The 57,671-nt window shown below is 42.3% G+C and carries 44 protein-coding genes (2 of these 44 cut by a window edge); 31 read left to right on the top strand and 13 right to left on the bottom strand.

Annotated elements, in window-relative coordinates; all coding sequences use genetic code 11:
• From IEY40_RS12230 to nadC, 5 genes are all read right to left on the bottom strand, one after another.
• Window positions 1-854, bottom strand: partial view of a prepilin peptidase gene (locus IEY40_RS12230; RefSeq protein ID WP_188956533.1) — the 5' portion only. 73 nt of this gene lie to the left of the window's left edge; the window shows 854 of its 927 coding nt (coding positions 1-854); it begins with the start codon at window positions 852-854; its stop codon lies off the left edge, out of view.
• 32 nt (window positions 855-886) lie between these two features.
• Window positions 887-2,152, bottom strand: coding sequence for a type II secretion system F family protein (locus IEY40_RS12225; protein ID WP_188956531.1), 1,266 nt, complete (start codon window positions 2,150-2,152; stop codon window positions 887-889).
• A 107-nt stretch (window positions 2,153-2,259) separates the two neighbouring features.
• Entirely contained in the window at window positions 2,260-3,966 is a 1,707-nt protein-coding gene (gene pilB, locus IEY40_RS12220) for a type IV-A pilus assembly ATPase PilB (protein ID WP_188956529.1), read from the bottom strand.
• A 108-nt stretch (window positions 3,967-4,074) separates the two neighbouring features.
• A complete protein-coding gene (locus IEY40_RS20190; protein WP_283108000.1) occupies window positions 4,075-4,509 on the bottom strand; it encodes a pilin in 435 nt (144 codons plus the stop codon).
• Window positions 4,510-5,271: 762 nt separating this feature from the next.
• Complete coding sequence (gene nadC, locus IEY40_RS12210; RefSeq protein WP_188956527.1) at window positions 5,272-6,150, bottom strand: carboxylating nicotinate-nucleotide diphosphorylase; 879 nt, start codon at window positions 6,148-6,150, stop codon at window positions 5,272-5,274.
• 208 nt (window positions 6,151-6,358) lie between these two features.
• Here nadC and ampD point away from each other — a divergent pair, with 208 nt between their 5' ends.
• The 8 genes from ampD to IEY40_RS12170 all read left to right on the top strand — a co-directional run bounded on the left by ampD (window position 6,359) and on the right by IEY40_RS12170 (window position 22,730).
• On the top strand, window positions 6,359-6,919 hold the full coding sequence (gene ampD / locus IEY40_RS12205; protein WP_188956525.1) for a 1,6-anhydro-N-acetylmuramyl-L-alanine amidase AmpD: 561 nt from the start codon (window positions 6,359-6,361) through the stop codon (window positions 6,917-6,919).
• Between the two features lie 101 nt (window positions 6,920-7,020).
• On the top strand, window positions 7,021-7,872 hold the full coding sequence (ampE, locus tag IEY40_RS12200; protein WP_188956523.1) for a beta-lactamase regulator AmpE: 852 nt from the start codon (window positions 7,021-7,023) through the stop codon (window positions 7,870-7,872).
• A gap of 349 nt (window positions 7,873-8,221) precedes the next feature.
• Entirely contained in the window at window positions 8,222-8,974 is a 753-nt protein-coding gene (gene pdhR / locus IEY40_RS12195; RefSeq protein WP_188956521.1) for a pyruvate dehydrogenase complex transcriptional repressor PdhR, read from the top strand.
• Window positions 8,975-9,065: 91 nt separating this feature from the next.
• Window positions 9,066-11,732: a pyruvate dehydrogenase (acetyl-transferring), homodimeric type gene (gene aceE, locus IEY40_RS12190; RefSeq protein ID WP_188956519.1), complete on the top strand. Its 2,667-nt coding sequence runs from the start codon at window positions 9,066-9,068 to the stop codon at window positions 11,730-11,732.
• An 11-nt stretch (window positions 11,733-11,743) separates the two neighbouring features.
• Window positions 11,744-13,717: a dihydrolipoyllysine-residue acetyltransferase gene (gene aceF, locus IEY40_RS12185; protein ID WP_188956517.1), complete on the top strand. Its 1,974-nt coding sequence runs from the start codon at window positions 11,744-11,746 to the stop codon at window positions 13,715-13,717.
• 173 nt (window positions 13,718-13,890) lie between these two features.
• Window positions 13,891-15,321 (top strand): dihydrolipoyl dehydrogenase, encoded by a 1,431-nt coding sequence (gene lpdA / locus IEY40_RS12180; protein ID WP_188956515.1) that lies wholly within the window; start codon window positions 13,891-13,893, stop codon window positions 15,319-15,321.
• 622 nt (window positions 15,322-15,943) lie between these two features.
• Complete coding sequence (locus IEY40_RS12175) at window positions 15,944-20,359, top strand: EAL domain-containing protein (protein WP_229777092.1); 4,416 nt, start codon at window positions 15,944-15,946, stop codon at window positions 20,357-20,359.
• A gap of 106 nt (window positions 20,360-20,465) precedes the next feature.
• A complete protein-coding gene (locus IEY40_RS12170; RefSeq protein WP_188956511.1) occupies window positions 20,466-22,730 on the top strand; it encodes a patatin-like phospholipase family protein in 2,265 nt (754 codons plus the stop codon).
• A gap of 117 nt (window positions 22,731-22,847) precedes the next feature.
• Here the strand turns inward: IEY40_RS12170 and hxpB are convergent, their stop codons facing one another.
• A complete protein-coding gene (gene hxpB / locus IEY40_RS12165) occupies window positions 22,848-23,513 on the bottom strand; it encodes a hexitol phosphatase HxpB (RefSeq protein WP_188956509.1) in 666 nt (221 codons plus the stop codon).
• Window positions 23,514-23,917: 404 nt separating this feature from the next.
• Here hxpB and acnB point away from each other — a divergent pair, with 404 nt between their 5' ends.
• Window positions 23,918-26,515, top strand: a complete 2,598-nt coding sequence (acnB, locus tag IEY40_RS12160; protein ID WP_188956507.1) for a bifunctional aconitate hydratase 2/2-methylisocitrate dehydratase — start codon at window positions 23,918-23,920, stop codon at window positions 26,513-26,515.
• Between the two features lie 66 nt (window positions 26,516-26,581).
• Here acnB and IEY40_RS12155 read toward each other — a convergent pair whose 3' ends face one another.
• The 7 genes from IEY40_RS12155 to priA all read right to left on the bottom strand — a co-directional run bounded on the left by IEY40_RS12155 (window position 26,582) and on the right by priA (window position 34,234).
• Window positions 26,582-26,809, bottom strand: a complete 228-nt coding sequence (locus tag IEY40_RS12155) for a hypothetical protein (RefSeq protein ID WP_188956505.1) — start codon at window positions 26,807-26,809, stop codon at window positions 26,582-26,584.
• Window positions 26,810-26,912: 103 nt separating this feature from the next.
• A complete protein-coding gene (locus tag IEY40_RS12150; protein ID WP_188956503.1) occupies window positions 26,913-27,299 on the bottom strand; it encodes a gamma-butyrobetaine hydroxylase family protein in 387 nt (128 codons plus the stop codon).
• Between the two features lie 157 nt (window positions 27,300-27,456).
• Window positions 27,457-28,782 carry an ATP-dependent protease ATPase subunit HslU gene (gene hslU / locus IEY40_RS12145; protein WP_188956501.1) on the bottom strand — a complete coding sequence of 442 codons (1,326 nt, stop codon included), beginning with the start codon at window positions 28,780-28,782 and terminating at the stop codon, window positions 27,457-27,459.
• 25 nt (window positions 28,783-28,807) lie between these two features.
• Complete coding sequence (gene hslV, locus IEY40_RS12140) at window positions 28,808-29,332, bottom strand: ATP-dependent protease subunit HslV (RefSeq protein WP_188956499.1); 525 nt, start codon at window positions 29,330-29,332, stop codon at window positions 28,808-28,810.
• A gap of 158 nt (window positions 29,333-29,490) precedes the next feature.
• Window positions 29,491-30,102 (bottom strand): SPOR domain-containing protein, encoded by a 612-nt coding sequence (locus tag IEY40_RS12135; protein WP_188956579.1) that lies wholly within the window; start codon window positions 30,100-30,102, stop codon window positions 29,491-29,493.
• Complete coding sequence (argS, locus tag IEY40_RS12130; protein ID WP_188956497.1) at window positions 30,102-31,847, bottom strand: arginine--tRNA ligase; 1,746 nt, start codon at window positions 31,845-31,847, stop codon at window positions 30,102-30,104. Before argS ends, IEY40_RS12135 begins: the two co-directional genes overlap by 1 nt.
• 191 nt (window positions 31,848-32,038) lie before the next feature.
• Window positions 32,039-34,234, bottom strand: a complete 2,196-nt coding sequence (gene priA / locus IEY40_RS12125) for a primosomal protein N' (protein WP_188956495.1) — start codon at window positions 34,232-34,234, stop codon at window positions 32,039-32,041.
• A gap of 81 nt (window positions 34,235-34,315) precedes the next feature.
• Between priA and IEY40_RS12120 the strand changes: the two genes are divergently transcribed.
• The 22 genes from IEY40_RS12120 to IEY40_RS12015 form a co-directional block, all read left to right on the top strand.
• Window positions 34,316-35,137, top strand: coding sequence for a FimV/HubP family polar landmark protein (locus IEY40_RS12120; protein ID WP_188956493.1), 822 nt, complete (start codon window positions 34,316-34,318; stop codon window positions 35,135-35,137).
• Window positions 35,138-35,398: 261 nt separating this feature from the next.
• Entirely contained in the window at window positions 35,399-36,622 is a 1,224-nt protein-coding gene (locus IEY40_RS12115; protein ID WP_188956491.1) for a FimV/HubP family polar landmark protein, read from the top strand.
• A 151-nt stretch (window positions 36,623-36,773) separates the two neighbouring features.
• Window positions 36,774-36,986: a 50S ribosomal protein L31 gene (rpmE, locus tag IEY40_RS12110; protein ID WP_188956489.1), complete on the top strand. Its 213-nt coding sequence runs from the start codon at window positions 36,774-36,776 to the stop codon at window positions 36,984-36,986.
• A gap of 435 nt (window positions 36,987-37,421) precedes the next feature.
• Window positions 37,422-38,669 carry a malic enzyme-like NAD(P)-binding protein gene (locus IEY40_RS12105; protein WP_188956480.1) on the top strand — a complete coding sequence of 416 codons (1,248 nt, stop codon included), beginning with the start codon at window positions 37,422-37,424 and terminating at the stop codon, window positions 38,667-38,669.
• Between the two features lie 169 nt (window positions 38,670-38,838).
• On the top strand, window positions 38,839-40,746 hold the full coding sequence (gene csrD / locus IEY40_RS12100) for an RNase E specificity factor CsrD (RefSeq protein ID WP_188956478.1): 1,908 nt from the start codon (window positions 38,839-38,841) through the stop codon (window positions 40,744-40,746).
• Window positions 40,747-41,046: 300 nt separating this feature from the next.
• Window positions 41,047-41,928, top strand: a complete 882-nt coding sequence (locus tag IEY40_RS12095) for a biogenesis protein MshI (protein WP_229777091.1) — start codon at window positions 41,047-41,049, stop codon at window positions 41,926-41,928.
• Complete coding sequence (locus tag IEY40_RS12090; RefSeq protein WP_188956474.1) at window positions 41,925-42,545, top strand: PilN domain-containing protein; 621 nt, start codon at window positions 41,925-41,927, stop codon at window positions 42,543-42,545. The genes IEY40_RS12095 and IEY40_RS12090 overlap by 4 nt, the downstream gene beginning before the upstream one ends.
• Window positions 42,542-43,198 carry an MSHA biogenesis protein MshJ gene (locus IEY40_RS12085; protein ID WP_188956472.1) on the top strand — a complete coding sequence of 219 codons (657 nt, stop codon included), beginning with the start codon at window positions 42,542-42,544 and terminating at the stop codon, window positions 43,196-43,198. Before IEY40_RS12090 ends, IEY40_RS12085 begins: the two co-directional genes overlap by 4 nt.
• A gap of 19 nt (window positions 43,199-43,217) precedes the next feature.
• On the top strand, window positions 43,218-43,514 hold the full coding sequence (locus IEY40_RS12080; RefSeq protein ID WP_283108012.1) for an MSHA biogenesis protein MshK: 297 nt from the start codon (window positions 43,218-43,220) through the stop codon (window positions 43,512-43,514).
• Window positions 43,515-43,527: 13 nt separating this feature from the next.
• Complete coding sequence (gene mshL, locus IEY40_RS12075) at window positions 43,528-45,180, top strand: pilus (MSHA type) biogenesis protein MshL (RefSeq protein ID WP_188956470.1); 1,653 nt, start codon at window positions 43,528-43,530, stop codon at window positions 45,178-45,180.
• A gap of 19 nt (window positions 45,181-45,199) precedes the next feature.
• Window positions 45,200-46,135 (top strand): ExeA family protein, encoded by a 936-nt coding sequence (locus tag IEY40_RS12070; RefSeq protein ID WP_188956468.1) that lies wholly within the window; start codon window positions 45,200-45,202, stop codon window positions 46,133-46,135.
• Window positions 46,135-47,472, top strand: coding sequence for a tetratricopeptide repeat protein (locus IEY40_RS12065; protein WP_188956466.1), 1,338 nt, complete (start codon window positions 46,135-46,137; stop codon window positions 47,470-47,472). Before IEY40_RS12070 ends, IEY40_RS12065 begins: the two co-directional genes overlap by 1 nt.
• Entirely contained in the window at window positions 47,469-49,229 is a 1,761-nt protein-coding gene (locus IEY40_RS12060) for a GspE/PulE family protein (protein ID WP_188956464.1), read from the top strand. Before IEY40_RS12065 ends, IEY40_RS12060 begins: the two co-directional genes overlap by 4 nt.
• A gap of 2 nt (window positions 49,230-49,231) precedes the next feature.
• Window positions 49,232-50,446 (top strand): type II secretion system F family protein, encoded by a 1,215-nt coding sequence (locus IEY40_RS12055; RefSeq protein ID WP_188956462.1) that lies wholly within the window; start codon window positions 49,232-49,234, stop codon window positions 50,444-50,446.
• 33 nt (window positions 50,447-50,479) lie between these two features.
• Window positions 50,480-51,067, top strand: coding sequence for an MSHA biogenesis protein MshF (locus IEY40_RS12050; protein WP_188956460.1), 588 nt, complete (start codon window positions 50,480-50,482; stop codon window positions 51,065-51,067).
• Between the two features lie 109 nt (window positions 51,068-51,176).
• Window positions 51,177-51,782, top strand: coding sequence for a pilin (locus IEY40_RS12045; RefSeq protein ID WP_188956457.1), 606 nt, complete (start codon window positions 51,177-51,179; stop codon window positions 51,780-51,782).
• A gap of 70 nt (window positions 51,783-51,852) precedes the next feature.
• Window positions 51,853-52,344: a type II secretion system protein gene (locus IEY40_RS12040; protein WP_188956455.1), complete on the top strand. Its 492-nt coding sequence runs from the start codon at window positions 51,853-51,855 to the stop codon at window positions 52,342-52,344.
• A 194-nt stretch (window positions 52,345-52,538) separates the two neighbouring features.
• The gene (locus IEY40_RS12035; protein WP_188956575.1) at window positions 52,539-53,051 is read left to right on the top strand and encodes a pilus assembly FimT family protein; all 513 of its coding nucleotides are present in this window, start codon (window positions 52,539-52,541) and stop codon (window positions 53,049-53,051) included.
• Window positions 53,041-53,568 (top strand): type II secretion system protein, encoded by a 528-nt coding sequence (locus IEY40_RS12030; protein ID WP_188956453.1) that lies wholly within the window; start codon window positions 53,041-53,043, stop codon window positions 53,566-53,568. The genes IEY40_RS12035 and IEY40_RS12030 overlap by 11 nt, the downstream gene beginning before the upstream one ends.
• Window positions 53,568-54,395, top strand: coding sequence for a PilW family protein (locus IEY40_RS12025; RefSeq protein ID WP_188956451.1), 828 nt, complete (start codon window positions 53,568-53,570; stop codon window positions 54,393-54,395). The genes IEY40_RS12030 and IEY40_RS12025 overlap by 1 nt, the downstream gene beginning before the upstream one ends.
• Window positions 54,385-54,840: an MSHA biogenesis protein MshP gene (locus IEY40_RS12020; protein WP_188956449.1), complete on the top strand. Its 456-nt coding sequence runs from the start codon at window positions 54,385-54,387 to the stop codon at window positions 54,838-54,840. The genes IEY40_RS12025 and IEY40_RS12020 overlap by 11 nt, the downstream gene beginning before the upstream one ends.
• On the top strand, window positions 54,830-57,671 hold the 5' portion of the coding sequence (locus tag IEY40_RS12015) for a DUF6701 domain-containing protein (protein WP_229777090.1). It continues 1,742 nt past the right edge of the window; the window shows 2,842 of its 4,584 coding nt (coding positions 1-2,842); it begins with the start codon at window positions 54,830-54,832; its stop codon lies beyond the right edge, outside the window. The genes IEY40_RS12020 and IEY40_RS12015 overlap by 11 nt, the downstream gene beginning before the upstream one ends.

Raw genomic sequence — 57,671 nt, 5'->3', positions numbered from 1 at the left:
TAGGGGCCAAATGGGATTGGGTTACCTTTGTTAAGCTTCTTAGTGATAATCATCATGATGCCGACTACCGCACCAACCAGTGAAGACAGCAATATAATGAGCGGTAGCATTTGCCAGCCTAACCAGGCCCCAAATACGGCTAACAGCTTAAAATCGCCGTAACCCATACCTTCCTTGCCTGTGACGAGTTTAAATAACCAGAAAACTGACCACAGGCTTAAATAACCGACAGCGGCACCAATAATCGCATCTTCAGGGCTAGTGTAAATACCTTTAAGATTGATGACTAACCCTAGCCATAATATCGGTAAGGTCAGTTGGTCGGGAAGTAGCATCTCATCTAAATCGATACCGGTTAACGCCACTAACACAAAGGTTAATATACTGGCATAGACAAACTGCCATGTGGAACCAAAATAGAACGCCAGCGTGGCGATGAGTAAACCCGTTAGCAGCTCAATGATAGGGTAGCGTGCAGAAATTGCGGTTTTACAATTGGCACATTTTCCTTTTAATGATAACCAACCAAGAATAGGTAAATTATGACATGGCTTAATGTCGCTTTTGCATTTAGGGCAGGCAGAGCCTGGCACTACGATATTGTATTTTTCCGGAAATTCATCGATTGGCTTATTTAAACGTTCATTACCGATTTGTTTAACAATATCAGGGTGATATTCGTTTAGGTAAAAGTTACATTCACTTTGCCACTCACGTTTCATCATCACTGGTAAGCGATGAATCACAACGTTAAGAAAGCTGCCAATGGTGGCAGCAAAGATAAAGCTAATCGCCACAAAAGCCCAGGGATATAGGTGCATTGTGGTGATAAAGGTTGAGATAAATTCAGTCATTTATAATCTATATATTTTTATTATTTAAATTGCTAACCGACAATATTACCCATTTCAAAAATAGGTAAATACATACCGATAATTAGTCCACCAACAACGGTACCAATCACCACCATCATGATAGGTTCAATGAGGCTTGATAAACCATCAACTGCATCATCAACTTGCATTTCATAGATGTTAGCGACTTTATTGAGCATTTCATCTAAACCGCCGGACTCTTCACCAATCATTACCATTTGAATTAGCATATCTGGGAACAAGCCTGTGGTGCGCATTGCGACGTTCATTTGCATGCCTGCCATGACTTCTTGACGTACTTTTAACAAGGCGCTGCGGTAGACATAGTTTCCTGAAGCGCCAGCAGCTGATTCTAGACCATCAATTAAGGGTACACCTGCAGCGAATGTGGTTGCTAACGTTCGGGCAAAACGTGACATAGCTGCTTTATGGAGAATATCGCCAATAGCCGGAATTTTTAACACCAGTTGGTCTATCTTGTTACGAAACTCTAATGAATTCCTGTGAGTTCGCCTAAATAACCAAATAGCAGCAATAATTGCTATGGCAAAATAATACCAGGAACTCTGAAGCCAGCGTGACACATCAATAATGAGCTGTGTGAATGCAGGGAGCTCTGCACCAAAGCCGTTAAAGATATCTTCAAATTGTGGTACAACAAATAATAGTAGGAGTGTTGTTACTGCAAAAGCTACAACGACAACCGCAGCAGGGTAAAACATGGCTTTTTTGATTTTAGATTTTAACTGTTCCGCTTTCTCGCGATATAAAGCAATACGGTCAAATACCGCATCAAGTGAGCCCGAATGTTCACCTGCAGCCACCAAATCGACATAAAGGTCATCAAAAAATTGCCTATGAGGACGCAAAGCTTCTGATAAAGGAATACCTGATTGTACATCCGATAATATTGTTCCTAGAAGTTCTCTTACTTTGGCTTTCTCATGACCACGCCCAAGCAGTTCAATTGTCGTTACTAATGGTACTCCCGCAGATAGCATAGTGGCAATCTGTCGAGTAATCATAGCAATATCCATTGCGGTGATTTTTTTCTCAGATTTAAATAACGGTGCCGACTTTTTACGCACGCCTTTTGGGGTCACGCCTTGTGCTTTTAAAACTGTACGGATTTCAGCGATGCTTGAACCACGTAGCTCACCTGAAGTACGTGCACCATCTCGATTGACCCCTTTCCACTCAAATGTAAACACCTTAGGTTGGTGTTTTTGAGTTTGTTTTCTGGTTTTCGGTTTTCTTTTTGCTGCTGCAGTGGCCATAGAGCCAGTCCTTTTATTAGCGAGCTCTTATCCATAATTGAGACAGTTCAGAGCGATTTTGCAAAGTAGAATAAATTGATATCGTTTATTTTGGTACTGTAGACTAATTAAAAGCTGGTGACACGGTTTATTTCGGCAATACTGGTGACGCCATGGATCACTTTTAACAGGCCAGATTGGCGTAAATCGCGCATGCCTTGCTGTTTGGCTTGTTTGGCGATTTGCAGTGAGTTACCGCCTTCCATGATAGTGCGGGCAATTTCATCGCTCATCTTCATGACTTCGTAAATACCGACACGGCCTTTATAGCCGCCTGAGCATAATTCACAGCCCACGGGTTTAAATACGCTAATGCCTTTACTAATGTCAGCTTCTTGAAACCCTAGGCGCTGTAATTCTGCTGTCGGTACGTCTTCAACTTGCTTGCAAGCAGGGCATAAGCGTCTCGCTAAACGTTGCGCGATAATTAAATTCACTGAGCTGGCAATGTTATAACCGGGTACGCCCATATTGATTAGGCGGGTTAAGGTTTCGGCCGCGGAATTGGTGTGAAGTGTTGATAATACCAGGTGACCAGTTTGTGCCGCTTTAATGGCGATTTCAGCAGTTTCTAAATCACGGATTTCACCTACCATCACCACATCAGGGTCTTGACGTAAAAATGATCGTAGCGCAGAGGCAAAAGTCAGCCCTGCTTTTAAATTAATGTGAACCTGATTAACACCTTCGAGATTAATCTCGACCGGATCTTCAGCAGTAGAGATATTGCGCTCTTCGGTATTAAGGATATTAAGCCCAGTATATAAGGATACGGTTTTACCCGAACCTGTTGGTCCAGTAACCAGAATCATCCCTTGGGGTTTAGCAAGCATTTCTTCGTATAATAAGCGTTGGTCATCTTCATAGCCGAGCTTTTCAATACCTAATTGCGCAGAAGATGAGTCCAAAATACGCATTACGATTTTTTCGCCCCAAATGGTGGGTAGGGTACTGACACGAAAATCGATGGATTTGGTGCGCGACAGCTTCATTTTAATGCGACCATCTTGCGGTACGCGGCGCTCAGCAATATCCAATTTCGACATGACTTTTAAGCGAGCTGAAATCCGGTTGGATAAATTGACTGGTGGTTCGGATACTTCATGCAATATACCGTCTATACGAAAACGAATCCGGTAGCGTTTTTCATAGGGTTCGAAGTGTAAGTCAGAGGCACCTTTACGAATAGCATCGGTAAGAATTTTATTAATATAGATAACGATAGGTGCATCGTCGCTACTATCACTGCTCGGTTCATCATCTCTATTGGTATCGGCAACTTCGATGCCAGCCAGTGCTTCTTCGTCAATGCCTTCTAAACCTAACCCGCTTATATCTTCTTCGAGTATTTTTTCAAGTGCTTTAAGGAGTTTGTCATCTTCGACTAAAATAGCTTCAGCATGTAATCCAAGGCTGAATTGAAAATCTTCAAGGGCTGCAATATTGGTTGGATCTGATGTGGCAATATAAAGGCGGTTACCGCGTTTAAAAAGCGGTAAACATTTATGTTTAGATATGAGTTTTTTATTTAACAAATCTTCAGCAATAGATGCAATATCAAATTCATTTAAGTCAAGAAGAGGAGTACCGTATTCTTCATAACAAAGTTCGGCGATTTCACGAGCAGATAATAACTTTGAGTGAGTTAGCGTTGTAACGAGTGAAACTTTCGATTTACGTGACTGCGTAATGGAAGTGCTGAGCTGCTCTTCTGTTAACAGGTTTTTTTTTATGAATAATGTGGAAAGACCAAGATTTAATCCTGCAGTCGACATGTCTATTACCTTGCTAACTTAGTGATACTAAAAGATTATGGCACAATAACGTTTATAGCCAAAGACAAAAAAGGCAGCTGAATGCTGCCTTTTAATAAAAATATTATATTAAACTTTTGTACAGTTACCTGGCAAAAACTTAGTTTCTAAATCTGATGTACAGGTCCAAACACCTTCAGCAGATCTTGATAAAGTAATAATTTTGCCTTCAAATTTATCAGCGTTACCACCTTGAGCTTCACAAGCAATATCAGTAGTACCAGTTAATGTAATATCGCAATAAGTTCCACCCGTTTCTGTTTGACCAATATAGCCTGGATCTGTAGCAGTAGTAGATGGGTCCTTCCCTTCGTTTACAGCAATTTCGAAAGCAGATTTTAAGCCGGTTATTTCTGAATAAGCAGAACCAGCTTGAGATTTAACTGTATAATCCTGGTAAGCAGGCAGTGCGATTGCAGCTAGAATACCGATGATCGCGACTACGATCATTAATTCAATAAGAGTAAAACCCTTAGCGTTTTTGATTTGGTTGATACCTTTCATTTTTCTCTCCGTAAAATTAGGCCGGGCAGTATCAATCCTAGATGGCGAACTACTCATTTTCTAGTATGAAGTGAGTCCGCTGGCATTCCATTTGCCGAAAACCTTAAGCACAATTGTGTGGTTGTCGATGTTATATCGACATAACCACGTTTTAGTTTTTGCCAACATTGCTTAATGTTGTGGTGTTTGTAAATACACTATGAGCGCATTTACATCTACGTTAACGTCAATAAATGTTAGCAGATTATTTACTTAATGACATTTCGGCTGAGCAGTAAACCTAGAGCAAATACGCTAACGTTAACATGCAGACAATGTACATTTGAGTAATTAGTCTATTATAGACCTTCGCAAATGTGGACTAAATGTTAACAGGTTTGCACTTATTTACACTTTAGCGGTTACTGTGCATGGCCGAAAGGCCAACTCGCCTACGGTAAACGTTAGTATAAACCGTTACAAAATGGAATAGTTTTACCGTACAAATAAAAAATAAATGTCTAAAAATGCTGTAAATTCACATTTTCCGCACATTATACGATAAGTTTTTTTTGACATGCTAGCTTTGTGAGTTATTTTTTTGACATAAATGCAACATCGTCGATTTGTTGGCGTTTTTTATGCCTGAATGGAATGTGCAGAAAGCCTAGATTCGAGAGCGCTACGCTGCTAGAGACTATAAAAGTTCAGCAGCGAAGCTGTCCTAGAAGCGGAGCGACCTAGCAGGACTTAGTCCGCCCTAGCGCCTAGGATCTAGAAGCATCACGCTTTTAATCGTAGTGATAAGTCTAAGGCTTTAACGTGCTTAGTGAGCGCACCTACCGAAATATAATCAACACCCGTTTGTGCAAATGTGGCTAGGGTGTCTAGGGTGACATTGCCTGAAACTTCTAGTTTTGCGCCTTGGCCTTTGTCTTTATAACGATTATTAATACTAACTGCATCAACCATCATGGTGACGTCGAAGTTGTCTAACATAATAATGTCGGCGCCACCTTCAAGTGCCTGTGTTAGTTCGTCAAGTGATTCCACTTCTACTTCAACTGGTTTGCGATCGTCTAATTCGCGAGCTGCGGTTATGGCTTGAGCAATACCACCGCAGGCCATAATGTGGTTTTCTTTTATTAAAAAAGCATCGAATAAGCCAATGCGATGATTTTTGCCGCCGCCACAGGTTACTGCATACTTTTGCGCAGTACGTAACCCTGGAATGGTTTTACGAGTGTCGAGTAGGCGAGTATGTGTGCCAGAGAGTTTGTCGACATAATGCTTTGTGAGTGTTGCAGTACCTGACAGGGTTTGAATAAAGTTCATTGCGGTACGTTCACCGGTTAAAATAGCCCGTGCAGATCCCGATAACTCACATAACACTTGATTAGGTACAACAAGGTCTCCGTCATCAACATGCCAATGCAGCACGACTTCACCGCCTAGTTGGTTAAAGACTTGTTCTGCCCAGGCTTTGCCACAAAACACGCCATCTTCGCGAGTGATTAAGCTACCTGAAACGTGTTTGTCAGCAGGAATGAGTTGTGCAGTAATGTCTGCCGTTAACATGTCGTCGATGGTGTTGTGCGCGCTGTGGCCTAAATCTTCATCGAGAGCTGTTTTTACTGCGTGGCGGATGTCATTTTCTAACATAAGCAAAGTCCTTGCTAAAGAGCGTGATAGGGTAAAATGATGCCTCAGTACTGGTGCGGTCAACTGGTGCTGTCAATTACCAAAAGCATTTATACAAGATTACCATATTTAAACGAGAGACCGACACTCACTAATGGGCAATTTTTAACATTGGTATTCACGTTTAATGCTGTTAAATTTAGTTTATCGACATTGAGTTAAGGTTGTTATGGCTATTGGAGTATTAGATAACGGTTGGTTAGACAACGCTCGTAAGTGTTTGTCGCCACATTTTAATCAACGACCAGAAGGGGAAGTGAGCTTACTGGTTATTCATAACATTAGTTTGCCAGCGGGTTGCTTTGGTTTACCCCATATTGACGGGCTATTTCAGGGCTGTTTAGACACTAGCGCGGATGACAGCTTTACTGAGTTAGCGGGGTTACAGGTATCGGCACATTTTTTGATTCGCCGAGATGGAGAAGTGGTGCAATATGTTAGTTGTGATGATCGTGCTTGGCATGCTGGCGTATCAAGTTTTAACGATCGCATTGGCTGCAATGACTTTGCCATAGGTATTGAAATGGAAGGCACTGACACAAGTGGGTATACCGATGTGCAATATCAACAATTAACGCTGTTAACATTGGCCTTAATGGCGCAGTATCCTATGCTTACGTTATCAAATATTGTGGGCCATTGTGATATTGCTCCTGGACGTAAAACAGATCCAGGTGAAAGTTTTGATTGGCCACGTTATAAACAAGCCATTTTAACAGCAACAGTTTGAATGCACTTAACAAGATCCATTATTGACCGTTAACTACTTTATATATTGGCTCACAATGCAATCGATCATAATACGATAGCTTATTGGCAAAAAGGATATTCATGGCGTTATTTTCTTTATTAATAGCGATTTTAGTCGAGCGACTTAAATTGCTGCCAAGTGGGTTGCAGTTTGATCGCTTAATGACGCGTTACCACAAACAATTTTGGGATGCTGAATCACTAGCGTCTGATTTTGGCGTGGCAATGGCACTGATATTGCCTGCATTAGTGGTGTTTGTTGTGAGTCATTTATTGCAGGGGATGTTGTTCGATTTACTCAGTTTGTTGTTTTGGGCTGTGGTGTCGGTAATTTGTTTTAGTCACCAAAATTTGCGTGCGGTGTTTAAACAGTATATTCAGGCTGCCTGTCGTGGTGATGTGCAAGCATGTTATCGATATGCAGGGCAACTTGATTGTACCGAATGTCTTGATGTTGTTGATGAACAAGATTTAGGTGAAAAAGTGGGCCAAACGGTCGCCTGGATTAACTACCGTTATTACGGTGCTGTGGCGTTGTTTTTGATCTTTTTAGGCCCTGTTGGCGCTGTACTGTATTGCACGGTGCGTTTTTACAGTGACTTTAATGTTAAAAACCAAACAAAAATGCCGTTGGTTGATGATTTACAAACCTTACTTGATTGGTTACCAAGCCGGTTATTTAGTTTTGGTTATGTATTGAGTGGCCAGTTTAGCAGTGGTTTGCGAGCATGGCGCCAGCATGGGTTAAGAATTGGTTGTGATGCTAAGACTATAGTTACCCAAACAGCGGTTGCTGCAGAGTCGCTACCTGAAGCGGGAAATGCCCCTATTAGTGTGCAGTCTACTTTAGCGTTATTGGCATTAAGTAAGCGCAACTTTATATTGCTATTAACTTTAGTGTCGGTATTAACCATTTTTGGGTTTGTTAATTAGTAGGAGCAAGGTGCGTCGCTTCTAGGTTCTAGGTGCGGACTGCGTCCTGCTAGGACTGCTTCACTGCTGAGATTTTATCGTTTCTAGCAGCGTAGCGCTCTAGTTTCTAGTTTCTAGTTTCTAGTTTCTAGTTACTAGTTACTAGTTCATAGCGCTTTCGGGGAAATGGTCTGACCCCTTTAATTCAAATATCGGTTATGCTCGAGGATTGAGCGTTTTAAACAAACTTGTGCTCTGTTGTCAATAAGCTGATAACTAGACATGGCCTGTATGATTTGATAAAGTGCGCTCTCTCATATTAATTGGTAAGACCAATTGACAATCGCTTATTTAGGGAGCAGGGCGCCAGATGGCCTATAGTAAGATTACCCAGCCAAAAATTTCCGATGTGATCATGGAGCAATTAGAGCGCATGATCCTCGAAGGCAGTTTGCAGCCGGGTCAGAAACTGCCTCCCGAACGCGAACTTGCGGTGCAATTTGAAGTGTCTCGTCCTTCGTTGCGTGAAGCCATTCAAAAATTAGAAGCCAAAGGGTTGCTCATGCGTCGTCAAGGCGGTGGCACCTACGTAAAAGAACAGCTCTGGCAAAGTCTTGCCGATCCTATCGTTGAATTAATGCATAACGACTCTGAAAGCCAGTATGACTTGCTTGAGTTCCGTCACGCCACTGAAGGCATGATGGCCTATTATGCTGCGCTGCGTGGCACTGATGCGGATATGAAAAATATCCAAACTAAAATTAGTGACGTAGAGGCGGCTACAGACTTTGAGGCGAAAGCGGCTGCTATTGTGCGTTTTTATCGCGCGGTTGCTGAGGCCTCACACAATGTAGCTATGCTGCATCTAGTATTAAGTTTAACCCCTGTGTTACACAAAAATGTGGCACAAAACCTGGAGCTTTTAAGCATTCGCAAAGAAGCTTCCACCAAGGCAAATGATCACAGACGGGCATTATTGGCTGCGATTATACGCCGGGACCCAGACGCTGCGCGTGAAGCTTCGAATGAGCATTTAAGCTATATCGAAGAAGTCATGTTGTCAGTAAGAGAAGAAGACAGTCGGTTGCAACGTAGTTTGCGCCGTTTAAAGAGCGGCGTGTAACACTTGTCACTTTGAATAAGAATACACTTTTGCTGTGTCAACAAGCAGCAAAAAGCCGAAATATAATCCGTATATAGAGAAGGACTGCGAGATGTCTGAAGATATGCTTCAAGATTTAGACCCATCAGAAACCCAAGAATGGGTTGATGCTCTGCAAGCTGTTTTAGAGCAAGAAGGGCCTGAACGTGCACACTTTTTACTTGAAAAACTAATCGACAAAGCGCGTCGTAACGGTACTCACTTACCTTACAATGCAACTACTGCGTATTTAAATACTATTCCTGCTGGCCACGAGCCAAACATGCCTGGTAACCAAGAAATGGAACGTCGTATTCGTGCGATTATCCGTTGGAATGCTTTGGCGATGGTGTTACGTGGTTCTAAGAAAGATTTAGAGCTTGGTGGTCATATTTCAAGTTTCGCGTCTAGCGCAACGATTTACGATGTGTGTTTTAACCACTTCTTCCGTGCGCCAAATGAGCAAGATGGTGGTGACTTAGTTTACTTCCAAGGCCATATTGCACCTGGTATTTATGCGCGTTCGTTCCTTGAAGGTCGTATTACTGAAGAGCAAATGGCTAACTTCCGTCAAGAAGTTGATGGTAAAGGTCTATCTTCGTACCCACACCCTAAGTTAATGCCTAGTTATTGGCAGTTCCCGACGGTATCGATGGGTCTAGGTCCTATTCAAGCTATTTATCAAGCGCGTTATTTAAAGTATTTAACTGACCGCGGCTTAAAAGATTGTTCTAAGCAAACGGTTTACTGTTTCTTAGGTGACGGTGAGTGTGATGAGCCAGAAGCATTAGGTGCTATTGGTTTAGCTGCACGTGAAGAATTAGATAACTTAGTGTTTATTGTTAACTGTAACTTACAGCGTCTTGATGGCCCTGTTCGTGGTAACGGTAAAATTATCCAAGAACTTGAAGGCGAATTCCGCGGCGCAGGCTGGGAAGTGGTTAAAGTTATTTGGGGTCGCTACTGGGATCCATTATTGGCCCGTGACACTAGCGGTAAGTTATTACAGTTAATGGAAGAAACCGTAGATGGCGAATACCAAAACTGTAAAGCCAAAGGCGGCGCGTACACGCGTGAGCATTTCTTTGGTAAGTACCCAGAAACTGCCGAAATGGTAGCTAACATGTCAGACGATGACATTTGGCGTTTAAACCGTGGTGGCCATGACCCAGTTAAGATTTATGCTGCGCTTGAACATGCACAAAAAACCAAAGGTCGCCCTACGGTTATTTTAGCTAAAACCGTTAAAGGTTATGGTCTTGGCGATGCAGGCGAAGGTAAAAACATTGCTCATAACGTGAAGAAAATGGACATAGGGGCGATTCGTTACTTCCGTGACCGTTTCAACATCCCAATTCCTGATGACAAGTTAGACGACATGCCTTTCTATCATCCAGGCCCAGACTCTGAAGAAGTTAAATATTTGAAGAGTCGTCGTGAAGCGTTATTAGGTTACTTGCCGCAACGTCGTGAGAAGTTTACCGAAGAGCTTGAAGTACCGTCATTAAAGATTTTTGATTCGATTTTAAAAGGCTCTAACGGCCGTGAAATCTCGTCAACGATGGCATTTGTTCGTGTGTTAACTGCATTGTTAAAAGACAAAGGTATTGGTAAGCGTATCGTGCCAATTATTCCTGACGAAGCGCGTACTTTTGGTATGGAAGGTTTATTCCGTCAAGTGGGTATTTATGCTCACGAAGGCCAAAAATATATCCCACAAGATTCTGATCAAGTGGCGTATTACCGCGAAGATAAAACCGGTCAGGTTTTACAAGAAGGTATTAACGAATTAGGCGCAATGTCATCTTGGGTATCAGCTGCTACCAGCTACTCAGTGAATGACATGCCAACAATTCCATTTTATATCTACTACTCAATGTTCGGTTTCCAACGTATTGGCGACATGGCATGGGCTGCAGGCGACATGCGCGCACGTGGTTTCTTAGTCGGTGGTACTTCTGGTCGTACAACATTGAACGGTGAAGGTTTACAGCATCAAGATGGTCACAGCCACATATTGGCTAATACGATTCCAAACTGTATCTCTTACGACCCAACTTACGGTTATGAAATTGCAGTAGTGGTACAAGACGGTATCCGTCGTATGTATGGCGAAAATCAAGAAGATATTTTCTACTACTTAACTACCATGAACGAAAACTACGTTCAGCCTGAAATGCCAGCGGGTGCCGAAGAAGGTATCGTCAAAGGTATTTACAAGCTTGAAACTGTTGCCGGTAGTGGAAAAGGTAAAGTACAGCTAATGGGCTGTGGCACTATTTTAGAAGAAGTGCGTAAAGCGGCTCAAGCCCTTGCGAAAGACTTCGGTGTCAGTTCAGACGTGTATAGTGTTACTAGCTTTAACGAGTTAACGCGTGACGGCCAAGCGGCTGAGCGTTGGAACATGTTGCACCCAGAAGCTACGCCTAAGCAAGCGTATATCAGCCAGGTATTGTCTGCTGATGCACCTGCGATTGTGGCTACTGACTACATGAAGATATACGGCGAGCAATTACGTGCCTTCGTACCGACGGACTATAAAGTACTTGGTACTGATGGTTTTGGTCGTAGCGATAGCCGCGCAAACTTACGTCACCATTTTGAAGTAGACGCTAAGTTTATTGTTATTGCGGCACTGAAGTCTCTCGTTGAGCGCAATGAAATGCCAGTTGATGTGTTGACTAAAACCATCGCTGAATATGGCATTGATGCTGACAAGATCAACCCACAGTTCGCGTAAGGGGATACAAAATGGCTGAATTAAAAGAAGTTTTGGTTCCTAATATCGATACTGATGCAGTACAGGTTATTGAAATCTGTGCCGCAGTGGGTGATTTTCTTGAAAAAGAAGCATCAATCATTACAGTTGAAAGCGATAAAGCGACCATGGACATTCCAGCACCTTTTGCTGGAACGTTAACAGAATTGAAAATTGCAGTAGGCGATACCGTTTCTGAAGGTACCTTGATTGCGATGATGAGTGCAGCAAGTGCTGCACCTGCTAAATCTGATGCGCCAGCGCCAGCACCTAAAACTGAGGCGCCGGTTGCTCAAGCTGCTGCTCCAGCTCCAGTTGCACCCGTTGCAGCACCAGCTGGTAGTTCAGAAGTCATTGAAGTCAAAGTACCTGATATTGGCGGCGATACTGATGTGTCTGTCATCGAAGTGTTAGTTGCTGTTGGCGATAGTATTGACGTTGATACAGGTTTAATTACCTTAGAAACTGACAAAGCAACTATGGACGTACCATCACCTAAAGCTGGTGTGGTTAAATCAGTGACTGTGGCCGTTGGCGATAAAGTCTCTGAAGGTTCATTGGTTATTACGTTAGAAGTAGCCGGTTCAGCGCCTGTTGCAGCTCCACAAGCTCCTGCTCAAACTGCTGCTCCAGTAGCACAAGCTGCTCCTGCCGTTGCGACAACTCAAGTACAAGAAATTCATGTACCTGATATTGGCGACGCTAATGACGTTGATATTATTGAAGTGTTAGTTGCTGTTGGTGAGGACATCACTGCAGACCAAGGGCTAATTACCCTTGAAACAGATAAAGCGACAATGGAAGTGCCAGCACCATTTGCCGGTAAACTTGTGTCATTAACAGTTAAAGTGGGTGACAAAGTGTCTCAAGGTAGCTTAATTGCGACTATTGAGACCACAAGTTCTGCACCCGTTGCACAAGCGGCTCCTGCTCAAGCAGAGCCTACACCTGCGGCGCCAGCACCAGCAATGGCGGCTAGCCGTCCATCAGCTCCGCCAGTGCCACACCATCCAAGTGCCTCAGTGACTACATCAACAGGCGTAGTTCATGCTTCGCCTGCGGTACGTCGCTTAGCGCGTGAGTTTGGTGTTGATTTAACTAAGGTTACTGGTACTGGCCGCAAAGCACGTATTTTGAAAGAAGACGTGCAAGCGTTTGTTAAATACGAGTTGTCACGCCCTAAAGCCACTGCTGCAACCTCTGTTGCTGGTGGTGCAGGCGGCTTAAATGTGATTGCAGCGCCTAAAGTTGATTTCAGTAAGTTTGGTGAAGTGGAAGAAGTACCATTAAGCCGTATCCAGAAAATCTCTGGTCCTAACTTACACCGCAACTGGGTGACCATTCCTCATGTAACACAGTTTGACGAAGCAGACATCACCGAGATGGAAGCATTCCGCAAACAACAGAATGATATTGCTGCGAAGAAAAAAGCAGATTACAAAATCACTCCGCTTGTGTTCATGATGAAAGCGGTTGCTAAAACATTGGCTGAATTCCCAGTGTTTAACTCTAGCTTAAGTGCAGACGGTGAGTCGCTTATTCAGAAGAAGTACTTCCACATTGGTGTTGCTGTTGATACACCAAACGGCCTAATGGTTCCGGTTGTACGTGATGTTGATAAGAAAGGCATTGTTGAATTGTCGCGTGAGTTAACCGACATTTCTATCCGTGCTCGTGACGGCAAGCTTAAGTCTGCCGACATGCAAGGTAGCTGTTTTACCATTTCAAGTTTAGGTGGCATCGGCGGTACGGCGTTTACGCCGATTGTTAACTACCCGGATGTGGCGATTTTAGGTGTGTCAAAATCTGAAATTAAGCCTAAATGGAACGGTAAAGAGTTTGAACCTAAATTGATGTTGCCGTTGTCATTGTCATACGATCACCGTGTGATTGATGGCGCCATGGCCGCACGCTTTAGTGTGACCTTGTCAGGCATTTTATCTGACATACGCACCATCATTTTGTAAACAAATCTGGCCGCTCTAATAGAGTGGCCTTTTTTATGTCGATGATTATCACCAATGTTTGATTGTGATTGTCATCAAACAAAGGGTAAAATGCAGTCAGCTATCACAATCTGGCCACATTGATTGTTGAATCGGTTTTGTCCGCCAACATATGCAAAAGAATAGAGGAAAACATGAGTAACGAAATTAAAACTCAGGTAGTTGTATTAGGATCTGGCCCTGCAGGCTATTCAGCAGCATTCCGCGCCGCTGATTTAGGTTTAGATACCATTATCGTTGAACGTTTTAGCACCCTAGGTGGTGTATGTTTGAACGTAGGTTGTATCCCATCTAAAGCATTGCTACACATTGCTAAAGTGATTGAAGAAGCTAAATCAGCTGCAAGTCACGGTGTGGTATTTGGTGAGCCAACAATCGATTTAGAAAAACTCCGTGGCTTTAAAGAGAAAGTTGTTGGTCAGTTAACTGGCGGATTAGGCGGAATGTCTAAAATGCGTAAAGTTAACGTGGTTAACGGCTTTGGTAAGTTCACTGGCCCTAACAGCCTTGAAGTAACAGCTGAAGACGGCACAGTGACAGTTGTTCAGTTTGAACAAGCTATTATTGCTGCTGGCTCTCGTCCAATCAAACTGCCATTTATTCCACACGAAGATCCACGTATTTGGGATTCGACTGACGCACTAGAATTGAAAGAAGTGCCAGGTAAGTTATTGGTCATGGGCGGCGGGATCATTGGTCTAGAAATGGGTACAGTGTATTCATCATTAGGAAGTCAAATTGACGTGGTTGAAATGTTTGACCAAGTTATTCCTGCAGCTGACAAAGATATCGTTCGTGTGTTCACTAAGCAAATCAAGAAGAAGTTTAACCTTATTCTTGAAACTAAAGTGACTGCAGTTGAAGCTAAAGAAGACGGCATTTATGTAACAATGGAAGGCAAGAGCGCTCCTGCTGAACCAGTTCGTTACGATGCAGTGTTAGTGGCTATTGGCCGTTCACCAAATGGTAAGTTAATTTCTGCTGAAAAAGCAGGTGTTAATGTTGATGAGCGTGGCTTTATCAATGTAGACAAGCAATTACGTACAAACGTACCGCACATTTATGCTATCGGCGACATCGTTGGTCAACCAATGTTGGCTCACAAAGGTGTGCATGAAGGCCACGTAGCAGCTGAAGTAATTGCTGGTATGAAGCATTACTTCGACCCTAAAGTGATCCCATCGATTGCTTATACTGACCCAGAAGTAGCATGGGTTGGTTTAACTGAGAAAGAAGCAAAAGAGCAAGGTGTTGCATACGAAACTGCGACTTTCCCATGGGCTGCAAGCGGCCGTGCAATCGCATCAGATTGTAGTGAAGGTATGACCAAGTTAATTTTCGACAAAGAAACTCATCGTGTTATCGGTGGTGCTATTGTTGGTGTTAACGGTGGTGAATTACTAGGTGAAATCGGCCTAGCAATTGAAATGGGTTGTGATGCTGAAGATTTAGCATTAACAATTCACGCTCACCCAACCTTACATGAATCAGTTGGTTTAGCGGCTGAATTATATGAAGGGTCAATTACTGATTTACCTAACCCTAAAGCGGTTAAGAAGAAGTAATATCGCGTTATAATTACACATTAAAGCACTCTATACATGGAGTGCTTTTTTTTGATTTTTTTTTGAGTTTTTAGACTAGGCTTATACCTATTGATACCAAGCTTAATAGAATTAGTATGAATTTGTCATCGAAAGGCACTTATGGTCTTTATGTTAACAGACCACTTAGCTGCTTTGGTTAGCGTGGTTAGTTATTAAATTCAGCCTATGGAATGGCTCGTTTTTTGTTTACCTAATGCTGATCAATATTCGTAAAAAGAATTTAATGTTATGGGTGGGCGAGTTCTATTATTTTTACACTACCATGTACCTAGAAGGGTGAAATTCAATGGATATCATTCATAGCTAAAATACCGTATGCAATACCAAGCTTAGTATGTTGTTTTGCTATATCGATAAAGTCAGGCAGAGACGTGCCGTAGAGCAATTAAACAGGTGACTTTGCTAAGCTATTAATGTTAAAACATTAATATTATAAGAATAAAAATTAGTGTTTGATTTACCCTTCGTTCTCACGCTCAGCGAGTGTTGATTGTTTTTTTAGGCGTTAACGCCTGTCGTTATCATTTAAGGTAAAACGGAATTTATGATCAGAGCGGTAACTTATTGTCTAAGTTGTTTGATGCTATTTCTTTTAGCCGTTATGCCTGTGCGCGGTGCTGACATTGTGCAGCGTGTGTTTAATGCTAAAGATGGTTTAGCTAACGCCAGAATTCAAGATATCAGTTTTGATCGTTATGGTTATGTGTGGCTTGCGACACAAGAAGGACTTTATCGGGTTAGCAACAGCAAAGTAAGACGCATTGACAAGGTTGGCTTTGACTCGGTATTAGACGATGAACTGATCACTTCGGTGATAAACTCCGGGCCTGATCACTTATTAATTGGCACTCAATCTTCGCTGTATTTATACAGTATTCTCGATAATCAATTTAGTTTACTGCTTAGACCTAAAGATGATGATATTGCTAATATCAATAAGAGTCTTAGAGTGGTGGCCTACCAGCGTCAATTCGATAATCAGTTGCTGCTATTGGGCGACTCAGGCAAGGTTTATTATTTTGATGATGACACTCAGTTACTGAGCCTTTCATTAAAGCATCAATTAAATCCGGATTTACACTGGCGAAACGTGCTGCAGTTACAAGATGGAAAGTACCTTTTCTCTACTCTAGATGAACTTCAATTACACCAAGCTGATGGTACTTTTATTGGTCATTTTCCTTGGACTGATAAAAATGGTTCAATCAGAAAAATATTTCAAGATAAGCAGCAACGGATTTGGCTGCTAACATCCAAAGGTTTATACCACGTTAATCCTGAGTCATTAACCGCCCAGATTGTGCCTGAGATACCTTATTACGTCGATCAAATGGCCGAGGATCTTAATGGTGATTTATGGATGTCGAGCCGTAGCGGATTAATTTTTTGGGAGCAAAAAAGTAACACATTTACATTGTATCCCGATGAGTTAAAGCAAAGTGCCAATATTGACTATATTCACGACATTGCAGTTGATACCGATGGATTACTGTGGGTGGGCGGTTCGGGTGATGGCTTGGCGGTGATTGCCGGATCTCCGTCGTTTTTACTTGAGCGCTATTCTAAAAAATCATCTTATAAACTCCATAATGAAATGACATGGTCTATTTACGTTGAAGGCGAAAAAATATGGCTTGGCACTGATGGTAGCTTATCTGCTATTGACCGTGCGAGCGGTGAAGTATCGGCAACCATTATTCCCGCAGGGTTAAAGATCAGCGACAGTATTTATTCACTTGGGTCGTTGAATGAAAATCATATTGTTTTAGGTACAACAACTGGCTTATACGTTGTCAATAAAACCACTAATAAAAGCAGTAATTTTGCGACTTGGAGCGGCGGTAAAGAGTCCCTAAGCGATAGAGTCATATTTAACATTTATCGAGATAAGCTTATACCTGAACGAGTCTGGTTTGGTACTAATAAAGGCGCATATTATTGGCAAGAGGGCAATGATGACCTAGTGCTTGCAGCATTGTCAGACGACCAACAGAGCTTAACAAATACTTCGTATCGTGATTTTTTACGTGAAAACGAAGATAGATTATGGACCACGGGTGCTAAGATTTTTGGTTATGTCGATTCGACTGGTGAGTATCATTCTAAATTAAATCTCTTTAGCAACTTTACCAATACACCGATGATCAATTCTCTATTGCAAGTCGCGCCAGATATACTCTGGTTAGGGACAACTCAACAAGGAATTATAGAGCTAAACACCCAAACTAATGCAATAAAATCACTGGATCAACAATGGAAAATCGATTGTAAAGTGGTTTACTTTTTACAAGATACAGCTACCGATCATATTGTTGGATGTGCGAGCGCGCTGGTTAAAATCAATAAGACAACTGGCAAAGTAAGCTCATTTAGCCATAAAGACGGGTTTATTTCGGATGAGTTTAATGAAGCCGCTAAGTTTTACGATCCTGCAAAAGGCTTTTTTATCGGAACTCCCGATGGAACCATGCTGATTGATTTAGATAAGTTAGCGCCTCGTACCGCAAGCGACAAAGTGATACTTGAATCAGTGTCAGTTTTTTACGATGACACCACAGCGGTGTATTTAATCCCTAGTCAGTTACGTCAAGTCGACCCTGGCGCCAGCTTGATTAGTTTTCATATATCTATTTCAGATTATTTAGACGATACCCCAATGACATTGCAGTATCGATTAGTCAAAGAGGGAGCTGAAGCTGGCAATTATGTATTATTAGAGGGGCAATCACAGATCAACGTCACCGGTTTGAGTGCGGGAGATTACACCTTAGAGCTTTTATACAAACGCAACGGAGTTTGGTCAAGTGAACCGTTTCAATATCCATTTAAGGTAAAGCAATATTGGTGGAAGTCTCAACAGTTTAAAGGTGCATTATTGTTTGCTGCACTATTACTGGCGGTGATGCTGTTGTTATACAGGCAGCGGCAAGTTAGTCGCTTTAAGCAAATAAACACGGCATTAATGCAAAGTGACGAACGCTTACAGCAAGCTCTAAAAGGCAGCGACTCCGATCTATGGGAGTGGCATAGCAGCACTAATATTTTGTCGCTAGATAACCGTGGTGGTGTGCTTGGTCCTATTCAGTTTCTGAGAATCCATCTGAAAGATATACCAGTACACCAAGATGACATGATTCGCCTTAAAGAGGTGTGGAGTAATTTAGCTAATGGTAAGACCGACATGATTGATGTCGAATATCGTTACCAAAATACACACGATAATCAATGGCACTGGCTGCGCATTAAAGGTCGGGCAATTGAGGTTTCTTCGAATGGACAGAAGTTAATTCATGCTGCGGGTATGTACACCGACATCACTCACCAAAAAATGCTTGAAAGTGAGGCCAATTTATTAGCTCAGGCATTTGAAAATACCTCTGAAGGTATGCTCATTTTAGACGCTAATAAGGACATCAAAATCAGTAATGCTGCTGCAAATTTAATTTTGGCAGCGCATAAAAAAGATTTAGTAGGCAAACCATTTATTGATTTAGTTGCTACAACAGTAGAGCCCTTCGACATGGAGGATGTTTTTGATAAAGAACGATTCTGGACCGGCGAAAGTGAGTTTTATTGCATTGATGGTAGCCGCTGCCCTGTATGGATGAACGTATCAACAATGACCAATGGTAATGCTGAATCTTTGCATTACGTTGTGGTATTTTCTGATATTACTGAACGTAAACACAATGAGCAGCATCTTCGTAGACTTGCAAATAACGACATGCTTACTGGGCTTGCTAATCGGTCGATGTTTTCTCGTCGTTTAGGGCAAGTGATCGAAGCGGCGAAACAACATAGTGAAACACTAGCGTTGCTGTTTTTAGATCTCGACCGCTTTAAACACGTTAACGATTCTTATGGGCATAGTATGGGGGATGCGTTGCTTGTTGAGGCGGCTAACCGATTACAAGGCTGCTTATCTGAAGAGCATTTGTTGTGTCGTTTTGGCGGTGATGAATTTGTCATTTTATTGCGCGATGCAAAAGATATCGACACTATCAATCATCTTGCTCAGCAATTGCTTAACCAAATAGAAATGCCGTTTAAGCTATACGGACGAGAGTTTTTTATCTCAACCAGTATTGGTATTAGTATCTGGTCTGGCGATGACCAAACGCCAGAGACACTGATTAAAAATGCCGATTTGGCCATGTACCATGCCAAAGATGAAGGTAGAGGCAATTTCCAATATTACTCAGCCGAGCGAAATGCTGAAGCACTATATCATTTACGTTTAGAAGCTGACTTACACAAGGCCATCGCTTGTAACGAGTTTGAAGTGCACTACCAACCCCAAGTGAATGTAGAGCAGAACCGTTTGGCAGGCGTTGAAGCATTAATTCGCTGGAATCATCCTGTCGAAGGTTTAGTGCGTCCAGATGTGTTTATCGGTATTGCCGAGTCGTGTGGATTGATCGTTGAAATTGACCGTTGGGTACTAACTCAAGCCTGTATTGACGGCGCTCGATGGTGCCGTGAAGTTCAACAAGACCTATTGGTGTCGGTTAACGTGTCTGCCATGCATTTTAGGCAACCTGATTTTATTGATTTTTTAACCGCAACACTTCATCAAACCGGTATGCCAGCCAAATGCCTCTCAGTGGAAATTACTGAAGGGGTGCTAATGAAAGAGATTGAAATTGCCACTCAGCACTTGTTGGCCCTAAAGCAACTCGGCATCGATGTCGCCATTGACGATTTTGGTACTGGTTATTCGTCATTGGCGTATTTACGCTCGTTTAAAGTTAACACCCTAAAAATTGATCGTTCATTTTTGATCCACATAGACCACAACCAGGCTGACCAAGCGATCGTGAGTAGTATCATTGAATTAGCTCGCAACTTATCGTTAGAGGTCATTGCTGAAGGTATTGAAACGCCCGAGCAGCTTGCACAAGTTGTTCAGCGTGGCTGCCATATTATTCAGGGGTATTACTTTGCCAAACCAATGCCCAAAGCCGAACTTGAACAACATATGAAACAATATCAATAACCCTATCGTTAAACTTAATATCCTTGAATGAGCTTGAGTCAATTAGTTTGGGAATAGGTTAAATTTTGTTAGAATGCGTTGTTTTTACTTAATTGCGGAATGATTTATGCTAACAATTTTGCGCCTTAACCAACTTAGCTATTTTTTGCTAAGTTGTGTCTGTTTTAGTGTGTTGATACAACCCGCAATAGCAGCAACTAAAACAGCGAAAGAAAGACCGACTATTGGCCTTGTGCTCAGTGGTGGTGGCGCTAAAGGAACCGCGCATATAGGTGTGTTAAAGGTGCTTGAAAAACACAGGATCCCCGTCGATTACATTGCCGGAACCAGTATCGGTGCCTACGTGGCAGGCATGTATGCGTTAGGCTATAGCGCAGAGCAAATAGAAGAGATTATGCTTAATGGCGAATGGTCTAAGGGTTATTCGGACACGATTCCACGTGAAAGTCTAAGCTACCGCGATAAACAACAGCGTGACCAGTTTAATATCCCATTAACAGTGGGTTACAACGACAACAGCTTAACCTCGCCAAGCGGCTTATTGCGCGGCCAAAGTATGTCATTATTGCTGAGGCATTCTACTGACTTAGTGGAACAGTTTGGTGATTTTGACGACCTTGCGATTCCCTATCGTGCAGTTGCAACTGACTTAGCTACAAGTGAAGCAGTCGTGTTATCAAGTGGCAGTGTGGTGCAAGCTATGCAAGCCTCGGCAACTGTTCCTGGGGCGCTTCAACCTGCTATTATTGAGGGGCGTTTATTAGTTGATGGTGGCATCGCAAACAACATGCCGGTCGATGTGGTCAAAGCCATGGGCGCAGATATTGTCATCGCTGTCGATATTGGTTCACCTTTGGTCGGCCAAGATAGATTAGACAGTACCGTAGCCGTGCTTGAACAGCTCTCAACTATTTTGACTCAAGCAAGCACTGCCCGCCAAAAAACCTTACTAACCGAACGTGATATTTTAATTCGCCCGGCTATTGATGTACTAAGCACCACTGACTTTTCAATTATGCCACTGGCATTAAAATTAGGTGAAGATGCCGCTAATATTCAATTAGATAAACTCAAAAAGCTAGGAATTAAAGAGTCAGCCTATTTAGCTTATCAAGCCAATAAAAATCAGCAAAGTCTATTATGGCGTGACCCACTTAAAAAACCGATTTATAAAATTGCTTTTGATAACCAATCTAAGGTCAGTGAAAAGTTACTGCGTGAGCGTTTAAACATTAAAAAAGGCGATGTACTAACAAAAGATGATTTAACCGCCGCGTTGAACAGAGTTTACGCCTTAAACAAATTTGAGCGTGTTGATGCCGAATTTGAGGATGTTGAAAAAGGCCGAATTATCACCATTACTACTCGCGCTAAGTCGTGGGGGCCTAATTATTTTCAAGCAGGTTTTAACTGGGAAGACGACTTTAGTTTAGATTCCGCTATTACGCTTAGTTTAGCTTACACCATGACCGATTTAACCCAAATGGGTGGCGAATGGCGTAATGAAGTTGAATTGGGCTACCGTAAGTTAGTCGCGACTGAGTTTTATCAACCACTTGATCGAGACCAAACATTTTACAGTTTGTCACGCTTACAATATCAAATGCGTAATTGGGATTTACTCGACCAAGACAGCAGTTACTTATTATTAGAAAATAACGTTGCCCAACTAGAGCTGGGTATTGGCTATAATTATGATTCTGATGGCGTGATAGAGTTAGGTTTTGTTGGTGAAAATGGTCAGGTAAAAAGTGAAGCAGGTTATCAAGACTCAATCAATTACCATTCAACCGGTGCCTACTTAAAAGTCACCTATGACACGTTAAACAGTATTAGTTTCCCTACAGATGGCAATCGTTTTACCTTTACCAGCTACTTAAGGGATGAGTCGTATAGTGGCGCCACAAATTCAGAAAATACCTTTAGCGACGATCTTGCTTGGCAATTTGAAGCCGACTGGAAAGGCGCATTAAAGCTGGGTAATCATGCCATTGTGGGGAAAATTGAGCTGGCGACTACCCAAAATGACGGGAACTTCACTTTACATGTTGCTGAGCTAGGTGGTTTTTTAAACTTATCGGGTTACCGTAAAGACACGCTGGTGGGCGCGCATAAAATATTCAGTGCAGTTATTTACCAATATGACTTAGGTCGTGATGTACTCATTACCGATTTACCCTTGTATTTAGGTGCGAGTTTAGAAGGCGGTAATGTGTGGTTTGAGCGCAGCGAAATGGACTTTAATGATTTAATCTATGCCAGTAGTTTATACCTAGGTACTGATACTGATTGGGGCCCTGCGGCATTAGGGCTAGGGGTTAGCGACCGTGGCGACACCGCTTTTTATCTGTTTTTAGGTAAAAATTTTTAAGCAGTCTATCTAAGCCAACAGCCTAGGACGCTTCGCTACTAGAAGCTATAAAATCTTAACAGCGACACTGACCCTAGCAGGACGAAGTCAGCCCTAGAAGCGAAGCGCACTATCCGCTTAGCGGCCTAGGTTCCCTAACAGCGCGGGTAATAATCCTGCGTGAGCGAGCTTATGATGGGCAATTACCCATTTAGCTTGATTAACGGTATGTGGCGCCGGAATAGCGACTGTTTGCATAGTAGCTGCTCGGGCAGCAATTAAGCCATTAAACGAATCTTCAATGGCAATACATTGGCTTGGCGCAATACCGAGTGCGCTAGCACAATTTAAATACACTTCAGGATGCGGCTTACCGTAAGCTAAATTCTCAGCAGACTCTAATGCTTCAAAATAATGTCCAATAGCCAGCTTATCGAGTACGGCTTTAATAATTCGTGACGACGACGACGTCGCTAAACCAATTTTAAGGCCAAGGCGCTTGCATGCTTCGAGTGAGTCAATTACGCCTAACATAGGCTCACCCTTTGTATTGATCTGAGCGATGACTTCATTAACAATTTTATTTGCTGCCACGGTATTATCATAATGTGGCCAAGGAAAACGTTGATACCAATAACTCACCACCTGGTCGATACGCAGTCCTGTAGTTTGCTCAACCTCTTCAAGGGTCAAATTAAGTCCAAAGCTGTTTAATACAGTTTGTTCAGCTAACTGCCAAGCGGGCTCAGAATCGATTAAAATTCCATCCATATCAAAAATAACCGCTTTTATTTGGGTAGACACAGCATTGACTCCTTAAAGGTATTCACTTTTGCGCTAATTATCACGATGTTGGTGATAACGTACAACCCAAACAGGCTTTTTAAAAAATATTTCATCATAAGAAGTCGATATTTTCTTGTTCACAGTTTAATCGGTGGGTGTAGCATAACCTGATGTATTAAAATGTTTTTTAGCTCGTTTCAAACTATTGTCTAATTTTAATTTATTCACGAAGCGATTAAATTGATTATTAGCTAGATAAATCGAGTTGATTTCATGCCTCTAACAGTGTGAGCTGATTCATACTTTTATAAAGCTGTAGTATACTGAATGTCGGATTTCAAGCCCGAACCTGTGGAATTATCAGCGTAACACTGTGTGCGCTGAGTTTCGCCGTCAGGCGTCAAACAAAGAGGAATGTTGCCGTGCTAGAAGCATATCGTAAACACGTCGCAGAGCGTGCCGCAGAGGGTGTAGTCCCTAAGCCATTAGATGCACAACAAGTGGCTGAATTAGTAAAATTAGTTGAGACTCCACCTGCGGGTGAAGAGGCGTTAATCCTCGACTTATTAGAAAACCGTATTCCACCAGGTGTTGATGAAGCTGCCTATGTGAAAGCAGCATTCTTAGATGCAGTGGCCAAAGGCACTGTAAAATCACCTATATTATCAGCTGATCGTGCCGTTGAATTACTCGGTACAATGCAGGGCGGTTATAACATCGAGCCGTTAATCGCTCAGTTAGATAACCCAGCATTAGCACCTTTATCAGTAAAAGCATTATCAAACACCTTATTAATGTTTGATTCTTACCACGATGTGGTTGAGAAAATGCAAGCGGGTAACGCATCAGCAAAACAAGTTGTTGAAGCTTGGGCAAATGCAGATTGGTTCTTAAACCGTCCAAAACTTGCTGACAAAGTGACGTTAACTGTATTTAAAGTGGCTGGCGAAACCAACACTGATGATCTTTCACCTGCACCAGATGCATGGTCACGTCCAGATATTCCATTGCATGCACTTGCCATGCTGAAAAATGCCCGTGACGGTATCGTACCTGATGTGTCTGGCGAAGTTGGCCCAATTAAAGAAATCGAAGCCCTAAAAGAAAAAGGTCATCCACTTGTTTATGTTGGTGACGTTGTTGGTACAGGTTCTTCACGTAAGTCAGCCACTAACTCAGTATTGTGGTTCATGGGCGATGATATCCCTTATGTGCCAAACAAGCGTGCTGGTGGTTTCTGTTTAGGCAACAAGATTGCGCCAATTTTCTTCAACACCATGGAAGATGCGGGTGCATTACCGATTGAGCTTAACGTTGATAAAATGGAAATGGGCGATGTAATCGACATTTATCCATACGAAGGCGTTGTAAAGCGTGGCGGTACTGACGAAGTTATCTCTACGTTCGAACTAAAAACTGACGTTTTGTTAGACGAAGTTCGTGCTGGTGGTCGTATTCCATTAATCATCGGTCGTGGCTTAACGGACCGTGCTCGTGAAACATTAGGCTTACCAGCATCTGATGTATTCGTACGTCCACAAGATGTTGTTGTGACTAACAAGGGTTTTACCCTTGCACAGAAAATGGTTGGTAAAGCATGTGGCGTAAAAGGGATTCGTCCTGGCCAATATTGCGAACCTAAAATGACCTCTGTTGGCTCGCAAGATACTACCGGCCCAATGACACGTGATGAGTTAAAAGACTTAGCTTGTTTAGGTTTTAGCGCTGATTTAACCATGCAGTCATTCTGTCATACAGCGGCTTATCCAAAGCCAGTTGACGTTGACACACACCACACGCTACCTGATTTCATTATGAACCGTGGTGGCGTAGCATTACGTCCAGGTGATGGTGTTATTCACTCGTGGTTAAACCGTATGCTACTGCCTGATACCGTAGGTACTGGTGGTGACTCGCATACTCGTTTCCCAATTGGTATTTCATTCCCAGCCGGTTCTGGCCTAGTGGCATTTGCTGCAGCAACAGGTGTCATGCCTCTTGATATGCCTGAATCAGTTTTAGTTCGCTTTAAAGGTACAATGCAACCAGGTATCACACTACGTGATCTGGTACATGCTATCCCGTTAAAAGCGATTGAAATGGGTCTGTTAACGGTTGAGAAAAAAGGCAAAATTAATGCTTTCTCTGGCCGTGTATTAGAAATCGAAGGCCTTGAAAAACTGAAAGTTGAACAAGCATTCGAACTTTCTGACGCATCTGCAGAACGTAGCGCTGCTGGTTGTACTATTAAGTTAGACAAAGAGCCAATCATTGAATACTTAAACTCTAACATCGTGATGTTAAAGTGGATGATCAGTGAAGGTTATGGCGATCGTCGTACGATTGAACGTCGTATTACCGCCATGCAAGAGTGGATTGCTAACCCAGAGTTGATGGAAGCAGATAAAGATGCAGAATATGCTGAAATTATCGAAATCGACTTAAACGACATCAAAGAGCCAATCCTTTGTGCACCAAACGATCCTGATGATGCAGTATTATTATCAAGCGTTGCACAAACTAAGATTGACGAAGTGTTCGTAGGTTCTTGTATGACAAACATCGGTCACTTCCGTGCTACCGGTAAGATGTTAGACAAGTTTGCCAAAACACTGCCAACACGCTTATGGATTGCACCACCAACTAAGATGGATCGCGATCAGTTAACGGAAGAAGGTTACTACTCAATCTTCGGTCGTGTCGGTGCTCGCATCGAGATCCCTGGTTGTTCTCTATGTATGGGTAACCAAGCACGTGTTGCTGAAGGTGCTACTGTAGTATCAACGTCTACGCGTAACTTCCCTAACCGTTTAGGTACTGGCGCAAACGTATATTTAGCATCAGCTGAGTTAGCCGCTGTAGCAGCGTTACTAGGTCGTTTACCTTCAGTTGAAGAATATCAAAACTACGCTAAAGAATTAGATGCAACAGCAGCTGATACTTACCGTTATTTGAACTTCGACCAGATCGACTCTTACACTAAGAAAGCCGACAGCGTGATTTTCCAATCAGCTGTTTAAGTTTGAACTAGTTAATAGTTGAACTAAAAATGCCAGCAGAAATGCTGGCATTTTTATTAGCGTCATTTAACGTTTTCGAATGATGACAACATCTTTTTTGTGCGCGTTATCAACGTTGATAATGTTATATGCCGTTGGTTTTACGACGATCACTTTTTGGGTTACAACTTTATTTACAGGGGGCTGTAAGTGTCCTCGGTGAAAAAATGGAGCACAACCACTTAAGCTAACCAAGGTCATTATTACTAGCAATACTTTAACTTTTGATGCTGGTGTGGGAATTAACTGTTTCATAAAAACCTCATTACGATTGAATCATAATACCTAGATTAATCGTTTGAGTGTCAACCGCTGACCATGATGTGTAAAGTTACGCAAAGGGTTAACGCGACTACTGCTACGAATACTTAATATTCATATCAATCAGTGGTTCTCTTGAGCCTTTTTCCGCGCGCAATCTGGCTAAATACTGTAGCCATAACTCAGCTTGATTACTGCATAAGTTGTATAGCACCTGCCAAGAATACAAGCCGGTATCGTGACCATCATCAAAGGTAATTTTTACCGCATAATGACCCACAGGTTCGAGTGCTTTGATATTAACCGCTTTCTTGTGAGTGACCAATATAGGGTCTCCATGTCGCTGCACTTCAGCAGACGGGGAGAAGACTCGCAGCATTTCGCAGCTGATGTTGTAGGTTTGACCGTTATCAAATGTGACTTCTAATAACTTAGATTGGCGCTTAAGCTTAATACCACTAACAGTTGGCGTTGATTGAGTCATGGGGATACCTATAAAAAAGGATTAACACTAAATCGCTTATTATCATACGCGATTTTGCTGTTAATCCTATTGTTGTTAAGACTATTTGTGACGGTTAGCGCCCATCGCCTTATGTCGATATAAGCTATATCAATAGCGACGTGATTTAAGCTTAGGCTTATAAAATAAAGCGACTTAAATCTTCATCTTGTACCAAGGTATCAAGGTGGTCGTTAACGTATTGTGCATCAATGATGAAGGTTGAGCCTGATTTCTCAGATGCATCGTAAGAGATCTCTTCCATCAGTTTTTCCATCACAGTGTGTAAACGACGAGCTCCGATATTTTCAGTGCGTTCATTTACTTGCCATGCCGCTTCTGCGATACGTTCAATGCCTGATTCAGTAAACTCAATCGTTACGCCTTCGGTGTTCATCAGAGCGACATGCTGCTCTGTAAGCGAGGCAAATGGCTCTGTTAGAATACGTTTAAAATCAGCCGCAGTAAGGGCGTCGAGTTCAACTCTGATCGGTAAACGGCCTTGAAGCTCTGGGATTAAATCAGACGGTTTTGACATCTGGAATGCACCCGATGCAATAAACAAAATATGATCGGTTTTAACCATGCCGTGTTTAGTGGTCACTGTACAACCTTCAACTAAAGGCAGTAAGTCACGTTGAACACCCTCACGAGACACATCTGGACCAGAGCTTTCGCCGCGCTTACAGATTTTGTCAATTTCGTCTAAAAATACGATGCCATTTTGTTCAACCAATTCGATGGCTTGTTCTTTAAGATCTTCTTGGTTAACTAATTTGGCGGCTTCGTCTTCAACTAATTGCTTAAAGGCATCTTTAATTTTGAGCTTTTTACGTTTAGATGTACTTTGACCAAGATTTTGGAATAAACCTTGTAGCTGGTTAGTCATTTCTTCCATGCCAGGAGGTGACATGATTTCAACGCCAATTTGCGGCGCAGCTACATCGATTTCAATTTCTTTGTCGTCTAATTGGCCTTCACGCAGTTTTTTGCGGAATACTTGACGGGTGTTTGAGTCGTCTTTTGGCTCAGTGTCCCAATCATCTTTTGCTTTAGGCAATAGCGCGTCTAAAATACGTTCTTCGGCCATTTCTTCAGCCCGATGACGGCATTTTTTCATTTGCTGCTCGCGGGTCATTTTCACCGCTGAGTCAGTTAAATCACGAATGATTTGTTCTACTTCTTTACCGACATAGCCCACCTCGGTAAATTTTGTAGCTTCTACTTTAATGAACGGCGCGTTAGCCAGTTTAGCTAAACGACGCGCGATTTCGGTTTTACCGACACCGGTAGGGCCAATCATTAAAATATTTTTAGGGGTCACTTCATGACGTAATGCTGGCTCAAGTTGCATTCTGCGCCAGCGGTTGCGTAGGGCTACTGCTACAGAGCGTTTGGCATTATTCTGGCCGATGATATGCGAATCTAGTTCGTGAACAATTTCACGTGGAGTCATTTCAGACATAACTGTTCCTTTATTAACACTCGAATTAGTAGTCTAACTTTTCGATAGTTTTAAATTGGTTGGTAAATACACAAATATCGCCAGCAATGGTCAGAGATTTCTCTGCAATCTCTTGAGCGCTTAATTCGGTATTTTGCAATAGCGCTAACGCTGATGCTTGGGCATAGTTACCGCCAGAGCCAATAGCTATTAAGTCATGTTCTGGCTGAACCACATCACCGTTTCCAGTAATAATTAGTGAGGCTTCAGCGTCGGCAACCACAAGCATTGCTTCGAGCTTGCGCAGCATTCTGTCGGTACGCCAGTCTTTGGCGAGCTCAACTGCAGACTTTAATAAGTGGCCTTGATGCATTTCGAGCTTGGCTTCAAAGCGCTCAAAAAGAGTAAATGCATCGGCTGTACCACCGGCAAATCCAGCTAATACCTTATTATGATACAAACGACGCACCTTACGTGCGTTGCCTTTCATGACGGTATTGCCTAAAGATACTTGGCCATCACCAGCGATGACAACTTGGTTGTTGCGGCGTACGGATACAATAGTAGTCACGGTAAATCCTCTTTAAATGCATCAACGAATGCAATTGTTGATTCATGATTAAATTGGATATGGGGTCAAAATGATAGATATCAAGGACAGCATAAAAAAAGCCCCGTTCGAGTGAACAGGGCTGCTGATTATTTATCACGTTAATAGGCCGATTAGCGCTATTGCCATAACCAAATTTGGCAGGTGTTAATACCAGACTTTTGCATTTTATGGCGATTGGTTTCAGCTTCGCGTTTATTCGGGAACGGACCTAATACTACGCGGTACCAAATACCGTTAGCGCCTTCGCTGCGACGTACTTGTGCTTCCATTCCTTGAAAGGCAATACGAGCTTTCATTTCATTGGCTTGTGATTCTTGCCTAAACGAGCCGCATTGCATTTGATAAATACCACTGGAAACGACCCCAGTTGCCGGCAGATCAATTTCAACTTCCTTGTTTTCTAACTCTTCAAGGTATGTCCATTTCTCTTGTGGCTTAGGTGGTAATGCATTTGGGTCTGGCTTAACCACTTTTTTGACCGCAGGTGTCGGCGTGACTTCGGCTTGTACGGTTTTCTTTTTTGGTTGCTGTGCAGGCTCAGTGACTTGTGTTTCTGAGCTGCCGTTAATCGACCATAAAAAATAGCCAAAGCCGACAATAAGCGCTAACACAACAAATACAGGCAAATACGGAAAGCTACGCGCAGGCGCTTTTTTACGCTTTGGCGCACGGCTTTTATTCGGTTTACTTGCTCTGGGTTTGCGGTTTGCGTAGTCGCGACTCATGATTACATCCGCTCTAAAGTTTCAATGCCAAGCAATGACAAGCCTGTTTTTAGCGTATTAGCGGTTAATTGCGATAACAATAAACGACTTTGCTTTTGCGCTTCAGTGTCTGCGGCAAGTACTGGGCAGGCTTCGTAAAAGCTTGAAAACTCACTCGCAAGTTCATATAGGTAGCCACACAATACATGTGGTAACCCTTTGTCTGTCATGCGGGTAAGGACTTCACCAAACTGAGCTAATTTGGTGCCGAGGTCTTTTTCTTTTTCGTGTTCAAGGGCGATTTTCGCCTGGCTTAAATCGATGTCTTCAGCACGTTTGAAAATGCCGGCTACGCGAGTATAGGCATAGAGCAAATATGGTGCGGTGTTACCTTCAAAGCTGAGCATCTGCTCGAAGCTGAAAATATAATCGCTAGTGCGGTTTTTAGATAAATCAGCGTATTTAACTGCGCTGATACCGACAACGCGGGCGATTTCAGTGAGTGTTGCTTCGTCCATGTCAGGATTTTTACTGCGTACCAGTTCAAGTGCACGTACGTTAGCTTCATCTAATAAGTCGACTAGTTTAACTACGCCACCAGAGCGGGTTTTAAATGGACGACCATCTTCGCCATTCATGGTGCCAAAGCCTGTGTGCTCTAGAGACATGTCTGCACGGACAAATTTAGCTAATTTGGCAAGGTTAAATACTTGCTGGAAATGCAACGCTTGGCGTAAATCGACAAAGTACAACGCGCGGTCGGCTTTGAGTACGCTTGAGCGGTAACGCATTGCTGCTAAATCTGAGGTGGCATATAAATAACCGCCATCTGCTTTTTGAATGATAACCGGTAAAGGTTCGCCTTCTTTAGTGCGGAATTCTTCTTGGAATACCACTTTAGCGCCATTACTTTCGCTTAATAAACCTTGAGCATCTAAATCTTTAACCACTTGTGCAAGGTCTGCGTTGTAAGCACTTTCGCCGTGAACATCTGCGCGGGTTAAGCTCACACCTAGACGTTTGTATACATCATGGCAGTGGCTGAGTGAGATGTCGTTAAACTCACGCCACAGTTTATTACAGTATTCATCACCCGATTGTAAGGCAACCACTAGCTGGCGTGAGCGGGTGGCAAACTCGGTTGATTCGTCAAAGCGGACTTTTGCTGCACGATAAAAACTTTCTAGATCAGACAATTCCATTTTGGCTTGTTCGCCATTGGCGGCGCGTAGCTCTTCCATGTATGCCAATAGCATACCGAATTGGGTACCCCAGTCACCAACGTGGTTTTGACGGATCACGTTATGACCTAAAAACTCAAGTGCACGGACAACGCTGTCACCAATAATGGTTGAGCGTAAGTGGCCTACGTGCATTTCTTTGGCTAGGTTTGGCGATGAATAATCGACAACGATAGTTTGCTTAGTCGGTAAGATCACGCCTAAGTGGTCATCGTTTAATGCTTGTTGTAGCTGGTCTGCTAATGCATTGTCGTCGATAAAAAAGTTAATAAACCCTGGGCCTGCGATTTCGACTTTAGCAACGTGAGATGATGCGGGTAAGGTGTCGATAATCAATTGAGCTAATTCGCGAGGGTTCTTTTTGGCTACTTTGGTCAGCATCATTGCAAGGTTAGTCGCTAAGTCACCATGACTTTTATCTTTAGTGCGATCGACCTGAATGCGCGCTTGAAAATCAGCAGGCACAATACCTTGCTGTTTAAAAGATTCGAGGGTTTGTTCTAGTAAAGATTCAATATGTGATTTCATGGGCGTTTGCTTGCACTAATTCGTTAAATGAATGACATGACGGAACCGCGTATTTTAGCCGTTTATGGGGTTGAATTGCTATCTGCTTTAGCGGAAATATTGGTTTTTTTGTTTAATTCAACTTGAATAACAATCTAATTGAAGTTTATTACCGATGTTATGGCTCTTGATTGCTCAGTGATTAAGTCAAATTACATTAAATCCTGCGGATCTCTATCTATGGTCCAGCGGCAGCGTTTACCTTCTGGTAATTGTTCCATTTGAGCCAATACATGCTCAAATACACTTTGTAATCGATGACGGCTTTTGGCTTGTAACATTAATTGGCGTCGATATTTTCCGGCTTTACGGTCTAATGGTGCAGGTATAGGGCCAATGACCTCAAGTTCTTTATCTTGGGGGATGAGTTGGCTTATTTGGGCTAAAAAGGCATCGGCGTCTTGGGCTAAATGTGCTTCTGCACGAATCAATACCATGTGCCATGCTGGCGGCAATAATGCTTGTTGGCGCTCTGTTAGCTGACTTCGGGCAAATTCGCCATAACCCCGTTGCAGCAAATCGCGTAAAATAGGGTTGTCACTTTGGTGGGTTTGCAATAGCACTTTACCTGGTTTGTCTGCGCGCCCAGCACGGCCTGATACTTGAGTGTATAGCTGACCAAAACGCTCAGGCGCACGAAAGTCTGCACTGAATAACGCGCCGTCAACATCCAATAAGCCCACTAAAGTAACATCGGGAAAGTGATGCCCTTTAGCCAGCATTTGTGTGCCAACCAGAATTTTATATTTACCCATGTAAATCCCTTGTAACTGTTGTTCAAGGGAGCCTTTGCGCCGAGTTGTGTCGCGGTCGATACGCACAACTGGATGTTTAGGAAACAGTTTAATTAACTCCTGTTCGAGTTGTTCGGTACCTAAACCGTGTCCCATTAACATGGTACTACCGCATTCGTGGCATTGTTTGGGGATAGCATATTGATTACCGCAGTGATGGCAGCAAATTTCGTTTAAACCTTGATGCACGGTAAAAAAGGCATCGCAGCGATCGCATTCATGCAAATGACCGCATTCGTGGCACAGCAACGCTGGTGCAAACCCGCGACGGTTTAAAAATAATAACACTTGGTTGCCGGCATCAAGATGCATGCGCATCTCGTTAATGAGTGATGCTGACATACCGGCTTTTAATGGCTGTGAGGTAATGTCGATAATGCCTTGCTTCACTTTTTGCGCCGCTCCCGCGCGTTCGCTTAACTCAAGGTGATGATAACGCCCAGACAACGCATTTTGTAAGGTTTCAAGTGATGGTGTAGCAGAACCAAGAACCACTTGAATATCTTCTAAATGACCACGCATTACGGCTAGATCTCGGGCGTGGTAGCGCACACCTTCTTGTTGTTTAAAGCTGCTGTCGTGTTCTTCGTCTAAAATGATGAGACCAGGAAATGCCATCGGGGTGAACAACGCGGAACGAGTACCAATAATAATGGCCGCTTCACCCACGCGTGCTTGTCGCCAGGCTTCGAGTCGTTGATTGTCGGTTAATCCTGAATGAATCACCGCCACTTTTACTTCAAACCGACGTTTAAAGCGATTAATGGTTTGCGGGGTTAAACCGATTTCGGGAACAAGAATAAGTGCCTGTTTTCCTTTTTTTAAAATGGTTTCAAGCAAGGTTAAATAGACTTCGGTTTTACCTGATCCCGTAATACCTTCTAGCAAGGTACAGTGGAACCCTTGTTGCTGCGTGAGAACAGAAACAGCGACGGCTTGTTGCTTATTTAATTTGTGTGGCGACTCGTTCATGATTAACCGTTGACGCCAGCTTAAGTCGTGAGTAATGACCGCACTTCTTTGTTCTATCCATTGCTTATCTTGCAATGCTTTTAGCGCAGATTTACTTAATGCTTGGGTCGTGAATTCGTCTTGAGTTAATGGATTTTCAAGTAATAAATCAAACAGTTTTTTTTGTGCAGGGGCGCGCTTAAGTACACTTGAATCAGATTGACGACCTTGTTCGCTTAAATGATATTCAACCATCGCCTGTGGTGTAGCATCTAGCCCTTTACGTAAGGCGACGGGTAGGGCTTGACTGAGCATTTGGCCTTGCGAGGTAAAGTAATATCTCGCCGCCCAAAGCGTTAATTTATATAGCGAGTCGGGCAGTAATGGGGCATCATCTAAAACGGTTGTAACAGATTTAATTTGTTGCGGAGCTAAATCACAAGTGTCGGTGATTGCAGTGATTAACCCAATGAGTTGCTGGCGCCCAAAAGGCACTTTAACTCGCAAACCAATTTGCAGTGCTGTTTGCTGTTCGTCTTTTACACGATAACTAAAGTTTTGGCGTAATGGGACTGGTAAGGCGACTTCAACAAACACGGGCATAGGGTTTCACATTTTTCAATTCTATTAGGGATTGTGGATCAGTTTACCTCTAAGTGTCATCAAAGATATAGGGCAAGTGTTATGCGTAAAAGACTTTATATGGTCTTATTCTTCGTCTTAGGATTATGTGTTAATGCTCAACAAGCGTTGGCGCAAGTAAATCATGTCAGCATTAATAGCCGTCAGTCCGAGTTGAGTCAGCAGCCGTTATTAAAAGTGAATCTAGTCGCGCAAAATGATGATTGGTCACAGCTTAGTTTTTATTTACGGCAGAAAGTTGATGGTGACATGCAGCAACAAAGGTTATCGATACAGCCGATTAATCGTTTTTTAGTGCAACTTGATGGCAAAGTGCCAGTGACAGACAGTAATGCGCAGTTAGTGATTACTGAGAACCAGCAAAGCAAAGCGGTGTTATTAGCTGTACTAGCATTGTTTGATGCGCCACTTTCATTTAAAAGCGCTGCATTTATTGAGGCTCAGCCATTAAAGGTTACGGACGCGCCTTTAGCTGAAACTTCAGAGCAAGTCGTATCTGACGGGAATCAAGTCGCGCTAAGCACGATTAAACGCAGTACGGCAAAAGAGGTTGAAACAAATAGCGTTAGCGAAGCTGTTTTACAGCCCAGAAAGCCAGATAATTGCCAGATTATAAAAGATAATTCAGATACCCTATGGCGCATAGCTGATCGCTATAAAGATCAATGGAATACCAGTGTTTACGGTGCAATGTTAGCTATTTTTGAAGCGAATATGCTGTCTTTTTCTAAACAAAGAATTCATTTATTGCTTAAAGATGCAGTATTAGCATGCCCGTCGACAGAAATATTGGCTCAATATGATAATAAAGCTGTCGATAAAAAAGTATTTGAAGTGATAGAAGCTAAACATGCTGCGAGATAGCTTATTTAATGTGTAACTGTGATTAAGGTAAACAAAGTGTTGAGTAATTACTCTTATTGGTCAGTAATTGGTTGCAGCCGTGGGTGTTAATTTATATAGTTGTTTGCGTTAATACAGGTTATTTAAGCAAAAATAAGTCAATGTGCAAATAATTCAATAATATTATCTCGATAGTGATAAACAACAATAAACACTGTATTAAGTGAATTTACAACGTTAGTCACGTTGTTTTTAAGCCGTTTGAAGTAAGGGATTGATTTGATGAAAGGCGTAAAGGTGCTAGCCATAATGGCATTACTCGCTGTGGGTTATAATCCAACAGTGATTGCAGAAGTCAGTCATATTAGTATTGATACAGCCGCCTTTGAACAAGGTCAATTACCCAGATTAACCGTTAATGTTGTGACTGAGCATCATGATTTGTCGCGGTTGACGTTCTATTTACGTCAAATTTACCAAGATAATATTGTATTAGAAAAGCTTGATGTTGAACGCCAAGGGAACGATGTGTTTACTTTGTCGGGTAAAGAACAACTGCGTGACCCCGATTCAGCATTGATTGTCTCTGAGTATCGCAATGCTAAATGGCAGCAATATTCTCCAGTGCCATTGTTTAATCAACTATCACAAACCAGTAGTCATCAGCCTGTTGCTATTAAAAAAATGAAGTTACCCACTTCATTATCTTCGTCTGCCCCTCAGGTTGCTGAAATAACTCGCGTTGTGGCTAAAACACCTGTTTTGGCTGCAACCCAAGAGTTATTAGAAGGTTGCAATATACTTAAGCAACCGAATGACTCTTTATGGAAAATCGCAGTGAGATACCGCAAACAGTGGGGCTCTAATATATATGGTGCAATGTTGGCTCTGTATGAAGCAAACCCACAAGCGTTTTACCAAGGCAAAATTAGTCTGTTACAGCTAGACAGCTCATTGCGTTGCCCGTCAGCCAATATATTAGTGAAGTATCAAAATGTAGATGCTGATAGGGCGACATTTGATGACTTGGTTGCTAGTCAGCAAGGTCAAACTAGCGCGATAGCCCAAGCGTCAAAACGTGCAGTTCCTAAAAAAGCACCACAACCTATACACGTTAACGCAATTGCCGTTTCTGTCGATCATACTAAGATAGACGCTGATGTTACTACGGGTAATCGTATTGATATTACCGATGTGACTGACGTTGTAAAAGTCGATGCGTTAGAACATCAAAGTGTACAGCAATGCTCAATTGATAAGCGCCCAGACGACAATTTATGGCGTGTTGCAGTGCGCAATCATCAACAGCTAAACACCAATGTGTATGGTGCAATGTTAGCGTTATACCATGCCAACCCCAATGCATTTTTCAAACAGAAAATTTACCTATTAATGGCTGACAGCAGCTTAGACTGCCCATCAAACAAGGCGTTACAACAATACCAAAACGCTGCTAAAGATCAGCTGACTTATGAAGCTCTTGAGCGTAAGCAGAGGCGATCTTAATTTACTAAAGCTTGAGCGTTTATAAATTCTACTTGTCTGGGCTTGTCAGACACTGTATTATCTCGCGCCTAAAACATATTGTTATTAACTTCATGTGGTGTCCAACTTCGGGTTGTGATGGCGACATGGCCTTCAATTTAAGGTACTCCAAATGAAAACTGGTATTCACCCAAATTACGCTGAAATCACTGCAACTTGTACTTGTGGTAACATCATTAAAGTAAACTCTACTGCTGGTAAAAACTTGCACTTAGACGTATGTGGCGCATGTCACCCGTTCTACACTGGTACTCAGAAAATTGTTGATACTGGTGGTCGTATTGACAAGTTCAACAAGCGTTTCAGCGTGCTTGCTAAGAAGTAATTGCCCTGCAATTAACTTTATAAAGGCGCCTTTGGCGCCTTTTTTGTTTTTAGCGTTCGCATAATGACATTGTGCTGTAATGGAAACTTATTTTTAAGCTGTAAACAATGCAAAAACACCTAAAACTCTTTTTATTGTTATTTAAGCAAAATAAATAACAATAAACGCCTGTTAAAACGGTTTATCCTCATAAATCTTGTTATTTTCCTACATTTTTAACTCTTTGATTTATATATATTCATGTTGGTTTAGTTTGATTAACAAAACCTAAGCTTGTTTGAGGCGGTCAACACATCCTATCACTCAGTTTTTGATTTCTATCGACACTGTAATAGCGTATCGTTACAACACTTTCGATGATTAGCATAATCAATGTGTTCTTAATGCTAGTCACAATTTTAATGATACTAAATAGCGCATTTCAGGATGTATACAATGTCAGATATTCGTCAACAAGCTCTCGATTATCATGAATTCCCAGTACCAGGTAAAACGGCGGTGTGCCTCACCAAACCAGCCCAATCGAGTCACGACCTTGCTTTGGCATATAGCCCAGGTGTGGCAGAACCCGTGCGCGAAATTGCTTCAGACCCTGAAAATGCCTATCGTTATACTAATAAAGGCAACACTGTCGCGGTGATTACTAACGGCACTGCTATTTTAGGCCTTGGTAATTTAGGTCCATTAGCTTCAAAGCCCGTTATGGAAGGTAAGTCGCTTTTATTTAAGCGTTTTGCCAATATTGATTCTATTGATATTGAAGTGAAACATCGCACCACTGAAGATTTTATTAATACTGTTGAGTCGATAGCTGACACGTTTGGCGGAATCAACTTAGAAGATATTAAAGCACCAGAGTGTTTTGAAATTGAACACGAACTCATTAAGCGCTGCAGCATTCCTGTTTTTCATGATGATCAACATGGCACAGCCATTGTTACCGCCGCTGGAATGTTGAATGCTTTAGAAATCCAAGGTAAAAAAATTGATGATGCGATATTTGTTTGCTTAGGTGCTGGGGCCGCGGCCATTGCCTGCATGAGCATGATTGTTAAGTGTGGGGCACTGCGCGAAAACGTGTATATGCTCGACAGGCAAGGGGTGATCCATACTCGACGTGACGATTTAAACGAATACAAAGCGCTGTTTGCCAACAATACAGACAAGCGCACTTTGCAAGATGTGATTAAAGATGCAGACGTGTTTTTGGGGTTATCTGGTGCAAATTTGTTAGCGGCTGAAGACATTGCCTTAATGGCGCCTAATCCAGTGATTTTTGCGTGTTCAAATCCCGATCCTGAAATTAAACCGGAATTAGCACATGCCATCCGCAATGACCTGATTATGGGAACCGGGCGCAGTGATTATCCTAATCAAGTTAATAACGTATTGTGTTTTCCGTTTATTTTCAGAGGTGCATTAGATGTACGTGCCGCTGTGATTAACGATGAAATGAAATTAGCGGCGGTGTATGCCATTGCTAATTTAGCAAAAGAGCCTGTGCCTGCAGAAGTACTAGCGGCTTACCCTAAAGTGTCCTCATTAGGCTTTGGTGCAGAATATGTGCTCCCAAAACCGATGGACCCGAGGTTACTTCCGATTGTCGCCCGCGCAGTGTCGCAAGCAGCAATAGATTCTGGCGTAGCTAAAATCACTACATTACCGAGTGAATATAAGATTTAAATTTTAAGCTGTACTGACGATAAACTAAGGGGCGAGAGCCCCTTTTTGCTGCGTGGGTTAAACGTTCAGTGAATTTATATGGCACAATCGCTATACTGATGCAAATTGACGTTAGTCTTTATATTTGCGTTACACCTTATAAAAATAAATCCAGCAGGGTAGCGGATAAATGAAAATTACCAAGATCCTTACAAAAAAAATCACCAGTTTTTGGTTACTTTCATTAGCGGCAGTGGCTTTTGTGTTTCTTCTGTGCGCTATCATGAGTTTCATACAGCTCACCTATACTTTTCAGCAACAAAAAGTCACTGAACTCGAAACCATGCTAGTTGCGCACAGTAAACAGCAAGATAATAGCCCGCTATCTACTTGGTTACCCCCATTATTGTCTGCTTATAATGCCGTTGATTTCAGCTTAAGTCAGGGGGATAAATTATTATATGAATATCATCATGACAATCTTAGAATTACTAAAAACAGCCTAACGCTATATCAGAATCAGCTTGATAATGGTTTACGATTATCACTTACCATGCCGCCACCGTTTTCTTTAAATAACCTTGGTTGGTATGAGTTGATTATTCTTATCATTGGCTTTACTGCAATAGGGATTTTTGTACGTTTTGGGTATGGTTGGTATTCACGTGAGCTTGATGGTATTGAACAGCTCGCTTTGCGCAGTAAGCTGATTTTAGAGGGCGATTTAGTTCAAGCGGCTCAAGTGCCCACAAACGGTAAGCCGCGAATGATCAATCGGGCGATTAGTAAATTATTGAGCGATCTAGATGATGCTCACAAAGAACGCGGACGTTTAGACCAATTTATTCGCAAAGACACCTTTTTAGACAAACAAACTCAAATCGGGAATGGCATCTTTTTTCAAAATCGCTTAGATGCATTAAGCCATAATCAAAAAATGATTGCCCATGGGGTATTGATGTTGATTGAGTTTGACGACATGGATTTAGTTGAAGAGGAATTAGGTGAAAGTGGCCTTAAAGCCATGTTTACTTTAACCACAGAAGCCATAACAGCAGTATTAGCTCAATACGAAGACAGTATTTTTGCCCGTCGAAGTTATCAACAGTTAGTGATTGTCATTCCTCAATTATCGCTTACTGAAGCCGACCAGTTGGCTCAGCGGGTACTGAAAACCTGCCTCGCATTACCTTTTTATGGTTTAGGCAATCCGGATAACTTTTTGCACTTAGGCAGTGCATTTTTTAAAGCGGGTGACTTACAGGTTCAACTCATCGAAGAGGCTGAAATGGCACTTCGTGCCGCACAATTACAACGAGTAAACAATTGGTTTATGTATGATAAAGGTGCTGTCGATGAAGAAATTGCCAAGGGCTCTGTGCGTTGGCGCAGTTTTCTTGAAAATGCATTGGTGGCAAAACGTTTCTTTACCCTGCAGCAAGCTGTTGTCGACAGTGATAACCGTATTTTACATTATGAAGTCTTTAGTCGAGCTCGTGATAATCAGGGTAATGATGTACGCGCCACTTTGTTTATTCCAATGGCCAATAAATGTGGCTTAATGCCACAAATTGAACGGCAAATATTAGAGCAAGTATTGTTTGGTTTAATGCCTAAAAACGATGCGACTTACTGTATTAATTTGAGCCTGGACACTTTGGTAAGCAGGGCTTTTGTTCGTTGGGTACAGTCCACCTTGCTTGAACATAGGCCCCTGGCCTCAAGACTCATTTTTGAGGTGTCAGAAGATATTATTGTTAAACACCAAAGTAACCCTGCATTCATTAAGTCACTCGATATGTTGAGAAAGATGGGGGCGAAATTAGCCGTAGATCATGTTGGCCAACATGTTGTTGGGACACACTATATCCAAGAGCACCATTTTGATTTAGTAAAATTACACCGTTCTATTGTCAGGCAGGTGCATCAGCGTTCTGAAAATCAGCTATTTATTCGAAGCTTAATTGGTGGGTTATACCGTGCAGAGGTAAAGGTGATAGCTGAGGGCGTAGAATGTTTTGAAGAGTGGCAAACGCTGAAAATTTTAGGCGTAAGTGCGGCACAAGGTGAATATTTAGATCAAATAACTGAGAGCTAATTTTAAAAAGTCCAATACTTCAATATTAAAGTATCTTCGCTTTTGCATTGGCCTTTAATTAGGTATGCTATATTGTTATTAATGTAACAAAATTAAAACATTAACAATGTGTTCGAGGTGAAGTTTTTATCATTTGAGTATGAGCTATTGCGCGACAACACTAACCAACTAATGAGATATTGTTTTAGTCATCGTTATGTTCAGGATTTTTGGGGTAGAATGGGTTTTATTGAGTTTTTTCATCGTATAGTAAACCAATAATCTAGAATAATTATCACGTTAGTGAGTATGGGACGCGTAATGAAAAGTGGTGTTTTGAGTAAATTAGCCTTTTGGAAATCATCCAAAATAACCGGAGATGTCGGTGTTTTTATCTCTGACAGTTCGTTATGGGTGTGTAAAGCTCAAAAAGGCACATCTGCCAATACCATTACGCAAATTCCGGTGGTGAAAAACAATTGGAACCAAGCTTTTGAACAGTTAAAAGTACAATTTGGCCATGTTCGAATGCAATTAGTCTTGTCCTATGCTCATTATCAACTTTTACAAGCTGACAAACCCAATGTTGATTCAACAGAAATTGCCCAGGCATTAATTTGGGCGATTAAAGACATGGTGTCAGAGCCTGTGGGCAATATTCATTTAGATTATTTTGAATCCAGCATTATTCCAAACGCCAAACTCAGTGTCGTAGTGTCGAGCCGTGAGTTACTCATGCAACTTGCTTCTGCTTGTAAAGCAAATAGTTTAACCGTTGCAGGCATTAGCATAGAAGAGTTAGTGCTACGGCATATGCTGCCTAACGATAGTATGGCTCATATGTTAGTTGCACATTTACCGCAAAAAGAGCTCTTACTTATGGTGGTGAAAGCCGGTGAAGTGTTAATGCAGCGCAGAGTGCGGGGTTTTAATCAGCTGAGCACAGCAACTTATGACGAATTACAACAAGGTTTAGCTGATAACTTAAGTCTTGAAATTCAACGTTCGATGGATTATTTCGAAAGCCAACTCCGTCAAGCGCCTGTGACGTCTATTACGATTGCCGCAGATGGTGATAGCAGTGCACTGGCTAACTTGGTCGGGGCGAACTTCAATCAAAAAGTGCATGCACAAACCCATGATGGTATGAGTGGATTATTCGCTCAGTTAGCATTACAAGAATTAACACGAGGTGATGCGTGATAAAAACCAGCGTTAATTTATATACTGTCGACTTATTGCCGCAACAGCAGCGATTAACCTTGACGCGACTAATGCTGACATTGTTGCTCCTTGTTGGAGTATGCATTGCCTTTTATGGTTTCGGTTGGTGGCAGCAAAATCAGTTACACACAGTTCAACTGCAGGCGAGTAATGATAAAAATCAGCTAACGGCACAAAAAACACAGTTAGAAGCTCAAATCGCCGCGAGAAAACCTGATTCAGCCCTAGTTGCCCAAGTTGAATTGGATGAGCAGCGCCTTGATTTAAAAATACGCTTGAAAGATGAGCTAGGTCAACGCAAAAACCTTATCAGTCAGGGCTATTCGCCTATGTTGACTGATTTGGCCGCCGTCGCTGATGCTAATGTATGGCTTAGTCATATCAGTATTTCTCAGCAAGATAATGCCCCGCAGCGGATAGAGTTTGAAGGCTATGGCCGTAACCCGCAAAGCATTCCGTTATGGATTGATAGACTAAAAAACACATCGACTTTAAAGGGGTATGCTTTTTCAGCGATGACGATGGACAGAGGTAATGATCAACCATTAATGTTCAAATTAACCAGTCAAACTGCTGATAAGGAGCCCTCACAATGAAGCAACAATGGGCAACTTGGTCAGAAAAATTTAATCAACTCAGCCAGCGGGAGCGAGTCTTAATTGCGCTTGCGAGTATCGTTGTGATTGGCATGTTGTTGTATTTACCATTGGAATCACTCTGGAAACAGCAACAGTTGATGCAAAGACAATTGACTGCTTTAAGCCAAGAAAACGATATATCACGTCAACAAATTGCTTTATATGAAGAGCGCTTGCAGTTAGATCCTAATAAAGATTACCAGCAGCGTTTATTGTTAGTGAATGAGCAGATGTTAGCCATTGATGCTGAATTAGATGCACAAATGGTTGATATGGTACCAGCAGATTATATGCCGACAGTATTAGCCAACTTACTGGGTAATGTAAAAGGTGTAACCCTTAAATCGTTCGCCTCTATTACACCTACGCCATTATTAAATATGGGTGAAGACAGTAACGTTAATTTATACAGTCATGGTATTAAGTTGAGCTTACAAGGTGATTATTTTGCCATTTTAGCGTTTGTCTCAGCGGTGGAAAATATGCCAGACAAATTGTATTGGAAGCGCTTGGATTATCGTGTTGAGACACATCCAAATGCGCTAGTTCAATTAGAACTTTACACACTGAGTGTGAATAAGGACTTTATCAGTGTTGCTAAACAGAATTAGCCTTAACGCTCTGGCTGTGATGGTCAGTAGTGTAATGATGTTTGCTTCCCCTGCAGAAGCACAATCGTTGCGAGACCCAACCTTGCCAAGTCAGGGTTATGTTGCAGTGAGCTCGAATGCCGTTCCTCAGCAAACAATGGTGCTCAACAGTATCGTTAATGGGCAGCGAGCATATGCGGTGATTAATAACAATATTCTCTCAGTGGGTGACACGATTAGTGGTGTCGGGCTACGTGTGACCTCGATAGGCCAAGACAGCGTTACCTTGTCAGATGGCAGAAAACTTCAGCTGTTTCAGTCGATAACAGAGCGATAGGATAAGAATAAAAATGAAAGTAATTAAATATGTTACCCCTCTGATGTCGCTGTGTTTGGTTGCTTGCCAAACAACAGATAGGCCTGAGCCTGAAACGGTTAAGTCAGCATTAGCTGAGTCAATGCAACAAGCGCAAGCTAATGCTGCTGTTACTCCGCCGCCAGCCACAATGCCTGCTGAAGTGCAGCGTGAGTTAAATGGTAGCAATGTGCTTTCCTCTGCAAAAGCGCTTCCTGCCGAGCGTCGCTTTGATGTGTCGGCAAATAATGTCGATGCTCGCGTCTTTTTCCCTAGTTTAGTGAAAGACACTCCTTTAAGTGTGGCAGTGCATCCTGATGTGCAAGGCACTATTTCTCTATCACTAAAAGCGGTTACTTTGTCTGAAGCATTACAAGTTGTAGAAGATATCTACGGTTACGAAGTGAGCCGCCAAGGGCGTATTTTACGGGTCTTCCCATCAGGAATGCGCACTGAAACGTTTCCACTCAACTACCTGTATATGCAGCGTGAAGGTTTATCGTTAACATCCGTGAGTTCAGGGCGTATCTCAGATGATAATGACAATTCAAGTAGTAATAGTAACAGCAACAGCAGTTCAAGCAGTTCTAACAGCAATAGCAGCAGCTCGGGCAGTAACGAACAAAGCAACGGTACCTTTATCCGCTCCACTACTAAAACTGACTTTTGGGGTGAGTTACAAGCCACATTAGTGTCAATTATTGGTGAAACAGGTGGCGGTCGCCAGGTGGTTGTAACTCCGCAAGCAGGTTTAGTGACCATCCGCGCTTTTCCTAATGAGTTAAGACAAGTTCGGGCTTTTTTGACTACAGCTGAAAGCCATTTGCAACGCCAGGTGATTTTAGAGGCCAAAATAATAGAAGTGACCTTGTCTGATGGTTATCAGCAAGGCATTCAGTGGGAAAATTTATTAGGCCATGTGGATAGTACCAATATTAATTTCAGTACCTCAGCTGGCCAGGGGTTAAGTGATACCATTTCTTCAGTGATCGGTGGTGTAACCTCACTTAACGTTACAGGTACAGATTTTAGTACCATGATTAGCTTGCTCGACACTCAAGGTGATGTTGATGTGCTATCCAGCCCACGAGTGACCGCGACCAACAACCAAAAAGCGGTGATTAAAGTGGGTAATGACGAATATTTTGTTACTGATGTGTCGACCACTACTGTGTCATCGACCACAACAGTGACTACGCCAGAAGTTGAGTTAACACCATTTTTCTCAGGGATTGCGTTAGATGTTACGCCGCAAATTGACGAAAATGGCAATGTACTATTACACGTTCATCCGTCGGTTATTGACGTGCAAGAGCAAACCAAAATTATTCAAATTAGTGATTCGACGTTAGAGCTACCATTAGCGCAAAGTGAGATCCGCGAGTCTGATACAGTCATTAGAGCTGCATCGGGCGATGTGGTGGTGATTGGTGGTTTAATGAAGAGTGAAAACATCGAAACTGTATCGAAAGTACCATTTTTAGGTGATATCCCATTTTTGGGCGAAGCCTTTACTAACCGCAGTAAATCCAAGCAAAAAACGGAATTGATTATTTTACTTAAGCCAACAGTCGTGGGTTTAGACACCTGGAAAGATGAGCTCAAGCGTTCGCAAGATTTGATTGAGCGTTGGTATCCTTCTAAGTGATGATGGAACGTAAATAAGTATGTATTTGCAACACTTTGGCATGGCGCAGCTGCCTTTTACGCTGACGCCCAATACAGGGTTCTTTTTTGGTTTAGCACCCCATGTAGAAGCCTTACAAGTGTTGCAAACCGCGTTAGAGACCGGTGAGGGATTTATTAAAGTAACCGGCGAAGTGGGAACAGGGAAAACATTAGTTTGCCGTAAATTATTGAATGACTTACCGACTCAATATCACTGTGCTTATTTGCCTAACCCATACCTAACACCAAAAGAGTTACGTTTTGCAGTAGCGGCAGAGTTAGGGTTAGCGCTACCTAATAAACTCGATCAACAACAATTAACTCGTTTGATCCATGAACGGTTACTCGAATTAAATCATCAAGGCTTTCATGTTGTGTTAGTGCTCGATGAAGCCCAAGCATTACCCGACGACAGTATTGAAGCATTACGGTTATTTACGAACTTAGAAACCGAAAGTCGTAAGTTGTTGCAGGTGGTGTTATTTGGTCAGCCCGAGTTAGATGAGCGGCTCGGACAAGCTAAATTTAGACAGTTACGTCAACGGATCACGTTTAGTTACCATTTACGCCCTTTGAGTTGGGATGAAATCCGCGCTTATATTCAATATCGGCTAAGCATTGCTGGTTATCAAGGGCCTGATTTATTTGGTGTAAGCGATATTAAATTGTTAGCTAAAGCCGCTCGAGGCATTCCACGTTTGGTAAATATATTGGCGCATAAAAGTTTACTGCTTTGTTACGGAGAAGGGAGCCAACGAGTGTCGACCAAGCATTGTCGAGCAGCAATACGTGACACTGAAGATATTAATTTAACCGAACGCTCAGGTTTTTCACGCTCTAGCATACTAGTGATTATTTTATTATTAACATTGATGCTAATGCTGGGATTCATGGATTTAGGTGGTGAGTGGTTGACACGGATAAGTGAGTATTAATGAGTGTGATAATAAAAATGCTGCGAGATTTAGAACAGCGTGAAAAACCAGATTCAGCGCAATCAGACCCAGCGACCTCCCAGTCGAAGGGGGAGTTTGTTCGTCCGCAAGTTCAATATTATCCAACTGAAAAGTCTCGCTCGCCATTAATCGCCGTCGGTATTGGTTTACTGCTGTTAATCCCTGTTGCATGGTTTGGTGTGTCAATGTACCAAAAAATTGACCCGACGGTTGAGCCGCAATTGGCTGAGCAGAGCGTAACAAATGCCGCAATTCGAAGTGCAGACGATAACGCTGAAGATATGCCTGCTCAACCTATTGGTGATATGCAACTTAGCACTTCAGGAATAGTGCAAATTAGCAAAGTTGAGCGTGTAGATGCGCAAATCAGTAACTCCGTAACAACAACTACTGCTGTTAATGATAATAATGATAATGGCGTAGCCAAAACCGCGAGTGTTGCCGCGATAACGGTGAGCGAGGAAGAGCCTACTGAGCGAGCTTCTGACGCTATGGTTGCTGCTCAGGATACATCAGTGGCGTTAGTTTCAAATGAGGCTACGCCCTTAAAGCAAGCCGATGAACCTGTAATTAGTAAAACTAAGTTAACTTCAACCTCAACAGATAAAGCAAAAAATATTAATGATGTAAATCGTGTTGTAGCAACAACTAATCAGTCACAAATTGTAGCCAGCGATAAGCCTGACGTTTCAACAGCAGCCTCCAATGACATGACGGTTAAAGAGGTTGTATTAACCAAAACTCAAATGGCGCAGTTACAGTACCGTAAAGCGGTTGATGCTGAAAAAGTACAAAATGTCGATGATGCAGCCAGTTTTTATTTAGAAGCCATTATTTTACAGCCGAGTTTACATAAAGCCCGCAAGCAACTGGTGGCTATATATTATGCTCAAAACAATACCACTACTGCTATGCGTTTATTGGAAAGTGGCATTAGTATGTTTCCACAGGAATGGGAGTTTTATGTCATTCTGGCGCGGATTCAAGTTGAAATGAAAGCCTTTGATAGTGCCAATATCACTTTGGCTTCAATCCCAGACAACTCAAGTTGGTCTCGCGATAAATGGGTGGCACAAACTGAGTTAGCGCAAAGTAATCAAGATTACATCTTAGCAGAGCAAGCTTATCGCAATTTATTGCAAGCAGAATCGACTCAGGCTCGCTGGTGGATGGGGCTTGGGTATGCGTTAGATTCCCAACAAAAATACATCCCGGCAGCTCAAGCTTATCGTTCTGCACTAAGCTATGAAGGATTGTCGATGTCAGCCATGAATTTTATTGAAACCCGATTAGCTCAGCTAGGAGAAAACCGATGAAACCAAAGTTAAAGATGCGCTTAGGTGATCTTCTGGTGCAAGAGCTTATTATTACCGAAGCACAATTACAGCAAGCATTAACAGAACAGCGTAATAGCGGTAAAAAACTCGGCCGAACCTTGATTGACCTTAAGAGTATTAGCGAAGATCAATTACTGCAGTTTTTGTCTCAGCAGCTGAATTTACCTTATTTAGACATCAGCCGTAGGCCTATTGCTGCAGAAGTGGTTAACATTCTTCCTGAGGTACAAGCTCGTCGTTTTCGTGCCCTAGTGGTTGAAAGCGGTGCCGATCATGTATTGATTGCAATGAGCGACCCCGCCGATTTACAAGCCATTGATAACTTAGAGTTGTTGGTCGCTCCTAAGCAATTAATGCTGGCGGTAGCTCCAGAGCAACAGTTGTTAGATGCATTTGATAACTTATATCGTCGTACTGGCCAAATTGCAGAAATTGCCGGCAAGCTTGAAGAAGAATATGCCGCCGACGACATGTTCGACCTTAGCAGCTTAACAGAAGGCGATGCCGATAACGAAACCACCGTGGTGAAGTTGTTGCAGTCTATTTTTGAAGATGCAGTGCAAATGCGGGCATCGGACATTCATATTGAGCCAGGCGAAAAAGTGCTGCGCATTCGTCAGCGTATTGATGGTCAATTACATGAAAATACACTAAGTGAAGTGAATATTGCCTCTGCATTAGTACTTCGTCTTAAGCTCATGGCTGGCCTGGATATATCAGAAAAGCGTATGCCACAAGATGGCCGTTTTCATATCGAAATTAAAGGTCATAAAATCGATGTGCGTATGTCGACCATGCCAATTTATCATGGCGAATCGGTGGTAATGCGTTTATTAGATCAAACCACGGGTTTACGCACCTTAGATGAAACCGGTATGCCACCGCACATTGTGGCGCGTATTCGTAAACAAATTAAACGCCCTCACGGCATGTTATTGGTTACCGGACCTACGGGCAGCGGTAAAACCACGACCTTGTACGGTATTTTAAGTGAATTAAACACACCAGATCGAAAGATCATTACTGTGGAAGATCCGGTAGAGTATCAATTACCGCGTATTAATCAGGTGCAAGTAAATCACAAAATTGGCTTAAACTTTTCGAATGTACTGCGTACCACTTTGCGCCAAGATCCCGATATCATCATGGTGGGCGAAATGCGTGACCAAGAAACCGTTGAAATTGGTTTACGAGGCGCATTAACCGGTCACTTTGTATTATCAACCTTGCACACCAATGATGCGGTAACCAGTGCTTTGCGACTACTTGATATGGGCGCGGCAAGCTACTTAGTTGCGAGTGCCTTGCGAGTAATTATTGCCCAGCGATTAGTGCGCAGAGTTTGCCACAATTGCGCTGTCGACTACCAACCTACGGCAGCAGAGCGCAGCTGGTTGTCTAGTGTCACTAAGCAAGATATTCACAGTGCGACTTTTAAAGTCGGTAGTGGTTGTCAAACGTGTAATGGCTCAGGGTATCGAGGTCGAATTGGTATTTTTGAAATTTTAGAACTCGATGAAAATATGATAGATGCTATGCGCACCGGTAACCCACAAGACTTTGCCCGTGCAGCTTTGCGTAGTCCTAACTTTATCCCTTTGGCCCATTCGGCAATGGAATATTTATTGCAAGGGACTACCACGTTAGAAGAGGTGGCTAAGTTAGTCGAAGATGTCACTGAGTCAAACATGGCATTATCAGCAGACTTAGTTAATCAGCCTGGCGTTGGGGCGTAATTATGCCTACTTATCAATACCGTGGTCGTGATGCGCAAGGTAAATCGGTAACCGCACTGCTAGAGTCTGCAAATGAGAGTGCTGCGGCAGATATATTGTTGTCGCGTGGCATTATTCCGTTAGAACTCAATGAAGTTAAGCCTAAGCAATCGTTTTCTATGGCGTTGTTTCAGAGCAAAGTGTCGTTAGAAGAGTTACAAATTTTCACTCGACAAATGTACTCGCTTACACGTTCTGGCATTCCTATTTTACGTGCTATAGCTGGGTTATCTGAAACGACTCACTCGCAGCGAATGAAGCATGCGCTAGATGATATCTCTGAGCAGTTAACATCAGGTCGGCCTTTATCGTCATCAATGAACCAGCACCCTGATGTATTTGATTCTCTATTTGTTTCAATGATCCATGTTGGTGAAAACACGGGTAAATTGGAAGATGCTTTTATTCAACTGTCGCATTACATCGAGCGCGAACAAGAAACCCGTCGACGTATTAAAGCGGCAATGCGTTATCCGATTTTTGTGCTGATAGCGATAACCATCGCGATGGTTATCCTTAATATTATGGTTATTCCTAAGTTTGCGGATATGTTTTCGCGTTTTGGCGCTGATTTACCTTGGGCAACCAAAATACTTATTGCCACCTCAAACCTGTTTGTGAATTACTGGCCGTTGATGTTGGTGATCTTGATGGGGACCATTATTGGTATTCGTTATTGGCATCATACCGAAAAGGGCGAAAAACAGTGGGATTTATGGAAGTTACACATACCGGTTGTTGGTTCAATTATTGAACGATCTACCTTGTCGCGTTACTGCCGTAGTTTTTCAATGATGCTCAGTGCTGGCGTGCCAATGACACAAGCTTTAAGTTTGGTTGCCGATGCGGTCGATAATGCATATATGCACGATAAAATTGTCGGGATGCGCCGCGGAATAGAATCTGGCGAGTCTATGTTAAGAGTTTCAAATGCTAGCCATCTATTTACACCATTAGTATTGCAAATGGTCGCGGTGGGTGAAGAAACCGGCCAAATAGATCAGCTGTTAAACGATGCTGCTGATTTTTATGAGGGTGAAGTTGATTACGATTTAAAAAACCTAACCGCAAAATTAGAGCCTATTTTAATTGGTTTTGTTGCCGGCATTGTGTTGATTCTTGCGCTAGGTATCTATTTACCTATGTGGGACATGCTAAAAGTAGTGAAAGGTGGGTAAACTCACGATGTTCACACTAGATTGGATAACACTATGTTAAGTCAGCAAAAGGCCGATGATGATTTGCTTAGCGTGTACGGTAAAATTGTCGCCATCATAGTGCTACTGATTGTATTGTTGATATTGGGGGCGCGTTATATTAACACTGCGCCAAATTTAACCAGCCAGAGTTTAGCATTTGAACATAATCGGCTTTTGAATGTCTTAGCTATGGTACGCAGCCAGTGGTTAACGTCGGGCAGACCCGATAAAATGTTATTGTCTTGGTATGATGTGGCACCAAATGTGCTTACCAACACTAAGGGTAATGCTGGCACGGAATCGTCAAAAAATGGACAGTTAAGCGCTTCAGCACAATTAGATTATACTGAAGCGGATTTAATAGGCACAAACAATTGGGTTAAATTATCACCTAACGGTTGGCCTATTGTTGACACTTATGATGACCAGGGCTGTAAGCAACTTTGGCAGCAATTGCTGGCGACTAGCGCCACTGAATTATCGTTAACCGTTGTGTATCAAAAAACAGAGAAGGTGTGTCGTTACGTTTCACCTAATCAATCGAGTTTAAGTTATCAGTTACAAAGCGGGCGAGTCATATTTTTATCGGCAGAAAAGTAAAAAAGCTATCGCTGGCGTTAAAATTTTAATAAGCTGCTAATATTATGTAAGTTATAGGCGTATTAGCATTTTTGTCTATTAATAAGAACATTTAAAAGAGTGAGGTAATATGAAATTAAAACAACAAGGTTTTTCATTAATCGAGTTGGTTATTGTGATTGTCATTTTAGGCTTATTAGCTGCGACAGCAATTCCACGCTTTTTAAATGTTACCGATGATGCCGAAGATGCCAGTGTTGATGGTGTGGCGGGCGGTTTAGCCACGGCAGTGAGTTTTGTGCGTGCACAGTGGGAAGTTGATGGCCGTCGTAACACAAGCGTTGTTTTAGATGGCACTACCATATCATTAGATACGCGTTTTGGTTTCCCGACAGGTACAACTAACACCAGCGCAACAGCGATGACAAACGCGAGATGCCAAGAAGTATTTGATTCGGTATTACAAAATGCACCAAGAAACGTATTTGTTAATCAAGATGCAAGCGATGTACGTTATACCGTGAGTGTGCAAGGTGGCGCTGGTGGTTCATCAACCAGTATTGATGGCGTAACCGTCAACAACCTTGATGTATGTGTATATCATCAAGTTGCATCATTAGCTTTAGATGACACAAGTGGTGTGGCTTCACCAACACCAGATTTAACGACTTCTGGTGCCAAAGGCGTAACATACAACCCAGGTACTGGACAAGTTGTTGCTTTTAGCAATAACTAATTTTTAACCACCAAGTCGATTGATCCATTCATGAATGGATAGAGATTTATTTTAATAGAGGTATTTTTATATGCAAAAGCAACAAGGTTTTACGTTAATCGAATTAGTGGTTGTGATCATTATCCTCGGTATTTTAGCGGTAACTGCAGCGCCTAAGTTTATTAACTTACAGGGTGATGCACGTGTGTCAGCTTTAAGCGGCATGAAAGCGGCAATTCAAGGTGCAAATACCCTAGTTTATTCTAAGGCTGCTTTGGCTGGCAAAGAGGGTGATGCAACAGAAACTTTAGATATTGGTTCTGGTGCTGAAGATTTGAACATTGTTTATGGCTACATGAAAGCAAAACAAAGTGATTTAGAAGAGGCATTAGATGTTACATTTGATGCTCTTGCTGATGTTGATACCGGTACTAATGATTGGATTATTGATGACACAACAGATGGTGAAGTTACAATTTACCAACGTGGTGCCCCAGATACTTGTATTTTGGTCTATGAAGAAGCTGCAGACGCAAATACAATTCCAACTTATGTAGCAGAATCAGATCCTGGTAACTGCTAATATAAACCTAGACAATAAAACCTGCTTCGGCAGGTTTTTTTTTGAGTTTTTTATCAATTAAAAAAACCACCATTGTAGCCACAGCTTATCAAGTCAATACACAAATAAGCAGACAATATTGGCTGTTTTTGCCATACTGGATCGGCTAGTATAAGTCTCTGACACTCTTATGGTTTAGTTTGGCTAGTGTCAAAATGTTTAGTGGCGAAATAGAGGGTATCATCTACGTGAGTCTGCAGCGCAAGGTTCAACTTGGCTTTACCCTAGTTGAATTAGTCACCACCATTATATTGATTGGTATTATTGCCGTGGCGGTGTTACCGCGTCTATTTTCTGCTTCATCCTATAGTGCTTACACCCTGCGTAATGAGTTTATTAGCGAGCTCAGATATGTACAGTTAAAAGCGATTCAAAATACCGATCAATGTTACCAACTCGACGTGAGCGCAAGCGGTTATACTTTGCGTTATTTTAATGACAGAGTGGGTAATAGCTGCAGTAACCCATTTCGCACCGAGCAACCGCAAACTTTCAGTGGAGGTGCCTATATCGCACTTGCCAGTTCTGCGAGCCAAGTCTTTTCGATTACCTTTGACAGCCTTGGGCGAATGATTTCTCCTGCATGTTCTGGTCATTGCTTTAATGCGGTGGCGGATGAAAGCCTAGCAATCGCGGTGGAGTCAGAGGGGTATATTTATGCTCAATAAGCTTCAGCGTCATCAAACTCTGCGCATTAAGGGTTTTACCTTAATCGAATTGGTTATTGGCATGATGGTCATTGCAATTGGTATTGTTATGTTAACCAGCATGTTATATCCGCAAGCTGACAGAGCTGCTGCTACCCTGCAGCGGGTAAAGTCTGCTGAACTTGCTCATTCGGTCATGAATGAGATTTGGGGCAAGCGTTATGATCAACAAACAAATGCCAATGGCGGCGTGCCAGCCTGTAATTCACCTACAGGAGTAGCTTGCTCTGCAACAATGGGCAATGATGGTGAAAGTCGTGATGCATTTAATGATGTGGATGATTACCATGGATTGAGCGAATCGAGCATTATGCTCGATTCAAGCCAAACCTATGCCGACGCTTATCCAGGATTTACGTTGTCTGTCACAGTGAATTATCTTGATACAACAACGCAAGCTGAAAAATTAATTACAGTAGATGTTACAACACCTAGCAATGAAGTGATTACTTACCAAGCGGTAAGGAGTAATTACTGATGCAATTGAATTCACATGTGAAAACGGCTGGTTTTACTTTAATTGAAATGGTCACTGTCATTTTGATTTTGGGTATTGTCATTGTCGGTGTCAGTGGCTTTGTTATTTTTGGTACGCGTATTTTTGTTGAGTCAAGCGCGGTCGATCAGGTGTTGAGTCAGAGCCGCTTTGGAATAGAACGAATGACCAGAGACATTCGCCGTGCAGTGCCTAACAGTATCAGAGTGCTCACAGCCACAGATGGCAGTTATCAATGTATTGAATTACTGCCCATTTCAGCCAGTACTTCTTACCTTGACGCACCTTTTATACCCGAAGCTGCGCGCAATAGCCTCACAGCCATTAACAGTATACGAGCAATTAATGCTGGTCAGTCAGTATTGATTTACCCGCTAACCAATGCTGAGATTTACAATCCTCAAGGGGCAACGGCAAAACGCTTTACAGTACAAAGCGTCGATGTAGCAGGCGATCAATTAACCATCACTTTAACGCAATCTGTGCGCTTTACTGAAGCCTCGCCCTTAAAGCGTTTATATGCAGCGGACAGCCCATTAAGTTATTGTTTTGTTTCTACGTCGGGCAATGTGGAATTACGCCTTTATCAACAGTATGGTTACCAATCGAGCCAACCATCACCGACTGTTATGGGGACTGGTGTGTTGATGGCGCAAAATGTTACCAATAACTTAACCGTTAACCCCGCCATTATTTTAACCCCAGCGACATTAGTCACTAATGCTATTGTACATTTGCAGCCTCTATTTGCGGTTAATGGTGAGACTTTTCAATATCAACATCAAGTGCAGGTGATGAATGTTCCCTAACCATAAGTTAACTCATCATTCTCAACGTGGTAGCGCATTAATCATTGGTATTTTTGTGTTAACCGTGATGTTTCTGGTTGCCGCGAGCTTAATTCGTATTGTTGGTGATGCGGACGAGTCAGTTAATATGGAAGTGTGGGGAACGCGAGCATTGTTTAGTGCTAACAGTGGTGCTGATGCCGCTTTAGCACAGTTATTTCCGCTCAGTGGCAGTGCAGCAACGTGTACCGATGTGGCTTCAACTTGGTCGCCACCCAATAACGCGGTTGGATTTCATAGTTGTACAGTTAGCATTAGTTGTAATGCTGCCAGCACTAGTGGTGTGACTCAATATAGAATTAATAGTGTAGCGGTATGCGAAACCGGTGATTGTGCTGGAGACTCGAGCAGCTCAACGTGTTTACGAGTGAGTCGTCAAGTGGAGGTTGAAGCTCGTGGGAATTAAACGACTAAAAAAAGCTTGGTTTGCTTTGAGTGTATTATTATGTGCAAGTAACACTTTTGCCTTTGGGGTTATCGATGAGTCTGTCACTTGGGCCAATGTTGCGCAAGGTCATCACCAATATGGTAGTCCAGATCCCTTAGCTTGTACTGGTATTACAGCTCCTCAACTAGCGCTTTATAACAGCGCCAAAATTAACGGTGTCGTCGGTGGCATTTTATCATTTTGTTCCATCAATAGCTCCAGTGTCCCAAGTGACAGTTGTAATGATTCATTAGGTGTAAATAGTGCCTGTACAGTAACGGGTATTGATTTAATTGGTCTTGATTTAACCGGAGACAATGCATTTAAGGCTAGTTCTGGGGGAGGGGGAAGTATTGGGTACTGTAATGCAAGTGATAGTTTAACTTTAGGGCAAGATGGAAATAGTCAATTTGATAGTGTGAGTTTATATTCAGCTTGCACATTAACAATGTCGTCAATCCTTTCTGAATATCGCTTTAAATCGATAGCGATAGGTAGTGGTGCGACATTAGTACTTAGTGAAGGGGATTACTTTATTGAATCTCTAACCCTTAATAGTAATTCTAATGTTGTATTAAACGGTGATGTAAGAATTTTTGTTAAGAACGATATTAATTTGAATAGCACGACCGTTAATGCTGCGGCTTTGTTCGATCTAAAAATAATTGGCTATAACAATATAGATTTGACTGGCACTTCTGATGTCACTGCAAACATTTACAGTAATGAAAGGTTAAAATTAAACGCTAGCTCTGCTATTAAGGGACGAGTCTCATCACGTTACCTTGAAATGAATACGACATCTTCAATAACTGATACTGCCCCAACAGAGACAGCATTCCATATTCAATACGGTAAATCGACGGCAAATAGCATCACTTTTGACAGTGCTTTTCCTGATGATGTCACTCCGTTAATTTTCTTAATGCCGACCATCGAAGATGATAACAGTGATGGCCCCGCATCGGTATTCCTTGAGAGCGTAACGCCACAAGGTTTCACTTGGTCTCAAAAAGAGCCTGATTCACCCAGTAACCGTTATGTTAAATCTGTTGAAATGCCCGAAATACATTGGATTGCGGTCACAGCGGGTACCTATGACTTAACCGACGACATCACATTAATTGCTGGTTCGGTTGATTATGATCAAGCCATCTTTGGTAATAGTGATCCTTATACACCTGTGACTTTGCCTTCGACTCAAAATGTGGTGCTAAACCAAATACAAACTCAAAATAATAATTGTTGGTTTACCAGTACATCAGAAACTACGAGTACAGGGATTCAACTTGGGTTAGATACGTCTGAAGTTTACGATAGAAATAATGAACAATGTCTGCCGGGAGTTTTAAATAACAACCAAATTGAAAATGAAACCATTGGCTATTTATCGTTGAACGCGGCTAGCGGTACCATGATATTGAATGGTGTTGATACAAATTTTCATTTTGGCCAAGCGCAAACATTTACTGCTAATGGTACCGAAGATATTACTTCTCAATGTAGTTATACCACGCCTTTAAAAGGCTTTACTGATATTCCCACATTGGTAGCAGGTAAGAATAGTCGCTTAGGTGGTGATGGTGGCTGGCTGCGTCGATGCGTGCTAACAAACAGCACAGTGAGCATGGTTATTGATGAAGATACTTATAAAGATAGTGACCGTAAACATCGCTGGGAGAATTACAGCTTTGTTGCTTTTGAAAACGTTGAGCCGGTATTCCAATGTTTTAAGGATAATTTTGATCGTACAGATCTTGGGGATGATTGGGTTGTTTCCACTAGTCGAGGCAGCTTTACGCCATCCATTGTGAGTAATCGTTTACAAGTGACTCAAGCGGTAACGAGTCAAGCCACTTCGTCAACTTACCAACGCCTTTTCCCTGCAACAGACAATTTCGTCACCATCGAATTTGATCATTATGCTTATAACGGCACCGGTGCAGATGGTATTGCTTTTGTGTTGTCTGATAGCACGATTACCCCTCAAGCAGGCGCTTATGGTGGACCTTTAGGTTATGGCGCTCGCTCAAACGAAAATGGTTTTGCGGGTGGTTGGTTAGGTTTTGGTATTGACGAATACGGTAATTTTTCAAGAGAAGGTGGCTCTGGTGGCCCTGGGCGTCGTAAACAATCGGTTGCTATTAGAGGATCTGGCTCAGGTACATCTGGTTATCCTTATTTACGCGGTACTTGTTCAAATGGCACTACCAATACGAGTGGCGACTGCTTATCGCCAACTATCGATAAAAATAATGTCACTCCAGCGCATCGATATCGGATCACTGTTGACTCACAAATTGCCAGTCAATCGTTAGTCAAAGTTGAACGCGATAGCGGCAGTGGATTTGTTGAACTTATTTCAGAATTTGATGCTGCGTCTTTTACTAGCCAAGCCGCTTTACCTGAAAGTTTTTTATTGTCTTTAACTGGGTCTACAGGCGGAGCAACGAATATTCATGAAATTGATAATGTTGAAATATGTGCATTGAAATCTAGCCCCATCGGTGTGCAAATTGATCATTTTGAGTATTCGTATTCAGGTACAGGACTAACGTGTACGCCAAAAACGTTATCGATAAAAGCTTGTGCTAATGCAGATTGTACAGAGACGGTTAATGACAGTGTTACCGCGACCCTAAGCCCTGCAACCGTTACGGGTGGCGGCGGCTGGGTGGGGGGCAATTCCGTTACGTTTAGCGGTGGTGAAAAGTCAGATTTACAGTTACGTAGTAATACAGCCGGTACAGTGACACTTGATGTGACAGGTTCAACCCCAAGTACGAAAGCGTTTAGTGAAACCCTTTGCC

Source organism: Shewanella ulleungensis, from assembly GCF_014648315.1.
Classification (GTDB): domain Bacteria; phylum Pseudomonadota; class Gammaproteobacteria; order Enterobacterales; family Shewanellaceae; genus Shewanella; species Shewanella ulleungensis.
This window is presented reverse-complemented; position numbering and strand designations above follow the sequence as displayed.

What these genes read in the sequence shown, in the direction of transcription:
- IEY40_RS12155 (WP_188956505.1), bottom strand. Translation starts at nt 26,809, where the DNA reads ATGAAACAGTTAATTCCCACACCAGCATCAAAAGTTAAAGTATTGCTA.
- aceF (WP_188956517.1), top strand. Translation starts at nt 11,744, where the DNA reads ATGGCTGAATTAAAAGAAGTTTTGGTTCCTAATATCGATACTGATGCA.
- IEY40_RS12175 (WP_229777092.1), top strand. Translation starts at nt 15,944, where the DNA reads ATGCTATTTCTTTTAGCCGTTATGCCTGTGCGCGGTGCTGACATTGTG.
- IEY40_RS12170 (WP_188956511.1), top strand. Translation starts at nt 20,466, where the DNA reads ATGCTAACAATTTTGCGCCTTAACCAACTTAGCTATTTTTTGCTAAGT.
- pdhR (WP_188956521.1), top strand. Translation starts at nt 8,222, where the DNA reads ATGGCCTATAGTAAGATTACCCAGCCAAAAATTTCCGATGTGATCATG.
- IEY40_RS12065 (WP_188956466.1), top strand. Translation starts at nt 46,135, where the DNA reads ATGAGTGTGATAATAAAAATGCTGCGAGATTTAGAACAGCGTGAAAAA.
- IEY40_RS20190 (WP_283108000.1), bottom strand. Translation starts at nt 4,509, where the DNA reads ATGAAAGGTATCAACCAAATCAAAAACGCTAAGGGTTTTACTCTTATT.
- nadC (WP_188956527.1), bottom strand. Translation starts at nt 6,150, where the DNA reads ATGTTAGAAAATGACATCCGCCACGCAGTAAAAACAGCTCTCGATGAA.
- IEY40_RS12045 (WP_188956457.1), top strand. Translation starts at nt 51,177, where the DNA reads ATGAAATTAAAACAACAAGGTTTTTCATTAATCGAGTTGGTTATTGTG.
- IEY40_RS12105 (WP_188956480.1), top strand. Translation starts at nt 37,422, where the DNA reads ATGTCAGATATTCGTCAACAAGCTCTCGATTATCATGAATTCCCAGTA.
- IEY40_RS12085 (WP_188956472.1), top strand. Translation starts at nt 42,542, where the DNA reads ATGAAGCAACAATGGGCAACTTGGTCAGAAAAATTTAATCAACTCAGC.
- IEY40_RS12120 (WP_188956493.1), top strand. Translation starts at nt 34,316, where the DNA reads ATGCGTAAAAGACTTTATATGGTCTTATTCTTCGTCTTAGGATTATGT.
- hslU (WP_188956501.1), bottom strand. Translation starts at nt 28,782, where the DNA reads ATGTCTGAAATGACTCCACGTGAAATTGTTCACGAACTAGATTCGCAT.
- IEY40_RS12150 (WP_188956503.1), bottom strand. Translation starts at nt 27,299, where the DNA reads ATGACTCAATCAACGCCAACTGTTAGTGGTATTAAGCTTAAGCGCCAA.
- pilB (WP_188956529.1), bottom strand. Translation starts at nt 3,966, where the DNA reads ATGTCGACTGCAGGATTAAATCTTGGTCTTTCCACATTATTCATAAAA.
- IEY40_RS12055 (WP_188956462.1), top strand. Translation starts at nt 49,232, where the DNA reads ATGCCTACTTATCAATACCGTGGTCGTGATGCGCAAGGTAAATCGGTA.
- IEY40_RS12080 (WP_283108012.1), top strand. Translation starts at nt 43,218, where the DNA reads ATGGTCAGTAGTGTAATGATGTTTGCTTCCCCTGCAGAAGCACAATCG.
- IEY40_RS12040 (WP_188956455.1), top strand. Translation starts at nt 51,853, where the DNA reads ATGCAAAAGCAACAAGGTTTTACGTTAATCGAATTAGTGGTTGTGATC.
- IEY40_RS12050 (WP_188956460.1), top strand. Translation starts at nt 50,480, where the DNA reads ATGTTAAGTCAGCAAAAGGCCGATGATGATTTGCTTAGCGTGTACGGT.
- IEY40_RS12115 (WP_188956491.1), top strand. Translation starts at nt 35,399, where the DNA reads ATGAAAGGCGTAAAGGTGCTAGCCATAATGGCATTACTCGCTGTGGGT.
- IEY40_RS12025 (WP_188956451.1), top strand. Translation starts at nt 53,568, where the DNA reads ATGCAATTGAATTCACATGTGAAAACGGCTGGTTTTACTTTAATTGAA.
- IEY40_RS12060 (WP_188956464.1), top strand. Translation starts at nt 47,469, where the DNA reads ATGAAACCAAAGTTAAAGATGCGCTTAGGTGATCTTCTGGTGCAAGAG.
- ampD (WP_188956525.1), top strand. Translation starts at nt 6,359, where the DNA reads ATGGCTATTGGAGTATTAGATAACGGTTGGTTAGACAACGCTCGTAAG.
- IEY40_RS12030 (WP_188956453.1), top strand. Translation starts at nt 53,041, where the DNA reads ATGCTCAATAAGCTTCAGCGTCATCAAACTCTGCGCATTAAGGGTTTT.
- ampE (WP_188956523.1), top strand. Translation starts at nt 7,021, where the DNA reads ATGGCGTTATTTTCTTTATTAATAGCGATTTTAGTCGAGCGACTTAAA.
- argS (WP_188956497.1), bottom strand. Translation starts at nt 31,847, where the DNA reads ATGAAATCACATATTGAATCTTTACTAGAACAAACCCTCGAATCTTTT.
- aceE (WP_188956519.1), top strand. Translation starts at nt 9,066, where the DNA reads ATGTCTGAAGATATGCTTCAAGATTTAGACCCATCAGAAACCCAAGAA.
- IEY40_RS12020 (WP_188956449.1), top strand. Translation starts at nt 54,385, where the DNA reads ATGTTCCCTAACCATAAGTTAACTCATCATTCTCAACGTGGTAGCGCA.
- csrD (WP_188956478.1), top strand. Translation starts at nt 38,839, where the DNA reads ATGAAAATTACCAAGATCCTTACAAAAAAAATCACCAGTTTTTGGTTA.
- mshL (WP_188956470.1), top strand. Translation starts at nt 43,528, where the DNA reads ATGAAAGTAATTAAATATGTTACCCCTCTGATGTCGCTGTGTTTGGTT.
- IEY40_RS12225 (WP_188956531.1), bottom strand. Translation starts at nt 2,152, where the DNA reads ATGGCCACTGCAGCAGCAAAAAGAAAACCGAAAACCAGAAAACAAACT.
- IEY40_RS12035 (WP_188956575.1), top strand. Translation starts at nt 52,539, where the DNA reads ATGTTTAGTGGCGAAATAGAGGGTATCATCTACGTGAGTCTGCAGCGC.
- priA (WP_188956495.1), bottom strand. Translation starts at nt 34,234, where the DNA reads ATGCCCGTGTTTGTTGAAGTCGCCTTACCAGTCCCATTACGCCAAAAC.
- lpdA (WP_188956515.1), top strand. Translation starts at nt 13,891, where the DNA reads ATGAGTAACGAAATTAAAACTCAGGTAGTTGTATTAGGATCTGGCCCT.
- rpmE (WP_188956489.1), top strand. Translation starts at nt 36,774, where the DNA reads ATGAAAACTGGTATTCACCCAAATTACGCTGAAATCACTGCAACTTGT.
- IEY40_RS12095 (WP_229777091.1), top strand. Translation starts at nt 41,047, where the DNA reads ATGAAAAGTGGTGTTTTGAGTAAATTAGCCTTTTGGAAATCATCCAAA.
- IEY40_RS12070 (WP_188956468.1), top strand. Translation starts at nt 45,200, where the DNA reads ATGTATTTGCAACACTTTGGCATGGCGCAGCTGCCTTTTACGCTGACG.